This window comes from Enterobacter sp. WCHEn045836 (genome assembly GCF_003965585.1).
GTDB lineage: Bacteria > Pseudomonadota > Gammaproteobacteria > Enterobacterales > Enterobacteriaceae > Enterobacter > Enterobacter dissolvens.
The window spans coordinates 57,672-113,673 of record NZ_RXPT01000015.1 but is presented as its reverse complement, the minus strand read 5'-3'; the positions used below and the strand labels follow the sequence as shown (position 1 = coordinate 113,673).

Genomic DNA, 56,002 nt, shown 5'->3' with positions numbered 1-56,002 from the left:
GTGTAGTTCTGCACAAACACCCAGGTCGTTTCGCCGTCCGTGCGCGCCGTCGCAACCACTCCCGGAGGGAAATCGCCGTCAATGGCGCGCGGCAGAGCCAGTTCGTCGATAATGGCGGCAAAGAAATCGCGCTGGAACGGCAGATCGTTGCGCGACGCCACGTGCCAGGCTTTGCCTTTGCCAAAACGGTTGACCGTTACTGCCGGCCGTCCGGCGTAGAAATCATCCCGGTAGGTCGCCAGCGCCTGGGCGGTTTCGGTGTGGATCAGCTCGCACAAATGACGAACCTGGTATGGCCCCTGCAGACCTGCGGCATTGCCCGCCAGCCCCTGAACCAGGTTTCGCTCCCCCTCGCCCAGGCAATCAATCTCTTCCGCCCAGATGCCGAGGAGCTTGCGCAGCGGGCCCGGGAAACCGCCCAGATGACAGAGATCGGTCTCATCCACCACGCCGGTCCAGTAGGTCGTCACCAGATGCCCGCCCGCGGCCACAAAGGCTTCCGCCCGCCCGGCGAAACCTTCGCGCACCATGTAGAGCATGGGGGCAATAACCAGCGCGTAGCAGCTCAGATCGCCGTCAGCGTCAATGACATCCACCGCGATGCCTTTTTCCCAGAACGGACGATAGTGCTCGTTGACGGTTTTTTCGTACTCCATTCCCATATTGCGCGGGCCTTCCGCATCATCCAGTGCCCAGCGGTTTTGCTGGTCGAAGACAATCGCCACCCGGGCCTCGGTACGGCAACCTGCGACCTCCGGCAGGCGTGCCAGCATCTCGCCCAGGCGCGTCACTTCACGCCCGACGCGGGTATCCAGATGACCCACGTGGTCGATAACCGCGCCGTGGAATTTCTCCACCGACCCGCGGCTTTTACGCCACTGGAAGTACTGCACCGAATCCGCTCCGTGCGCCACCGCCTGCATTGACGAGAGAATATGCATCCCCGGCTTTTTCAGCTTGCTGGTTGGCTGCCAGTTGGTGGTGCTCGGTGTCGATTCCATCAGCACGAAGGGCTTACCGCCCTTCAGGCTACGCATCATGTCGTGATACATGGCGGTGTAGCAGGCAAGCGCCGTTTCGTCTTTCTCCCTGTGCCACATCGGGTAGCTGTCCCAGGAGATAAAGTCGATCGCCTTCGCAAGCTGCCAGTAGTCGTAGTCGTAGAAATACTCCATAAAATTGGTGGTTACCGGCAGTTCCGCATTCGCTACTTTTAGCGGGGCCACTTCATGGCGGCAGAAATCAGTCACCTGTGCGGTATTGAAGCGACGCCAGTCGAGGTTGAGGCCGTGAATCGACACTTCTCCCTGCGGCGCAGGGGACTCTATCTGCGACCAGTCGGTGTAGGTGTGGCTCCAGAAGGTGCTCCACCACGCATGGTTCAGCGCGTCGAGAGTTTTGTAGCGCGCCTTTAGCCAGTCGCGGAAGCGTTCCTGGCACAGGCTACAGTGGCATTCGCCGCCGTACTCATTGGAGATATGCCAGCCCAGCACCGCCGGATGATGCGAATAACGCGCCGCCAGCAGGCTGTTAATTTTCATCGTCTTTTCGCGGTAGACCGGAGACGACATGCAGTGGTTATGACGCCCGCCGTGCAGCGCGGGGACGCGGTTGCGCCCGACGCGCAGCACTTCCGGATATTTTTGCGACATCCATGCCGGACGCGCCCCGCTCGGCGTAGCAAGGAAAATATGAATTCCTGCCGCATACAGTTTATCTATAACGTTATCCAGCCAGGCAAAATCAAATTCCCCTTCACGCGGTTCCAGTTTCGCCCAACTAAATATCCCTACCGACATGACATTACATTTCGCCTGCTGCATCATGGCGATATCTTTTTCAATAATATCGGGATAATTCTCCCATTGCTCCGGGTTATAGTCGGCGCCATGCAATAACGCCGCGACCTTAGGGCTTAAAGGCGCAAATTTATTCATATTAAAAACGTCCTGAATGAAGATAAAAATTACTTAAATACGGTTATTGACGGAAGCACTTTGCCCTGGCAATCAAATAACGCCTGATTCTCGCGAGCATTCCCCTCTTTCCATTCGTCATGGATATATTTCATGCCGGCTTTGGTCGCCCACGTGGTGCCCGGTACGGCAATCCAGGTCGGCTCCCAATAAAAGATGCCTTTGCCACGATGGCCCGGCACGTCAATAACGGACTGCATCAAATCGTGAATATATTCGTACTGGCCCTGAACAGTGCCCGGATAGCCGCCGTCTTTTTCTTCTTTCGCCTGGAAGCTGTTCTCGGCGTTATCGCAGTTGTCCAGCGTATAGCCGTAGGCCGCTTCCACCACAATCACGTCTTTGTTATAGCGCTTGCTGATGTCATCCATATTGGCCTTCAGCGCGCTTATCGGGCCGTTCCAGTAGGTGTACATCGACAGCCCGATGATATCGAACGGCACGTCGCGCTTCGCGATCTCATCAAACCACCAGCGGAAGGTGTCATTTTTGGTCCCTTCCGCCAGGTGCAGCATGATTTTCACCTGCTCGCCGCCGGTCAGATTCTCTTTTAGCCCACTAATCGCGGCGTTGAGCAGTCCGGCCAGACGGTCAAATTCGCCGCCGCCCTGCCCCCAGCTTTTGCCTTCCGGCCACAGCATGCCGCCGTTGATTTCGTTACCGATCTGCACCATGTCCGGCAGGACGCCCTCTTGCTTAAAGCGGGCGATGGTGTCGCGGGTGTAGTCATGGATCGCCGTTTTAAGCTGCGGGTAGTCCATTTTCTCCCAGGCTTTTGGCTTGAACTGTTTGCCCGGATCGGTCCAGAAATCGCTGTAGTGGAAGTCGAGCAGCAGCTTCAGGCCCTGCGCCTTCACGCGCTTCGCCAGCGCAATCGTGTTTTCCAGGTTGTTACTGCCACCACCGTAGGTCTTGCCGCTCGCATCCTGCGGATCTACCCACAAGCGCAGACGCACATAGTTCACGCCGTTGGCCTTCAGGATCGCAATCGCATCCTGCTGCTGGCCGTTCTGGTTATAGAATTTCGCGCCGTGTTGTTCGGCTTCCAGTAGGGTCGAAATATCCGCCCCCTTAATAAAATCGGCAGGCATGGCGTTAAACGGACGCGTTTTCACCGCGTCGGCAGCAAAAGCACTCGCGGCAAGGCCACATGAGAGGCAAACGGCGAGCAAAGCGGGTTTGAGTCTTTTCATGGTTATCCTTTGGTACTCCCGGAGGTCAGGCCGGAGACGAAGTATTTTTGTAACGCCAGGTAGAGGATCGCCACCGGCACCGCAATCAGGACCGCGCCTGCCGCGTAGGTGGTGTAGCTGGCACCCATTTTTTGCGCCACCAGGTTATAAAGCCCGATGGGTAAGGTGTATTTGTCCGGGGTGCGCAAAATGGTGCTGGAGAGGATGAAATCCCCCAGCGGCCCGGTGAAGGAGAACAGCGCCACCACCGCCACAATCGGCTTCGAAAGCGGCATGATAATTTCGATGAAAATCCGGAAATTACTGGCCCCGTCCATGCGCGCGGATTCATCCAGATCTTTCGGGATGGCATCGAGGTAGCCTTTCATCAGGTAAGTGTTCATCGGGATCATGCCGCCCACGTAGATCAACACCAGCGCCAGATGGCTATTGATAAGGCCCAAAAGCTGCGACAGCACGAAGATGGCAATCAGCGCCGAGAACTGGGGGATCATCTGCAGCAACAGGAACAGCATCAGACCGTTCTGGCGCCCCTTAAAGCGAAAGCGCGAAAACGCGTAGGCGGTAAAGCTGACGCTGATTAAGGTCAGTACCATGGTCAGGAAGCTGATTTTCATTGAGTTCCAGTACCAGGTCATGTAGTTCACCTGGCCGTTGAACAGGTCGGCATAGTGCTGCACCGAGAAGTTCTCCGGAATAATCGACGAGCTCAGCAGGCTATTACCCGCGTTAAACGACGCACCGACCGTCCATACCAGCGGGTAAATGATGACTATCGAGACCAGCGCGATAACCAGCCAGGAGAGCGAGAGGCGAACCCACTTCTCACGTTTAATACTTTGTGATTGAGCCATTGTTACGTTCCTTACGCCATGTCGTCATTTTTGAACGATTTCGTGGCGCGGAACTGCCACAGCGCCAGCCCGACGACAAAGATCGACAGCAGGATAGTGATGGTCGCCGCAATCGCATATTGCGAAGAGGACATCGTCAGTTTGTAGATCCACGACACCAGGATATCCGTCCCACCCGCATTCGACCCTACCACCGCCGGTCCACCGTTATTAAACAGGTAGATGATGTTGAAATTATTGAAGTTGAAGGTGTATTGCGTGATCAGAATCGGTGCAATCGAGTACAGCACCAGCGGCAGCGTAATGGTACGCAGCTTAGTCGCGCTGCTGGCGCCGTCCATGGTCGCCGCTTCGTACAGATCGTCCGGAATGGCCTGCAGCACGCCGGTGGTCATGGCAAAAACAAACGGGAAGCCGAGCCAGGTCTGCATCATAATCAGCGCCGTTTTGGTCCAGAACGGATCGGTCATCCACGCTTTTGGCGCGATGCCGAAGAAGGCCAGGATGGCGTTGTTGATCACCCCAAAGGAGTCGTTGAACATTCCGGCAAACACCAGGATGGTGACAAAGCCCGGCACCGCCCAGGGCAGAATGAAGATGGTGCGGATCAGCGGCTTAAAGCGCAGATCTTTCTGGTTCACCAGAATGGCCAGCAGCACGCCTACCGAACATTGCAGCGTAGTGGCGAGCAGGGTCCAGACCACCGTCCACTGCAGCACGTCGAAGAAGGTCGAACGCCAGATAGAGAGCGTGAAGATATTGATGAAGTTCTTAAACCCAACCCAGTCCACCAGCCTGGCCGGCGGCGTGTGATAGAGGTTGTAATTGGTAAAGGCGATGGCAAAGCCGAACAGGATCGGGAAAACCACCACAAACACCAGCAGGATAAAGCCGGGCGTGATCATCAGATACGGGAAGCCGTCGCTCAGCAGCATCTGGTACTGCTTGCGCACGCTGTTAAGCGCAAGCCCCGCATCGCGTTTTCTGCCATTCACCCACGCATCACGCATCGACAGGTACCAGACCATCACGCCAAACGCAGCGATCAGCACGCTGATGATCCCCTCAGCCAGCAGGAAGATGGAGTTGTCCCGCGGCACCTCCTCACCCAGCGTCACCAGCCCCCACAGCCCTTCGCGCAGAAAATCGGCAAATACGCCAATAAAACTGATCAGCAGTACCAGGAAGATGATCCCTTTCAGCCACTGACGATGGTAGAACTGGCCGAAGCCGGGAATGAACGCCAGCAGCAGGCCGGTCCAGGCATGGCGCCCGGCCCCGTGCGGTCTGGCAAAATTTTCCGGGATGATACTCACAGACAACTCCTTTCAAAAAAACGGGAGAGAGTCCTCCCGTTTTGCGACGGCAGAAAATTACTGGTTGCTGGCCTGCATGGCTTCGATTTGCATCTGGACCTGTTTTTCTGCGCTATCCAGCGCGGCTTTAGGATCCTGTTTGCCGGTCAGGCTCAACTCCAGCGCGGCGTTGGCTGGCCCCCAGACTTCACCCATTTCAGGGATGCCCGGCATGGCAGTTGCGCGCGCCGACTGTACCGCGACGGCACTCGCTTTTTCGTCGTTTTTGATAACCGGATCGTCAATCATCGCGGTAAGCGGCGGGATCTCACGCGTGGCGATGTAGCGTGTTTTCACATACTGCGGCTGGTTGATGAATTCGATAAATTTCTGCGCCAGGGCTTTGTCTTTGCTCCACGTGGAGACAACGTAGCCTTTCACGCCAAGGAATGAACTCATAGGCTTGCCGTCGGGCAGCGTTGGCAGCGGCGCAACGCCGTAGTTGATCCCGGCCGCTTCATACGGCTGGAATGCCCACGGCCCATTGATCACGGCTGCCGCTTTCTTCTCGGTGAACAGGGAGTCAATGGCGTTCAGGCCGTTGTCACCGAGTATCCCGGCCGGGAAGATCCCGTCGGCGTAGAATTTTTTAAGGTACGTCACGGCCTCTACCGCGCCCGGCTTGTTCAGGCCAACGTCGCTGGCGTTATAGCCGCCCTTGTCGTTATGACCGAAGATGTAGCCGCCCATTGGGGAAATTGCCCCCCAGCTGTAGTAAATCTGGTCGAACTTGGCGAGCAGGCCGTACTGGTTTTTCGCGCGCTGCTGTTTCGAAAAGTCATACCAGTCCTGCAGCGAGTTGAGCGGCTTGTCGATGAGATCTTTGTTGTAGATCAGCACCAGCGTCTCGACCGCTTTCGGTACGCCGTAGAGAGCATTATCCATTTTGAAGGCATTGATTGAGGCCGGGGTGTACTGTTCGGTCTGCTTAGCCTCCAGATTCAGGGGGGTCAGCAGCCCTTGCACCACGGCACCGCCCAGCTGATCGTTAGGAATGACCAGCACGTCCGGGCCAATGCCCGCCGGGCCATCCAGACGCAGTTTTTCCAGCTGCTGGGCGTAAGGTGTCTCCTGGACGTTGACCTTAACGTCGTACTGTTTTTCAAAGTCAGCCACCGCATCTTTAATACCGGACGACTTCTTGATGTCTTCCCAGACGTTAAGCTGCGTGGTGGCATGTACCTGCACCGAGAGCGTAGAGAGGATCAGAGCGGCAAGTAGGTTCTTTTTCATTACAAACCTCATGTGAAGGTATAACAATTTTATGGTTGTTATGACATTTAATGCCTTACTTACCTCATCTAAAATTCAGCAAATTCAGATGCTGCACGTATGACATCAAATAGCTTTGGTTTGGTATACGCTACCCTTCACATCATGATAACTCTACAAAAAACTGTAAGTTGTGTGATCGTCATAACATTAATGGAAAATCTGTATAGGGCGCATGAATACTGGAAGTTATAGTCAATGCAGACAAATTGCACCGTCCAGCTATGTTTAATCTAATTGTTATACGTAAAACATAGACAGCGGTTTACTCGGGGAACACTGATGTCAAACATACAGTTAAGGAATGTCACCAAGCGCTTTGGCGACACCGTCACCTTGCACAACGTGAATCTTGAAATTGAAGACGGGGAATTCGCCGTCTTTGTTGGCCCTTCCGGCTGCGGTAAATCGACCATGCTGCGCATGATTGCCGGTCTGGAGGAGATTAGCGAAGGTGAAGTCTTAATCGGTAATGAGGTGATGAACGACGTCGCGCCTTCCCACCGCGGCGTGGCCATGGTGTTTCAGTCCTACGCGCTCTATCCGCACATGACGGTCGCCGAAAACATGGGCTACGGGCTGAAGGTGAATAAGGTCCCAAAAGAACAGATCCGTCACCAGGTGGAGATGGTGGCAAAAACGCTGCAGCTCTCCCACCTGCTGGACCGCAAACCTAAACAGCTCTCGGGCGGGCAGCGCCAGCGCGTGGCAATAGGCCGCGCCATCGTGCGTAACCCGCGCGTCTTTATGTTTGATGAACCGCTCTCTAACCTGGACGCCGAACTGCGCGTCGAGATGCGTCTGCACCTTGCCCGCCTGCACCAGGAGCTGAAAACCACCATGGTGTATGTCACCCACGACCAGATCGAAGCGATGACCCTGGCCGACAAGATCGTGGTCATGAACTATGGCAAGGTTGAGCAGATGGGCGCCCCGATGGATCTCTATTACAAACCGGCAAATAAGTTTGTCGCCGGGTTTATCGGTTCTCCGAAGATGAACTTTCTCCCGGCGACCGTTGAAGCCTGGCAGCCCGGTAAGCTTACCGTCAGGCTATCGCAACAGAAGTCGCTCACGCTCACGATGACCACCACACCGCTGCAGCCGGGCAGTCAGGTCACGCTGGGCATTCGCCCGGAACATTTAACTACCGACCTTCACCACGGCACGCGGCTGGAATTTAACTGTGAAGTGGTGGAGCGACTGGGAAACAATACTTACCTGTTTGGGCAATGCTATGGCCATGACAACGTGAAGATCTTGCTGCCGGGCGACGTGAAGTTCGCGCCCTGGCAGAAGATAGACGTGGCGTTTGACGACCATCACTGCATGGTGTTTAACGAGCAGGATGTACGGGTGAGCGCGGATATCGAAGATGTGGTGCGTTCGGTGGCTTAACGCGCGCCACCGTCAGCCAGCGTTCTCACCGCCCGCCCAAACGCCTCAACCGCCAGGGCAACATCCTCAGCCATCACCGACTCCGCCGGATGGTGGCTGATGCCCCCCTTGCAGCGCACAAACAACATCCCCACCGGCCAGCGTTCTGCCAGCGCAATGGTGTCGTGCCCGGCACCGCTCGGCAGCGATAGGGTGCGGCCCTGAACCGATGTCACGGCCTCCCCTAACAACGATTGCAGGCTGGCATCGCACGGCGTGGCGGCGATCCGGTAAAACTCCTCGGCGTTGAAACTGAGCCCACGCCGGGCTGCGATCTGTTCCGCCTGAATGAGCAGTTCAGTGAGCAGTGCGTCCAGCGGGGCATCCTGCGGGCCGCGAATATCCAGTGAGAGCGCCACTTCGCCGGGAATAACGTTGACCGCGCCGGGCAGACAGCGTAACGCCCCCACCGTGGCAACCAGATTGCCGCCGCGCTGGCGGGTGGTGTTTTCAACCTGCACCATCCATTCGGCAGCCGCGGCCAGGGCATCTTTACGGTGCGCCATCGGCACGGTTCCGGCATGCCCGGCTTCGCCGGTAAAGTGACAGTTCAGACGCCGCGCACCGTTAATGGCTTCCACCACCCCCAGCGCCAGCCCCTCCTGCTCCAGGCACGGCCCCTGTTCAATATGCAGCTCCAGACAGGCGCTGAAGTCCTCCTGCCGCCGTGCGGCAAGCGCCACCCGTGCGGGATCCAGCCCCGCCTGCACCATCGCCTGCGCCACGCTTATGCCACTGGCATCACAGGTATCAAGCCAATTCTCCGGCCAGGTGCCCGTCAGGCCGCGACTGCCTAACAGCGTAATGCCGAAGCGGGTCCCCTCTTCGTCGCAGAAACCAACAATCTCGATGGCCTGCGCCAGGCGCACGCCCTGCTGATGCAGGCTGTCCACCACCTCAATGGCGGTGAGCACGCCGAGCATGCCGTCGTAGCGCCCGGCATTGCGCACGGTATCCAGATGCGAGCCAAGCAGTACCGCCGGCGCGCCCTCCTGCTGCGCCTCATAGCGCCCGCAAATATTCCCGACGCTGTCCTGCCAGACGGTCATGCCCGCCTGGCTCATCCACTGCCCGACCAGCTGGTTGGCCTGCAGATGCTGCGTGGAGAGATAAACCCGCGTCAGGCCGTCCGGGGTTTCGCTGATGGCGGCCAGCGCATCGGCACGGGCCATCACCCGCTCTGCCGCCGGGCTCATTGTGACGTCTCGCGGCGATAATGATCCCACGCGGCCTGCATCGCCGCCCCCTGGGGGGTGGTAAATTTCAGGTAGTTCAGCACCGACTCCAGCGCGCTCAGGGTGGTCATTACGCAATCTTTACGGGCGTTATAGCCCATGGTCCCTATGCGCCACACTTTGCCGTGCAGCGGGCCAAACGAGGTGCCAATTTCGATACCGAAATCTTCTAGCATCAGCTTACGCACTTGATCGCCGTTAACGCCCTGCGGGATCACCACGCCCAGCACGTTGTTCATCTTGTGCTTCAGGTCACCAAAGGTCTCCAGCCCCATCGCCTGAATGCCTTTCAGCAGCGCATCGCCGTGCAGCTTGTGCCGGGCGATGCCGTTGTCCAGCCCCTCCTGCAGGATCAGCCGCGCGCATTCGCGGGCGCCAAACAGCGCGGTGGTGGCTTCAGTGTGATGGTTCAGCCGCTCCGGCCCCCAGTAATCCATCACCATGCCGAGATCGAAATAGTTGGAGTAGATCATCTCCTCGTCGCCGTCGCGATGGGCGTCGGTGCGGATCCCCTCCTCGACGCATTTGCGGCGGCGGATCGCCTCTTCCATGCGTGCGCTCAGGGTGATCGGTGACGTGCCGGACGGGCCGCCAAGACATTTCTGCATGCCAGCGGAGACGGCGTCCAGCCCCCAGGCGTCGGTCTCCAGCGCGTTCCCCCCGAGCGACGCGGTGGCGTCGGTGTAAAACAGCACGTCATAACGGCGGCAAATCGCGCCGAGCTCGGCCAGCGGCTGCAGCATGGTGGTGGAGGTATCCCCCTGAACGGTCAGCAGCAGACGAGGACGAATACGTTTGATGGCATCCTCCACCTGATCCGGGGTAAACACCTCGCCCCACGGCACCTCGATGGTATGCACTTCCGCCCGGCAGCGGCGGGCGATTTCGCACAGCAGATGGCCGAAGCGGCCAAACACCGGCACCAGCACTTTATCGCCCGGGCGAATGGCCGACACCAGAATCGCCTCAATGCCCGCGCGGGAGGTGCCGTCCACCAGCATCGTCCAGCGGTTCTCGGTGCGGAACACCCCGCGATAGAGCGCCATCACCTCGTTCATGTAGTGGGTCATCGCCGGATCGTACTGGCCGATCAGCTGGCTCGACATGGCGCGCAGCACGCGCGGGTCGGCGTTGATCGGGCCCGGCCCCATCAGCAGGCGCTGGGGCGGATTAAGTTGCGGAAACTGAGCGATATCCATTGTTAAGTCCTTATCAGTTGAGGCCGCGCACGGAGGAGATGAACTGCTTCAGTTCCGTGGTCTGCGGGTTGGCGAACAGCGTTTTGCTGTCGCCCTGCTCCCAGACTTTCCCCTGGTGCATAAACACCACGCGGTCGCCCACTTCGCGGGCAAAATTCATTTCATGGGTAACAAGTATCAGCGTCATCCCCTCGGCCGCCAGCTGCTCCAGCACCTTAAGCACTTCGCCCACCAGCTCCGGGTCGAGCGCGGAGGTGATCTCGTCACAGAGTAAAACTTTTGGCGACATCGCCAGCGCCCGGGCAATCGCCACGCGCTGCTGCTGGCCGCCGGAGAGGCTCGACGGGTAGTAATCCAGACGGTCACCGAGGCCGACTTTTTCCAGCATGCGCTGCGCCAGCTCACGGCATTCGGCGGCGCTTTTCTTCAGTACACGACGCGGGGCCAGCATCACGTTTTCCAGCGCCGTCATGTGCGGGAACAGGTTGAAGCTCTGGAACACCATCCCGACCGAGCGGCTGATTTCACGCGCCTGAGAATCCCGGTCGGTAATGGTCATGCCGCCCAGCTTGATGCTGCCGTCCTGATACCCTTCCAGCCCGTTGATGCAGCGCAGCAGCGTGCTTTTGCCCGACCCGCTGCGCCCGATAATGGAGATCACCTGGCCCATGTCGATATCCAGATCGACGCCCTTGAGCACGTGGTTTTCGCCGTAGTACTTCTGCACCTGATTAATGGTGATGAGAGGCATTGAATTTCGTCTCCAGATAGCGGCTGTAGCGCGACAGCGGATAACACAGAATAAAGTAGCCGAGCGCCACCAGCGCAAAGACCTTAAACGGCTGATACGTCACGTTGGTCAGCATCGTCCCGGCCTTGGTCAGCTCGATAAAGCCGATGATCGACGCCAGCGCGGTGCCCTTGATGACCTGCACGGCAAAACCGACCGTCGGGGCGATGCCGATGCGCAGCGCCTGAGGGGCGACCACGCGAAACAGGGTCTGGCCAAAGGTCAGCCCCAGACAGCGCGACGCTTCCCACTGCCCTTTTGGCAAGGCGCGAATACTGCCAAACCAGATGTCGAGCAGAAACGCGCTGGTGTAGAAGGTTAACGCCAGCGATGCGGCGGTCCATGGCGAGACATCGATGCCGAACAGCGCCACGCCGAAGAACGCCAGGAACAGCTGCATCAGCAGCGGTGTACCCTGAAACAGCTCAATATAGCCACGGATCAGGCGCATGATCATTCGCCCGCCAGTGAGGCGCAGCAGCAGCAGCGGCAGGGTCACCACCGCGCCGCCGACAAACGCCACCAGCGACAGCAGTATCGTCCAGCGCCCGGCCAGCAGCAGGTTGCGAATAATGTCCCAGTCGGTAAAGGTGGTCATCATGCCTGCACCCCCAGCCATTTGCGTCCTGCCGCCATCATCAGCTGACGCAGGGTAATTGACAGCGCTAAGTAAATCCCGGTTGTCACCAGATAAACCTCAAAGCTCAGAAACGTTCTGGACTGGATCAGGTTGGCGGCAAAGGTCAGCTCTTCATACGAGACCTGCGACACCACCGACGAGCCGAGCATCACGATAATGCACTGGCTCACCAGCGCCGGATAAATACGCTGTAGCGCAGGTGGCAACACCACGCGGATGAAGGTCTGGGTACGGGTCAGCCCCAGCACGCGTCCGGCCTCCCACTGCCCTTTTGGCGTCACCTGAATGCCCGCCCGGACGATCTCGGTGCTGTACGCGCCCAGATTGACCACCATCGCCAGCAGTGCCGCCTCACCCGCCGTCATCTTCAGCCCCATATTGGGCAGGCCGAAGACGATAAAAAACAGCTGCACCACAAACGGCGTGTTACGGATAATCTCCACGTAACCGCCCCAGATCCGGCTAAACCACGTCGCCCGCCCGCTGCGAATGGCCGCCCCGAAAATACCAATCGCCAGACCGCCCAGGGTCGCCATCACCGTCAACTGAATGGTGACCCACAGCCCGGCCAGCAGCGCCGGCCAGTGCGGCCAGAGCTCAGAGAAATGGAGTTGCTCTGTCATTGCCTTACACGCCAAGGCTTGCCGGCAGCGGCGCCTTGAGCCACTGCTCAGAGAAGCCGTTCAGAGTGCCGTCTTTAATACCCTGTTCAATCAGCGCATCCACTTTCGCCTTCAGCGCCGGTTCATTTTTCTTCAGACCGATAAAGCACGGTGAATCTTTCAGCATAAAGCTCGGCACCGGGGCTTTCTCCGCGTTCTGGCGCGAGATGGCCGCCACCACAAGGTTGCCGGTGGCCACATACTGCACCTGTCCGGACAGATACGCCGACAGCGTGGTGTTGTTGTCCTCATAGCGTTTTACATCTGCGTCTTTCGGCGCCAGGCTGGTCAGCACCATGTCCTCCACTGCGCCACGCGTCACGCCGATGGTTTTGCCGCTCAGGGCGGCGGCATCTTTCAGTTCTGCGCCTTTCGGGCCAAACACGCCGAGGAAGAACGGCGCATAGGCGCGGCTAAAATCGATCACCTTTTCACGTTCCGCATTCTTCCCGAGGCTTGAGATCACCAGGTCCACCTTATCGGTTTGCAGATACGGCACGCGGTTGGCGCTGGTCACCGGAACCAGCTGCAGCTTGACCTTCATCTGTTTGGCCAGATAATGCGCCATATCGATGTCATAACCCTGCGGCTGCAGATCGGTCCCGACCGAGCCGAACGGCGGGAAATCCTGCGGAACGGCAATGCGGATGGTGCCGCGTTTCTCGATATCCTGCAGCTGGTCCGCCTTTACAGGCAGGTTAGTGAACAGACAAACGGCCCCGGCCAGTGCAATCAACAATTTTTTCATGGTGCTTCCCCGTAACGTTAACATGAAACAAAAGATTCTTTGAATTGGATTTTGCAACTAATGTGCCAGTTAAAGCGAAACGCGGGATTTTGTTGTAATGCCTGATAAAACGAGGACGGGGCGGAAAAGCTGTCTCTATTCCGCCCCGTTTCACTGCACCATTTCAATGCAAAGCACCACGCTGATGCCCCATTATCGTTGTTCGAGTTCGTCCAGATGCTGATAAAGGGTGGCGATCTCATGAATGCGCGGACGGCCTTTATCGAGGATTTCATGCAGGAAGGCATTCGCCAGCAGGTTGATCAGGCTGTTGACCGAGGCGTAGCTGTCATAGGCCGAGACGCTGTCCAGCGGGGCACAAAGCTGCCAGCTCGCCAGCGGAAACAGGCTGTGCGCCTGCGGCTCGCACATCAGCAGCACCGGGATACCGCTGCCCTGAAGCTGCTGCAGCAGCGGACGGATAATGCGCGGGCGGCGGCGAAAGGCCATCATCACCACCAGATCGTCGGGGGTGAGATCCACCAGCTCTTCGCTCAGGCTCTGCCCCGGTTGCGGCAGTACCAGCACCTGCCCGCGCGCCTGCAGCAGTTGCTGACGCAGGTGCAGCGCCGCCGGATAGGCGTTACGCATCCCGATAATGACAATGCGCCGCGCCTTTACCATGCACGCCATCGCGTCGGCAAACTGCCGGGCATCCAGAGCATTCACCCACTGGGTCAGGTTGGCCATCTCCTGCTTATAGTGACGCGCCAGCAGCGTGTTGCCCTGCACCGCGTCGCGGTTGTCGGTCAGCGGCATACCGCTCTGGCGCAGGGTACGCAGCTCATCACGCATGTCCTTATACTTCTCATAGCCCAGACGCTTAAACAGGCGGCTCACCGTGGCTTTCGACACCCCGCTCAACTGCGCCAGCTCGGCGCTGTTGTAGCTGATCAGATCGTCGAAGTGGTCGAAAATAAAATCCGCCACCCGCTGCTCCTGCGGCGATAGTGACGCGTATTGTGCTTTCAGTCGTTCATCAAGCTGTTCCATAACGCCTCTGTAACGTTTGTTTCATCTCTCGCTCTCTATTCATTAAGCATGCCAGCATATCAGCCGGGATAACATGAAACTTTTCATTCATACCTGGAACAGCTTTTGCAGCGCCTTGTGACTTTCAGGGTTATGAGGACTGTTCATGCAAAGTAATGTCTCCGTACACGGAATGGCGGTTGCCCCCCATCATCTTGCCAGCCAGAGCGCACTGTCGGTGCTGCGCGACGGCGGTAGCGCGATTGAAGCGATGGTCGCGGCGGCGGCCACCATTGCCGTGGTCTATCCCCATATGAATGGCCTGGGCGGCGATGGCTTCTGGCTTATCGTCCCCCCCGGCGGTGAACCGATTGCCATCGATGCCAGCGGCGCGGCGGGATCGCTGGCGACGCTTGCCGCCTATGGCGATCTGACACACATTCCCCATCGCGGGCCCCGTGCGGCGCTGACCGTGGCGGGTACCGTCAGTGGCTGGGCGGAGGCGCTTAAGGTCTCACACGCGCTGACGGGCAAGGCCCTGCCGCTGACGCATCTGCTGGCAGATGCCATTGACTATGCCCGCAACGGCACGCCGGTCACGGCCTCGCAGGCCAGCGCCACCGCCAGTAAATTCGACGAACTGAAAGACCTGCCCGGCTTCGCGGAAACCTGGCTGGTTGACGGCAAGCCACCGGAGGTCGGCAGCCGGTTTTATCAACCGGCGCTGGCCTCCACGCTGATACAACTTGCCGAAGAGGGTCTGGAGAGCTTTTATCGCGGCCCGCTGGCGGCGCGTCTGGCCCGTGGGATGGAGACACTCGGCCTGCCGATTACGCTGGCCGATTTGAACGCGCATGTCGCCCGGCGCACCACGCCGCTGAAATTAGCGCATCAGCAGGGTGAGGTCTGGAACCTCGCCCCGCCGACGCAGGGGCTGGTATCGCTGGCGATCCTCGGCATTACCGACCGTCTGGCAATGGCCGATGCCGACGACGCCGGGACGGTGCACCGCATTGTGGAAGCCACCAAACTGGCCTTTGGCCTGCGAGATGCCCACATCACCGACCCGCACGAGCTGAAAACCGATATTCAGAGCCTGCTGGATCCTGAGGCGCTTCAGGCGCTCGCCGACCGGGTTGACGATAACCATGCCGCGCCGTGGGGCACCGGCAAAGGCCCCGGCGATACGGTGTGGATGGGGGTGATGGATAACAGCGGCCTGGCCGTGTCGTTTATCCAGAGCATTTATCACGAGTTCGGCAGCGGCGTGGTGCTCCCGGATACCGGTATCGTCTGGCAGAACCGGGGAGCGTCGTTCAGCCTCGATTCCGCACATCTTCTGGCCCTCGCGCCGGGCAAACAGCCGTTCCATACCCTGAACCCGGCCGCGGCGCGTCTGAACGACGGACGGGTAATGGTCTACGGCTCCATGGGCGGTGACGGCCAGCCGCAAACCCAGGCCACGCTCTTTACCCGCTATGTGGTGCAGGGTCTGCCGCTGCAGGAGAGCATCTCCCGTCCGCGCTGGCTGCTGGGGCGCACCTGGGGACAAACCTCAGACACCTTAAAAGTGGAAGGCCGGTTTTCCCCTGAGACGATCGCACGCCTGCAGGCGCTCGGCCACGAGGTGGAGATCTTCCCGGACTTTAGCGAAGCCATGGGCCACGCGGGGGCGATTGTCCGCCACCCGAACGGGCTGTTTGAAGGCGCGTTCGACCCGCGCAGCAACGGTGCCGCCGCCGGATACTGAGGAGAGAAGAATGACAACACAACAACCTGACTGGCATGCCTACCTGGCGCAGATGGAGGCCGTGCTGGGCGTTGAGCTGGATGACGCCCGCCGCGCGGAGCTTCAGCTGCAGTTTAGCCGCATTGCCGCCATGGCCGCCCCGCTGATGGCGCTGCCGCTTGATGACCGTCTGGAGATCGCAGGAGTATACAAAGCATGAGGCTACACGAGATGAGTATCAGCGCGATCCAGCAGGCGCTGAGTGCAGGCGAGTTAAGCGCCCGCGAGATCGCCCGTCAGACGCTGGAGGATATTGCGCGCATCAACCCGCAGATCAACGCCTGGACGGCGGTTACCGACGCACGGATGCTGGCCGAGGCAGAAAATATCGATACCCTGCGCCGCGAGAAGCGCCCCCTGCCGCCGCTGGCGGGCGTGCCTTACGCGGTAAAAAACCTGTTTGATGTGGCCGGGCACACCACCCTCGCCGGAGCCGAGCTGTTCAGCAAGCGTTCCGCTGCCAGCGCAGACAGCTTTGCGGTTCGCCAGCTACGCAGCGCGGGAGGACTGTTGTCCGGGATGGTCAATATGGATGCCTACGCCTACGGCTTTACCACGGAAAACAGCCACTACGGCGCCACGCGTAATCCGCACGATCTGACGCGCATTGCAGGCGGCTCCTCCGGTGGCTCTGCCGCCGCCGTCGCCGCCAGGCTGGTCCATTTTTCACTGGGTACCGACACCAACGGGTCGATTCGCGTCCCGGCATCCCTGTGCGGAATTTACGGCTTAAAACCGACCTTTGGCCGCCTGTCACGCTCCGGCAGCCACCCGTTTGTCGCCAGTCTCGATCATATCGGGCCGTTTGCCCGGCGCGTGTGCGATCTGGCGTCCGTGTACGATGCGCTGCAGGGACGAGACACCTGCGACCCTTTTCAGGCGGAGTCCTCACGCGAGCAGACGCGTCCCTTACTCGATCGCGGTCTGGATGGATTGCGTTGTGCGGTCCTCGGCGGCTATTTCAGCACGTGGTGTAATGATGATGCCCGGGAAGCCGTCGCGCGCGTGGCACGTGCTCTCGATGTCCAGGAGGAGCTTCAGTTCCCTGATGCGGAACTGGCCCGCTCTGCCGCATTCATCATCAGCGCCTCCGAAGGGGGGAACCAGTACCTGCCGTCTCTTCGCCGTGAGCCGGCGCGTTTCGAACCACACTCCCGCGAACGCCTGTTGGCTGGGGCGATGATCCCTTCCGCCTGGTATATTCAGGCCCAGCGTTTTCGCGCCCACGCCCGACAGGCCTGTAAAGCGCTGTTTGAACAGGCCGACGTGCTGATCGCCCCGGCAACGCCGCGCAGCGCCACGACGATCGGCGAGCAGACCATGGAGATTAACGGGGAGCCACTGCCGGTGCGTGCCAGCATGGGGATGCTGACGCAGCCGATTTCGTTTCTGGGTTTGCCCGTCACCACCGTTCCGCTACGCACCGCCCGGGGCGCGCCAATTGGTCTGCAACTCATCGCAGCGCCGTTTAATGAACAAGCCTGCCTGCGCGTGGCGCGGGTCCTGGAAGCGAGCGGGATAACCGATGCCCGTCCTGCGGAGATGGCACCATGATCAATCACGACAACATTAACCTTCCCTGGGTGGTGGCGGATGTCACAGCCGCGTTTTACCGCTACGAAGATGCGCTGGTGAGCAACAACATTGCGGTGCTGGATGAGTTGTTCTGGCACGACAAAAACACGGTGCGACTGGGCGCGGGGGAAAACCTCTACGGCATTGATGAAATCCGCGCCTTTCGTGCGGCACGGCCTTCCGCCGGGCTACAGCGAACGTTGCGCAATACCGTGATCACCACCTTCGGTGAGGATTATGCCGTGTGCAGCACCGAGTTTACCCGCGAGGGGACGGAACGCATTGGCCGCCAGCAGCAGACGTGGGTGCGGTTTGTTTACGGGTGGCGCATTGTTGCGGCACAGGTGAGTGTGATGTCGTCGTAGGCCGGGAAAGGCGCAGTCGCCACCCGGCAAAATACGGCTCAATTATTTCTGAAACGGATGCACGTCCCGCCAGTGATCGGCAATTTGCTGGCGGGTACAGACCCAGACCCGCTCGTGCTGCTGCACATAATCCAGGAACCGCTGCAGCGCGCGAAAACGCCCCGGACGCCCCAGCAGACGGCAGTGCATGCCGATGGACATCATCTTCGGCGCACTTTCGCCCTCTTCATACAGCACGTCAAAGCTGTCTTTCAGGTAAGTATAAAACTGCTCAGCGGTATTAAACCCCTGGGCGGTGGCGAAGCGCATGTCGTTCGCGTCCAGCGTGTAGGGCACGATCAGGTGCGGTTTACGGCTGCCATCGCTGCAGGTCACTTCCGTCCAGAAGGGTAAGTCGTCGCCATAGTAGTCGCTGTCGTAGTCAAAACCGCCCTGCTCCACCACCAGCTGGCGCGTGTTGGGGCTGTCGCGCCCGGTGTACCAGCCCGTAGGCGGTTTGCCAAACAGATCGGTCAGCACGTGCACCGCTTTGTGCAGATGCTCACGTTCCTGGTTGATATCCATGTTCTGATAGTGGATCCAGCGCCAGCCGTGGCTGACCACGTCGTAATCCGCCGCCTTGATCGCCGCGACAATCTCCGGATGACGCGCCAGCGCCATCGCTACGCCAAAGACCGTCAGCGGCAGGCCGCGTTTCTGAAATTCATTGTGGATCCGCCAGAACCCGGCGCGGCTGCCGTATTCGTACAGGGAGTCCATGGACATATGTTTGTCCGGATAGCTGGCCGCTCCAATGATGTCCGAGAGAAACTGTTCCGACCCGGCATCGCCATGCAGGACGTGGTTTTCTGCCCCCTCTTCATAATTGAGCACAAACTGCACGGCGATGCGTGCCTGATCCGGCCACTGCGCATGCGGCGGGTTGCCGGCGTAGCCTCGCAGATCCCGCGGATAACCCTCTTCAAAAAGCCCCATTACCACCCCCAAAAATTAAAATGGATTCAATGCCTGAAAATGTCCGCTTAACGGTTTGTTCTCCGGAAATGCCAGATCCCCGTGCTTGCTGGTTGACAGCTCCAGCGCCACCAGCGATTCCACCATCTTCACCGCCGCGCTGACGCCGTCGATCACCGGCACGCGCAGCTCGCGCGTCAGCTCCTGGGCGAGCGTTGCCATCCCGCCACAGCCCAGCACAATGGCACCGCAGCCATCCTCTTTCAGGGCCTGTATACAGCGCGCGCGCACTTTCTCCTGCGCCAGACCGGTGCCATCTTCCAGCGCCAGCACCGGGAGATCTATCGCGTGCAGGGCCGCGCAGCGATCGTGAAAGCCATACTGGTGCAGCAGATGACGGGCAATGATCAGCGTGCGCGGCAGCGTGGTGACAATGGAAAAGCGCGTCGCCACCAGCGTGGCCATATGCATGGCGGCTTCGGCAATGCCGACAACCGGCCCTTGTGCCAGCTCGCGCGCGGCCAGCAGCCCCGGATCGCCAAAGCAGGCAATCACGTGACCCGCCACCCCCTGCTCTCTGCCTTTTTTGATCTGTTCAAGGACACCCACGGCGGCAATGGCCTCATCAAAATGACCTTCGATTGAGGGCACACCTGCACTGGGGCAGACCGCGAGGATCTCCGTACCCGGTGCAGCCACCGCGCGGGCGGCCGCGCCGATGGTTTCGGTCATCGCGAGGCTGGTATTGGGATTAATGACTTGTATACAGACAGACGACATTACGACTCCTTGTGGCTGGCGAACAGCCGGGCAAAATCAGGCAGGCACTCACCCGCCCGTTCGAAACAGAGGCTGGCAACGATATGTTCAAAATGGTGCATCAGGGCATCGCTCAATGGCTGCAGCGCTTTCTGGCGCAGCAGCCCCACAAGCTGTTCATGATCGTTGCAGCGGCACCCCTGACGCCACGGCGCGCCCCAGGTGGCAATCACCAGCGAGGAGCGCTGGCTCAGGCGGGTGACCATTTCGGTCAGCACCTGGTTACCAGAGATGGCCTGCAGCTGAATATGGAAATTCGCAGAGTGGCGGATCGCCGCCGGGCCGTCGTAAGCCTCATGCGCCTGCTGCTCCTGACGGATGATTGACGCCAGCGCCGCCAGATGCGGCGGCTGACAGTGCGCCAGCACGTCCGGCAGATTGGCGACCTCCAGCAGCGCGCGAGTGCGGAAGATCTGCTGGGCCTCTTCGACCGTCGGGCTGGCAACGTGTGCACCACGTTTGGGCGTTAAGGTGACCATTTGCACAGCGGCGAGTCGCTGCAACACCTTACGGATGCCCGTACGGCTCACGCCAAAAACCTCCGCCAGCGCCTCTTCCGGCAATTTGCTTCCCGGCAGCAGCTGATGTTCGACAATCGCGGTCATCAGCGCCTGAAAGATGGATTCGTCTTTGTCTTGCAGGTCTGGCGCGGCGTGCAGACTGTTCACGTAGTTCATTAACCACTCCACTTTTTACTTTTCGCTATCGAATCGTATACATAAAAATAAAATATTGCATACAAGATTTATTATTTTGGCCTGGATCCTGCAACACCGTCTGCACTCCCACTCAACGGGTTTTCATTCACAGGAGCAGGTTTCATGCCAAACAGTCAAAATACGCAACACGGTACGGCCGCTGATTCCGGTGCGGTTTACAGCCCACGGCTTTGCAATGAGGATCTGGCACCAACGCGTGACCAGAACTGGAGCTGGTACAACATCTTTTCGTTCTGGATGTCGGACGTCCACAGCATGGGGGGATACGTTGTCGCCGCGAGCTTCTTTACACTCGGGCTGGCGAGCTGGCAGGTGTTGCTGTGCCTGCTGGTGGGGATTTGCATTGTGCAGCTGTGTGCCAACCTGGTGGCGAAGCCGAGCCAGATGGCGGGCGTGCCGTATGCGGTCATCAGCCGTCAGGCCTTTGGCGTCTTCGGGGCGAACATTCCGGCGGTGATCCGCGGGCTTATCGCCTTTGCCTGGTACGGCATTCAGACCTATCTGGCCGCTAACGCCCTGATGCTGGTGGCGCTGAAGTTCTGGCCGTCACTCTCGTCGCTCACCACCGGCGCGTTTCTCGGGCTGTCGCACCTGGGCTGGATCTGCTTTGCCATTATGTGGGTATTGCAGGCAATGGTCTTCTGGCACGGCATGAATGCCATCAAGCGCTTTATCGATATCGCCGGCCCGGCGGTGTATGTGGTGATGCTGGCGCTGGCAGGATGGATTGTATACAAGACCGGATTCGACGGGATCTCCTTCACCCTCGCCAGCAAATCCCTGAGCGCGGGCGAGCAGACCTGGCAGATGATCACCGCCACGGCGCTGGTGGTCTCCTACTTCTCAGGCCCGTTGCTCAACTTTGGGGATTTCTCCCGCTACGGCAAAAGCATGGGGGAAATCCGCCGTGGTAACCGCTGGGGCCTGCCGTTTAACTTCCTGCTGTTCTCCATCGTGACCGTGGTGATTGTCTCCGGTACCCAGTCGCTGTTTGGCCGCATGATCACCGACCCGATTGAAACCGTCAGCCGCGTGGGCAACGATCTGGCCGTGGCGATTGGTCTGCTGACCATGATCACCGCCACCATCGGGATCAACATCGTGGCCAACTTTGTCTCCCCGGCGTTTGATTTCTCTAACTGTTCCCCGCAGAAAATCAGCTTCCGCACCGGGGGCATGATTGCCGCTGTCGGCTCGATCCTGTTAACCCCGTGGAACCTGTTTAACTCACCGGAGCTTATTCATTACACCCTGGACGTACTGGGGGCATTTATCGGCCCACTGTTCGGGATTCTGATTGCCGACTTCTACCTGATTAAGCGTGGCAAAGTCTCCGTGGACGATCTGTTCGATGACACGCCAAAAGGGAAATACTGGTACCGCAACGGCTTTAACCCGAAAGCCATCGGTGCGCTGCTCCCCTCCGTTGCCGTCGGTCTGGTGATTAGCTTTATCCCGGCGCTGCATGAGGTGGCAAACTTTAGCTGGTTCATCGGCGTCTTCCTCGGCGGGGTAACCTACCGCTGGCTGGCGCGCGAGGAGCGCGAAGGGGCGTCCGCCGCTCACTTCACGGCACGCGAAGCCACGCAAACCATCAGACAGGAGCCATGATGGATTACCAGACTGCGATACGCGGTGCATTTTTCGATATCGCCCAGGTCTGCGACAGTGCAGACCTGATTGCCGACCATGCGCGCTACCAGGAGGACGGCCTGCTGTTTATTCACCACGGGAAAATCGTGGCGCTCATGGCCTGGCAGGAGGGAGAGCAATATCTTGACCCGCACAAGAGTTACACCGACCTGCGCGGCAAACTGCTGTTGCCCGGTTTTATCGATACGCACGTTCATTATCCGCAGACGGAGATGATCGGCGCCTTCGGCGAGCAACTGCTGGAGTGGCTGACCACCTACACGTTCCCGGTGGAGAGCCAGTTTGCTGACGAGAGCTACGCAAAAGAGATCGCGGAATTTTTCATAAACCAGCTGGTCAGCCACGGTACCACCACCGCGCTGGTGTTTTGCACGCTGCATCCTGAATCAGTCGATGCGCTGTTTACCGAGGCGTCGCGTCTGAATATGCGCCTTATCGCCGGGAAGGTGATGATGGACCGGCACACCCCGGACTACCTGACCGAAACGGCACAACAGAGCTACCGGCAGACACGGGAGCTGATCCAGCGCTGGCACCACCATGGACGGCTGGGGTATGCCATTACGCCACGCTTTGCGCCCACCTCATCACCGGAACTGCTTGCGGCGGTGCGTTTACTCAGAGAGGAGTTTCCGGACACCTGGCTGCAGACCCATCTGAGCGAAAACCCGAACGAAGTGGCCTGGGTTAATGACCTGTGGCCGGAGCATGAACGTTATCTGGATGTGTACCACCACTATGGCCTCACCGGTGAGCGCAGCGTGTTTGCTCACGGGATCCATCTCCACCACAGCGAGTGGCAGTGCCTGCATGACACCGGTTCGGCGGTGGCGTTTTGCCCAACATCCAACCTGTTTCTTGGCAGCGGGCTGTTTCGGTTACCCGCCTGCTGGCAGCACAAGGTGCGGATGGGTATCGGCACCGACGTTGGCGCGGGCACCACCTTCAGTATGCTGCGCACGCTGGGGGAAGCTTACAAGGTGGGTCAGTTGCAGAGCTACCGCCTGCGCGCCAGCGAGGCCTTTTATCATGCCACGCTGGGTGGCGCGCATGCCCTGCGTCTGGATGACAACATTGGCAACTTCGCACCGGGCAAAGAGGCCGATTTTATCGTGATCGACCCGGCCGTCACCCCGCTTCAGCGCCTGCGCAGCGGGCGCTGCAAGGATATCTACGAGCAGCTGTTTGTGCTGATGACCCTGGGCGACGAGCGTAATATCAGCCAAACCTGGGTCAACGGCGAGCCAGTGTGGTCAGCTGCCGCGGTAGGTTGACCAGCCGCCAGGGGCAATCACAAACGGCAGATGGAAGTGTTCATCTGCCGTTTCGCCGATAAGAAAATCAATCTGCGCACAGGGATAGAACGTGCCGCGCCCCGTTTCGCTAAACCAGGCACCAGTCTCGGCCACCAGCCGATAGCGGCCCGCAGGCAGGACGGGAACAAATTCGGTGATGCGACCCTGCGCGTTGGTCACGCCAGTTGCGATGACCTCCGCGTCCTGTTCAAGACGTACCGTAACCCCCTGCGCGGGTTTGCCCGTCGAGATATCCAGAATATGTGTACTGAGCGTGCTCATGCGCCAATGACTCCTTCCAGTCGTAATAAGGTAATTTCCCGCAGCTGATCCAGTGCGGCCTGCACCTCCTGCGCATCGCTGTTTTCCAGCCGCGCGTTCAGGGCCTGGAGGATCGCCTCCCCGCTGCGGCCTTTGGCGCGGATCAGAAAGACGCGCCCGAAACGGCTTTCGTAGCGGGCATTGCCTGCCCGCAACGCCTCAGCAAGCCGGGCATCATCATGATTCACCGCTCCCTGCTCCTGACGCGACAGCGCCGCCTCCGCCTGCGTGCCCATGGGCTTCTCACCGATGCGCGGATGCGCGCTCAAGGCCTGCGTGAGCGCGCATTCATCCCAGCTTTTCGTCAGCGCCTGGGCCGCATCAAACAGAGCATCCCGGCTCGGATAAGGCCGCCCGGCGACCAGCGCCTCGGCCCAGCCGGGGATGGCCACGCAAGGGTGTAATAGCGTAAGCACCTCTTCCTGACTCCGTTGATTAAAATCGTCCAGTGTTATCATGGTTCCTCCCGTGACATCATCGTCCCTGAGCCTTGCACAAAGCACGCCACTCTTGCCTGAGACCTGAAACAGTCGATTCCTGATCCTTAAACCGGAAATTATTGATTCATAAAAAGGCAGTCTCACCGCGATAACGCACCTTAGCAGTGCAAACATCCCTCTCACAACGCCCTTTTCGCCACTCTGCAGCCTGGTACGCAAATTGCTGATGCTAATGACACCCGGCAAAAGGAGAGAAGCATGAAAGCAATCGTCATTGGCGCAGGCATTGGTGGCCTGAGCGCCGCTGTCGCGCTGGAAAAGGCGGGCATCGACTGTACCGTGTTTGAGGCAGTAAAAGAGATCAAACCCGTTGGCGCGGCCATCTCCATCTGGCCTAACGGGGTAAAATGCATGCAGCACCTCGGCATGGGCGACATCATTGAGACATACGGCGGGCCGATGCGCTTTATGGCCTACAAGGATCACCGGCGCGGCGATACGCTGACCCGCTTTAGCCTGGCACCGCTGGTGGAGCGCACCGGTGGGCGTCCCTGCCCGGTCTCGCGCGCTGAGCTTCAGCGGGAGATGCTGGACTTCTGGGGGCGCCAGCGGGTGCAGTTCGGCAAGCGCGTCGAACATGTTCGGGAAGATGACGCTGGCGTCACCGTGACCTTCACCGACGGCAGCATGGCGACAGGCGATTTTCTGATTGCCGCCGACGGTAGCCACTCTGCGGTGCGCCCGTACGTGCTCGGGTATACGCCCGAGCGTCGCTACGCGGGCTACGTTAACTGGAACGGGCTGGTGAAGATTGATGAAGAAATTGCCCCTGCCCATCAGTGGACCACGTTCGTTGGAGAAGGCAAGCGCGTGTCGCTGATGCCCGTCTCCGGTGGACGCTTCTATTTCTTTTTTGATGTCCCGCTTCCCCTCGGGCTGGCGGAAGATCGCACCACCCTCAGGGCCGATCTCACGGGTTATTTCCGCGGCTGGGCGCCGCCGGTGCAGAAGCTGATCGCCGCGCTGGATCCGGACACCACCAACCGCATTGAGATCCACGACATTGAGCCGTTCGACAGCCTGGTGCGCGGCCACGTGGCGCTGCTGGGCGATGCGGCGCACAGCACCACGCCGGATATCGGCCAGGGCGGCTGCGCGGCGCTGGAAGATGCGGTGGTGCTGGGAGACTGCCTGCGCGAAAACCACAACATTACGCTGGCGCTGCGGCAGTACGAAGCCCTGCGCTGCGACCGGGTACGCGACCTGGTGCTGAAGGCCCGCAAGCGCTGTGACGTCACGCACGGTAAAGATATGGCGTTAACCCGAGCCTGGTATCAGGAACTCAGGGAGGAGACCGGGGAGCGCATTATCAACGGTCTGTGCGACACCATTCAGGGCGGACCATTAGGCTGAACGTAAGAGGGATACACATGAATAAAGCACCTGTACCACCCGCCCATTGTACGTTTGAGCCAGAGGACTGGCTGCGCCTGGCAAAGTGCTGGCATCCGGTTGCACGCGCCTGCGACATCGGTGCGGCACCGGTCAAAGCGACCCTGCTGGACGAAGCGCTGGTTATCTACCGCGTAAAAGACCAGGTCGTGGTCGCCCGCGATGTTTGTCCGCATCGCGGCGTGCCGCTGTCGCTGGGCTTTCATGATGAACACGGGATTATCTGCCCCTACCATGGCCTGCGCTTCGGGGAAGATGGCCGCTGCAACCGCATTCCCTCCAGCCCCGATCAGCCGGTACCGGCGAAGCTCAACCTGATTAACTACGCCGTGGAGGAGCGCTTTGGCTTGATCTGGACGTGTCTGGCGTTTGACCCGGACAACCCGGTGCCGCTGCCCACTATGCCGCACTGGGATGACGATGGCTTTCAGCAGATCAACTGCCCGGCGTTTGAGGTGAATGGCTTCGCTGGCCGCCAGGTGGAAGGCTTTCTGGATGTGGCGCATTTCGCGTGGATCCATACCAGCACCTTTGCGGACCCGGATAACCAGCTCGTCCCGACCTATCAGCCACAGGAAACACCGTTTGGCTTTGTCGCGGATTACTGGAGTTCGGTGAGCAATTATCCTGCCAGCTCTGACGTGCAGGCGCCGGAAGGCTTCCAGTGGCTGCGCCATTTTGAAATGCACTTGCCGTTTACCGCCACCCTGACGATCCATTTTCCGGGTGAATCCCGGCTGGTGATCATGAACGCCGCGTCACCGGTCTCATCACGCGTCACCCGCATGTTCGCCCCCATCGCGCGCAACTTTGACCTGCATATTCCGGTGGAAGAGGTGCATGCCTTTAACCTGCGAATTTTTGAGGAAGACCGTTTGATGGTTGAAACCCAGCGCCCGGAAAGTTTGCCGCTGGATCTGACCCTGGAAGCCCATATTCCCGCGGATAAAAGCTCGATTGCCTATCGCCGGGGGCTGAAAAAAATGGGCTTTGGCGAATTTTTCCTGGTATGACGGAGGCCGATATGCTGAGCGTAATTGTTGACGGGCTGTGGCGTCAGGGGAACAAGAGCCTCGCGGTCAGGCTGGTAGCAGAAAACGGTGAAGCGCTGCCAGAGTGGCAACCCGGCGCGCATATTGACGTGCACCTGCCCTGCGGGGTTATTCGCCAGTATTCCCTGACCGACAGCTGCGAAAATGAGGGTTATCTGATCTGCGTGGGACGGGAAACCGCCTCGCGCGGCGGGTCACGCTATATTCATGAGACACTGCGTCCCGGTCAGAAGCTGCTGATCTCTGCGCCGCGCAATCTGTTTGCCCTGCAGGAGGCCGAACAGGTGTTGCTGCTGGCTGCGGGGATCGGGATTACGCCACTGTATGCGATGGCCCTGGCGCTGGAGGCAGCCGGAACCCCGTTCACCCTGCACTATTATGTCAGACAGGCTGAAAGCGCGGCTTTCGCCCGCGAACTGTCGCAGATTGAGCAGGGTAATTGCGTTATTCATACCACCAGCCCGCGCACTCTGCTGGCAGAGCATATCCCGGTGGCTACGGCGGGGCTTCACGCCTGGGTCTGTGGCCCGGCAGGGTTTATGGAAAAAGTGCGTGACGTCGCCACGGCGAAGGGCTGGGATGAAGCCCATCTTCACAGCGAGGCGTTTCAGCCCGCTGCGCCTGTCAGTGGCGGAGAAGCCGGTGAGATCTTTACGGTCAAACTGGCCTCCACCGGCGAGCGCTGGCCGGTACCTGCAGATAAAACTATCGCCCAGGTGCTGCAGGAAAATGGCGTGGACGTTCCGTTGTCCTGCGAGATGGGGATCTGCGGTGCGTGTCTGACGCCGGTGATTGACGGCGTGGTGGATCACCGGGATAGCGTGCAGTCAGAGGCTGAAAAAAACGGCCCGGACCAGCAGGTGGCGTTGTGCTGCTCGCGGAGTCACTCCGGGGAGCTGGTGATTGGGCTGTAAAACGAAATAAATATCCTCCGGCATAGCCGGAGGTTTTCAGATGTGCCTGTAAGGCTCTGTTACCAGCCGCGTCCTGACTGCCACGCATAATCAATATGACTGGCCTGCTCGCGGGCCAGTGCTTCATCGCCCTGCAAGCGCGCCGCCAGGGTAAAGGCGAAATCGAACACCTTGCCCAGCCCGCGACCGCTTAGCAGATGGCCATCTTCCACCACGTCGGCATCGACGTACAGGCCATCGCTGACTGTTTTCCACACATCGCCGGAACAGACATAGCGGCGCCCCTTTAGCAGCCCGTTGCCGCCCAGCACACGGGCGGCGGCGGAGCAAATCGGGCAGATATATTTGCCCGCTTCATCATGGCGGCGAACGAAGGCGATCGCCTCCGCGCTTTTCGCCAGGTTGACGCTGCCTTCCGGGCCGCCCGGTAACACCACCGCGTCAAAGGTCTGATCGAGGCTGGCTTTCAGGGTCCTATCCGCCACCATGGGGATGGCGTGGTAGCTCACCACTTCACGACTTTCACCGCAGGCAATCGTCTGCACCGTAATATTCAGGCGGCGCAGGATATCGATAGTGACGATCGCTTCCCCCTCTTCAAAACCGGGGGCTAATAACACGGCTACGCTTTTCATTTTGCTCTCCATGGCTTCAGGGTTACCAGTACGGGTACCAAACCTGTCGCAGCCGCGCCAGCAGCTCAAGATAGAAATAGTCCCCCCAGCTACAGCACTGATCGACGCCCTTGCCGCTGCCCATATGATAAACCGAGTGCTGCAGCAGCCCCTCAGTCGGGTCGTCGTCATGGGCCAGGTAATTGTCGGTCAGCGACAGCGCAATGCGCAGCGCCATCTCTTCATAATATGCACGGTTTGCGTCGAGCGTCGGCAGCGCCCTGACCAGCTCCAGCAAACCACAGGCGGCAATCGCCGCCGCTGAACTGTCGCGCACGGCGTCAGTACCGAGCAGCGCCAGATCCCAGTGGCAAACATCATCTTCCGGCAGTCGGTTGAGGAAGTAGTGCGCCAGGCTGCGTGACAACTCAACCATCTGCTTATCGCCAGTGTGCTGATAGCTCAGCAGGAAGCCGTAAATGCCCCACGCCTGGCCGCGCGACCAGCACGAGGTATCGCTGTAGCCCTGATGGGTGTTGCCAAAGCGCGGCTCACCCGTCTGCACATCCATATAGTAGGTGTGATAAGTCGAAGCATCTTCACGCACGATATAGTTCGCTGCCTGCCCGGCGTGAGCCGTCGCCGCTTGCGCGTAACGTGGGTCGCCGGTCTGCTCGCTGGCCCAGTACAGCAGCGGCAGGTTCATATTGCAGTCGATGATCATTCGCCCCTGCTGTTCCGGGTCGTTTAAATCCCCCCATGCCTGAATGATGTTGGCCGTCGGGTTAAAACGCTCCATCAGGCGATCGGCAGCCAGCAGCGCCGACTGGCGAGCGGCTTCGTTGCCGGTGAGCCGCCAGGCACTGACGCAGGAGAGCGAATAGAGGAACCCGAGATCGTGCGTTGCGGTGTCAATACGCTGCTCAATACGCCGGGCGAACGAGGGTATATAGCGCTCGGCGGCTTCGCGATAATGCGCTTTGCCGGTCATCTCCCACATCAGCCACAGCTGGCCCGGCCAAAAACTGGTTGTCCACTCCACGTTATCGGTACGCGGCCAGACCCCCTTCTCACAGGCTTCGCCGGGGAACTTATCGCCGAAGGCGACTATATTTTTGTCGAGCTTGCGCGCTACGTGGGTTAAGGCCGCTTCCAGCGTCTGGCTCAGTGCCAGCCGATCGACCTGATGCAGTTCGATCGGCCGCAGCGCTTCGGTGATAACAGATTTGGTCATAACAACTCCTGAATTAATGTTTGGCCGGTTCAACCGGGGCGGTGTCTAAAGCCGGAGCAAAGGGTCGTGAGGCATCGCGTTTCGACTGGCAGCGCGACAGCGTAAAAGCGGAAATCAGCGTAAAAAGCAGAGCGCAGCAGCCCATCAGCAGATAGGTATGCTCGAAGCCTATCTTGTCGTACAGATAGCCAGCAGGTGGCGCGACCACAATCGAGCCGACGTAAATCATCGCCTGGTACCCCAGCAGGTACATCGTGGCGTTAACCCGACGATGGAAATGTTCGGCGATGTATTTGAAGACCGAAATCAGCAGCAGCGCGATCTCAACGCCGTAAAACGGTTTGATGATAGAGATAACAATCGGATCGCTGGTCAGGCCGGATGCGATCAGCCGTGCCCCTACCACGCAGCCGCAGAACAGCAGGCCGCGCTTAGCGCCGTAGTGGTTCACCAGCCACGGGATAAACATCATCATCACGAACTCCATCCCCGACTGGACGGTGCTCAGGTAGCCGTACCAGGCGTTGCCCTGCTCTTTGGTGGCGAAGAACGACACGAAGTAGCGCGGGAACTGCTGCTCGGCGATAAACATCATCCAGGCCACCCCGGCGACGTAAAGGCTGAACATCCAGAATTTACGGTTTTTCAGCAGCATCAGCACATCGGCAAAGACGATCTTATTAGCGGAAATGACGCTGTTGTTGCGCAGCTGCTCATCGCCAATTTTGAGGCTAATCAGCACCAGCAGCATCAGTACCGAGGTCCCGCTGCTGAGCAGAAAGTTGGCCAGCGGCGTGACGTTAAACAACAGCCCGGAGACCGAGGCCGCCATCGCCCAGCCCAGCGAACCCCACATTCTGATGCGGCCAAACTCCAGCCCGTACAGGCGGCTAAAGCGGTCGGCGTAGGATTCAGAAGCCGCCACCCCGGCGTACCAGCCCAGACTCAGATACAGCGCGCCGATGATAATCCCGGCCATCGCATGGCTTTGCAGCAGCGGTTGGTACACCAGCGAGAAAAACGGTGCCATCAGCGCTGAAATGGCGCAGACAAAATAGAGCAGCCACTTGCTCATGCCGATTTTATCCATGATGTAGCCGTACACTGGCTTCAGGACCACCGCGAAGACGCCATTAATGGCGAACACGCTGCCAATGGTGATGCTATCGAGGCCCACTTTCTGGCTCAGCCACAAGGCATACAGGCCAAAGCTGGATGACCAGGTGAAGAAGTAAAGAAAAATAAAGGTACTCATTTTGTACTGCGCAGCACGTACGGACGATGATGTGCTCATAGCGATGCCTCCGGGGCCAGAACGAGCGTCGTTTCTTGTCGTGCCGTCACGAAGCGTACCGCGTCATCGCTTATGAAGGCCTGCGGGCAATGTTGCGGATCGAAGTCGGCGGCATTTCCCGCCCACACCGCGCTTATCAACAAATGGGTGCCGAGATCGAGTTCGTCACGCAGCACCGGCACCGCCGCGCGCTCGGCGAACAACAGATTACTGTTTGGCGGCGTCACCACCGTCTCGCCGCGACGGGCATGCGGATGTAAAGCGAAAATCGCTGATACATTGCAGGCGTTGCGTAACCAGCAGCCGCCATCACTCTCCTGCATCTGCGGCAGTGGGCGGTTCGCCAGGCTAAAGCCGCCCTCTGCGCAATCCAGCGCGCGCCGGGTATTGATACGATGGACGCGCAGTTGCCAGTCACCCAACGCCAGCAGCCAGCTGTCAATCACCACGTCGCGCCACGGCAGCCAGCGGCTGTAAATGGTGCCATCAGCGGTGACCACATGCTGGCATTCGCGGCGGCCGCGCCAGTAGTTATCCTTTTCAGCCAGCAGCAGCATCGAATCGGGGGCGGCGTGGTTCAGGCCGTAGCGTCCGCGTTCGAGGGTGAAGCCAAAGCGGGTGGAATAGGCAAACTTGCAGTATTTCGCTTCGGTATTTACGAAGTTGTTCAGCTCCAGCTGGCCAGACGTCAACATCCACAGGTGATCGGCCTGATGCACTATCACTTGATCCGCGTGGACTATCGTGTGTTGCGCGGGCAGCGGCGGCAGCGGTAGTTCGACCGACTGCCAGAAGGCATCGCCCTCATCTAACGCCAGTACCAGCAGGGTCTTCAGGCCCCAGTACGGCGAACCCGGCGCGTTGTAGTCTTCCGCCATCGCCAGATTCGGGTAGCTGTAACCGACGCTCAGCACGCCGTCGCGGTCGAATATCGGCTGCGTCAGCCACCAGCGCAGATGGCGCAGAACGATGCCCTTCATCACGCCAGGCGTAAACACCTCCAGGCCAGCAAAGGCCGCCGCACTCCAGAACGCAGCCTCGGCAAAGCGGTAGGTCAGGCTACGGCCAAACGGGATCGCCGCGCCGTCTTCGGCAAAGAAATGGATGAAGTCAGAGGAGAAACGTGCGGCCCGGTGACGCAGCGTTGCACTACGCTTTGGATCGACATCGGCCATTAGCTTCGCGTAAATCAGGCCATAGAAATGGAAGCCCATCGAGATGTAGTAGTCGCGCGGCCGGCCCGGGCCATCGGAGTACCAGCCATCGCCGAGATAGTAGTGCTCCATGGCCGCAAAATTTTCTTCCAGCGCCTGCGGGTTGGTTGGCATGCCGCAATAATGGAAGCCGACCTGCACCAGAATCGGAAAGAAGTGCCAGTTGTTATCGGGGATGTCCTGGGTCTCGCACTGCTTTAACCAGCGCCATAAATTCGCTTTCTCCGTCTCAGTGAAGTGTGCCAGCACGGTTTCGCCCGCCAGCGCCAGCAGCAGCCCGTAGGCCGCCATTTCGACGATTCGCTGATCGTAAGGTGCGACGTCGCCCCAGTAATCAGCGTGCTGCGGATTGGTGCCGTTTTTTATCGCCTGTAAATAGAACGAGAAGTGTTGCGGCTCACTGCCGCCAGCCAACAACGGCGTCACGCCCCACAGCAGGCGGGAAAACGTTTCCATGCTCGCGACCTGCTGGCCGTAATGCGCGGTAAAGTTCGCTAAATCAATGCGGCTGGCGTCGTTTTTAAACCAGGGCGCCACCGCGTTCAGCATGTCATTGACCAGCCGCAGCACCTCTTCCCGGCTTGTCAGTGGATTATCCAGATTGATGTTTTCAGGTTGCACAGGGTCCTCCCGCATAACACGAGGGTAGAGATAAGTTATTGTTATTAGGCTTTTTCAAGCCACGCGTGCGACGTCTGGATGAAGGGTAACTGCTTTTATTCAGGGTGCTGAGTGAGCAGACTCACAAAATTAAACCGCCATTTCATTTTCGCTGGATTTTGTCCTCCACGAGGGGGATAAATTACAACTGATGGCCTAAAAATTTAAATCTGTTGTCCTGGAGGTCAAATGGGTGAAACGCAACTGCTGGAACGCATCACGCTCGATCGGCAGGCCATTTCATTTAACCGCATGTACAGCACCAGCGCGATTTACTACCACTGGCATCAGTGCGTTGAATTGCTCTATATTTCCAGCGGCTACGGCATCGTGGTGGTGGATAATCAGCACTACACCGCGCGTCCGGGGCGATTATTTATCTTCCCGCCCTTCCGTTTGCATAAAGTGCAGGTCGATCATAGCGATAAAAACCCCTATCACCGCACCACCATGCACATTGAGCAATCGGTCGTCGAGAGTGCGCTCAGCGCCTTCCCGCGTCATCAGGCCCGGTTCGCCGCGCTGGCCGCCAGCAATCTGCCAGCGCAAATTTACGATCTCAGCAACCACGCAGCGTTTATCGAAAGGATCCTTGAGCAGTTTCAGTGTCTGGAGGGTAACGAGCAGACCGCGGCCTGCGAGGTGGCGTTTCTGGTGATGCAGCTCATGACGTTTCTGCCCGAGCAGCCACAGCGCTTCCCGCCGCGCCAGCAGACCATCGCCTCGCGGATTATGAGCTGGGTCGAAGCCCACTATGCCAGCAAGTTTTCGCTCGACCAGCTAGCCCAGGACATGGGGCTCTCGCGCAGCTATACCTCACGAATTTTCCGCCAGCAGACCGGCGGGAGCATTCACGAATATTTACTGACCCGGCGGATAAAGAGCAGCTGCGATCTGTTACGGTACAGCGATGAGAGTATTGACGCCATTGCGCTGGCCGTCGGGTTTAGCGAGGTGACCTATTTCATTACCTGCTTTAAAAAGATGATGCGGCAGACGCCGCTGCAGTATCGACGCAGTATCCTGAGTACCAGAACGTCCTGTTCCTGTATTTGACTGTCATTAGCGCATAAAAAAACCCAGGTCGCATAACGACCTGGGTTTCGTATTTGGCGGAAGCGTAGAGATTCGAACTCTAGAACCCTTTCGGGTCGCCGGTTTTCAAGACCGGTGCCTTCAACCGCTCGGCCACGCTTCCAAAGTGAGGCGCACTATAAACATCTATTAGCACCTTGTAAAGCAGGAATTTTTCTATTTTTGCGCGGATGCGTTTACCCGTGCCTCAGATAGCAAAAAACCCTGCGATATTGCTATCGCAGGGTTTTCGAATTTGGCGGAAGCGTAGAGATTCGAACTCTAGAACCCTTTCGGGTCGCCGGTTTTCAAGACCGGTGCCTTCAACCGCTCGGCCACGCTTCCTAAGTGAGGCGAACTATAAACACCTCACCGCACGCTGTAAAGAGCACGCGCATTCGTTCGCTTTAAAAATAGCCAAATTATGTTTAATCGGTTGAATAGACAACATATTGGCCATTTTCCCAGCATAAGATTCAGCGATTACGCTTAGTGTTTTTTGATGTACATATCTTTCGTGTAGTAGTACCCGAGCTTATCCGGCGTAAAACCACCGACCCACGGTTTTACCAGGTGCGTACGAACGTAGTGATACACCGGGATCGCCGGCACATCGCGCCCCAGCAGATCTTCCGCCTGCTGGTAGAACTTGCCGCGCTCGGCCGTGGTTTTGGCTTTTGCAGCGTTAACCAACGCCTGGTCATACTCCGGATTGCTGTACTGGCTGGTGTTTTCGCTGTCACCGGTGCGGAAATTGTTCAGGAAGGTGGCGGCGTCGTCGTAGTCCGCAATCCAGGCGTAGCGCACCGCGTCAAAGTTATGGGTGTGCATGGTATCGAGCATGGTTTTCCACTCCTGGTTCTGCAGCTTCGCCTCGACACCCAGATTTTTCTTCCACATCGAGCTGGCGGCAATCGCGATACGCTGGTGCGTTTCAGAGGTGTTGTACAGCAGATTAAAACTCAGCGGGTGGCTGGCGTTGTATCCCGCCTCTTCGAGCAATCTTTTCGCCTCGGCAAGTCGTTTTTCCCTCGGCCAGCTGGCGTAGTCCGGGTTCTGTAGTTTGACCCCACCAATATCCGGCTGGCTGATGAGCCACGCCGGACGCTGTCCCTGCCCCATCACTTTATCTGCGATGATATCTTTATCGAGCGCCATATTGAGCGCCTTACGCACGCGGGGATCGTTGAACGGCGCGCGGGTGGTATTAAATTCGTAATAGTAGGTGGCAAGCTGAGGGGAGACATCCAGCTGGCTACCCAGCGTTTTCTTAAGCAGGGCGAACTGGTTGACTGGCACCGTGTAAACAATATCGATTTCACCCGCTTTGTAACGGTTCACATCTGCGGCCTCGGAGGTGATCGGCAGATACGTCACCTTGTTGATCACGGTATGGTCATTATCCCAGTAACGCGGGTTACGCTCCGCCACAATGCGTTCGTTGACCACCCACTGGGACAGCTTATAGGCCCCACTGGTAACGATATGTTCAGGCTTGGTCCACTTGTCGCCAAAGCGGCCAATCAGCACTTTGTCCACCGGCACCAGCGACGGGTGCGCCAGCATTGCCAGGAATGCCGCATTTGGCTGAGTCAATGTCACTTCCAGCGTGGTGTCGTTAATCGCTTTCACGCCCAGCGTATCGGGGGCTTTTTTCCCCTGCGCAATATCCGCACCATTCACAATGTGCATGTTGCCTGGATAGCTGGCATACGGTGAAGCGGTTTTAGGATCAACCAGACGCTGCCAGCTCCAGACCACGTCTTCCGCGGTGATGGCCGTGCCGTCGCTCCAGGTGATACCCGGACGCAGATGGAACGTCCAGACGGTGTTGTCCTTGTTCTCCCATTTTTCCGCCAGCCGTGGCTGAATGTCCCCCGCCGGGGACACACTGACCAGCCCATCGAATAAATCACTGATAATATTGAATTCGACATCGCTTTCGACTTTATGTGGGTCGAGCGAAGCGGGCTCATTACCGTTGTTCCTGACCAGTTCCTGTTTATCGGCCAGCTGCGTTCCTGCCGGCACGTTAGCCGCCCAGGTTCCCGTGCTGACGCACAGGATCCCGGCAGCTAATAAAGAGAGTGTAAAGTGAGTGCGTGTTTGTGGTTTCATTTCCTTCGCCTTATTGTCTGTTTTGTGACGATCCGGAAATAACTCTTAGCGGCCTTATGGTAATAAGGCAATATTTTTCAGTAACCTATAAGAGCTTGATCTGATTAATTGCGCCAAACCGCTGTTCATACTGATGAAACGTCTTTCTGCAGAAGAAATAACCAGCTCCGGCGCTAACCTGCTGAGTAAAGATGGGTAAAACCACTTTGAGACTGGCGCGCCGTTTCCTATTCTTTCCGTTAATTACATCTGTCATAAGAGAGTGACTCATGGATCGTATAATTACTTCCTCACGCGACCGCACATCGCTACTCAGCACCCACAAGGTGCTGCGCAATACCTATTTCATGCTCAGCCTGACGCTGGCGTTTTCGGCGATCACCGCCACCGCCAGCACCGTGCTGATGCTGCCGTCTCCGGGGCTGATCCTGACGCTGGTGGGGATGTACGGTCTGATGTTCCTGACCTACAAAACCGCTGACAAACCGGTCGGTATTCTTTCCGCGTTCGCCTTTACCGGCTTCCTGGGTTACATCCTGGGGCCAATCCTGAACGCGTATCTGTCTGCCGGCATGGGTGATGTGATCGGTATGGCGCTGGGCGGCACCGCACTGGTGTTCTTCTGCTGCTCCGCCTACGTGCTGACCACCCGCAAGGACATGTCTTTCCTCGGCGGTATGCTGATGGCAGGTATCGTGGTGGTGCTGATTGGTATGGTGGCTAACATCTTCCTGCAGCTGCCTGCCCTGCACCTGGCGATTAGCGCGGTGTTTATCCTGCTGTCATCCGGCGCGATCCTGTATGAAACCAGCAACATCATTCACGGCGGTGAGACCAACTACATCCGCGCCACCGTGAGCCTGTATGTGTCGCTGTACAACATCTTTGTCAGCCTGCTGAGCATCCTGGGCTTTGCCAGCCGGGATTAAGCCAGAGTGCTGTGAACCGAGCCCCGCTTATGCGGGGCTTTGTTTTTTGGTACACTGCGGCGGTTTTGGACTGATGCGTGAATAACTATGTTGAGCTTTGAAGGTAAAGAGATCGAAACCGATAACGACGGTTATCTGAAAGACAGCCACCAGTGGAGCGAGGCGCTGGCGGAAGTGATTGCAGAAAAAGAGGCGATCGCGCTCTCCCCCGAGCACTGGGAAGTGGTGCGCTTTGTGCGCGAGTTTTATCTTGAATTCAACACCTCTCCGGCCATCCGGATGCTGGTTAAAGCCATGGCCAATAAATTCGGTGAAGAGAAAGGCAACAGCCGCTATCTGTATCGTCTGTTCCCCAAAGGCCCGGCCAAACAGGCCACCAAAATTGCCGGCCTGCCTAAACCTGTGAAGTGCATTTAGTAGCGAATACCGAAGTTAACGTATTCCCGGCCGGGTTGGTGCGGTTCCGTTAAGACCTTATCAACCCGGGCACTGCGCGGCCCGCCCGCTTTCAGCCACGCTATCAGTTTTTCAACCTGCTCTGCCTCGCCACAGGCGACCACCTCAACGCTGCCGTCATCCATGTTTCGCGCGTATCCCGTTAGCCCAAGCTCAATCGCTTCGCGCTGGGTGCTGTAGCGGAACCCGACGCCCTGAACAACGCCGTGGACCCAGGCAATGGTGCAGATTTTTGACATTTTTCTTCTCCTTAACGTAACGTTTTCGGTAAACAGCCATAGTGTTGCCGGAAACGGGCGGTGAAACGAGAGCTGGAAAGATAACCACATTGTAATGCGATTTCACCAATCGGTAATCGGGTCGACTGCAGCTGTGACAGCGCCACGGCCATCCTCACCTCCTCCACGATCTGGCGAAACCCCTGTGACTCCTCGCGTAAGCGTCTGCGCAACGTCGGCACGCTTAAGGCCAGACGGCTGGCGACGTCCTGCGCCGTCCAGTCTCTGGCAGGCGACAGCATAATGAACTGACGCACCTGCTCAGTCAGGTTACTGTTTCGCTCAACAAGCAGCGGACCGGCCACACCATCATGCAGCAATGCCAGCAACAGACCGAAAGCCTGATGTTTTTGTAGCGCCTCCGGTAAATCCTGACGTACGGCGTGCAGCAGGTTATCCCACATAAACGCCAGCCCCTCGCTCAGCGGCGCGCAGAGCGAATGCAGCGTCGTGCGCGGCCAGGATTTCAGGTAATGCACTTTAAACTCGGAGACAATTTCCGGCGATAACATCAGCAAGTCCGAGTGAAACAGACCGTTCGCAGGCTGATTGATAATCTCCATCGCCGTATTGGCCGGGATAATAATCAGCTCATCCCGGGTGGCCACCAGGCGGTTATCGTCCTGAACAATCACCTTACTGCCGTGCGTGATATGACATATGGCCGGAAAAAAGAGTTTAACCTGGTGCAGGCGATGCATTTTGCTGGCACTCACTTCACCCGCGGTCAACTGTTTATGTCGAAAATGAAACTCCTGCACCGGGTCATCCTTATCTGCTGTAGGTTGCAGTTAACTGGGCTTTTTCCAGAACGTGACTGTTGATCATAAAACCGACCAGTGCGCCACTGGCGTTCTTGTCGAGGGGCAATTTTTCTACGTTCAACGCCCAGACGGTAATCTGATAACGGTGGGGTTTGTCTCCCGCAGGTGGACATGCGCCGCCGAATCCAGAATAACCGAAATCATTACGCCCCTGCACAGCGCCAGCAGGTAATTTTTCACCATTTGGGTTACCGGCATCAGCAGGCAGCGTCGTGGTATTCGCAGGGATATTGGCTACCGTCCAGTGCCACCAGCCGCTGCCGGTGGGGGCATCCGGGTCATACACCGTGACGGCATAACTTTTCGTACCCACTGGAGGATCTTTCCATGCCAGTTGCGGAGACTGATTACCCCCGTGGCAGCCAAATCCCTCGAATACCTGCTGTTGCGTTACATGGCGCTCACCGGAAATATCCTGACTGGTCATACTAAAAGGCGTCGCGGCTAAAACCTCAAAACTTATCGCCGCCAGAGCGGCTGTTGTGATTACATTGCGCTTTTTCATGGGATTTCCTTTGCTGAACCGGAAGCCCTACTCTAAAGCCTGCTGCAATGTCGTAATGTGCCTGAACGATTTGATTTTGTGCCGAAACGCTCAATGCCATCCGCAGATGATTGCGCCTTGCTGAATGTGCTACTCTACGCGCCATTTCCCTGAAATCGACAGAACAGCAAATTATGAGTGTACGTTTAGTGTTAGCCAAAGGGCGCGAGAAGTCATTACTGCGCCGTCATCCTTGGGTCTTTTCTGGCGCGGTTGCACGTCAGGAAGGCAAAGCCAGTCTCGGTGAAACCATTGATATCGTTGACCATCAGGGTAAATGGTTAGCACGAGGCGCTTACTCCCCAGCCTCCCAGATCCGCGCGCGCGTCTGGACCTTCGACAAAGATGAAACCATCGACATCGACTTCTTCATCCGTCGTTTGCAGCAGGCGCAGCAGTGGCGCGACTGGCTGGCAAAACGTGATGGTCTTGACAGCTACCGCCTGATTGCCGGGGAGTCCGACGGTCTGCCGGGTGTGACCATTGACCGCTTCGGTAATTTCCTGGTGCTTCAACTGTTGAGTGCTGGCGCAGAATATCAGCGTGCGGCGCTGATCAGCGCCCTGCAGTCGCTGTTCCCGGAGTGCGCCATCTACGATCGCAGCGATGTGGCTGTGCGTAAAAAAGAGGGCATGGAACTGACCCAGGGCCCGGTGACCGGCGAACTGCCGCCTGCCCTGTTGCCTATCGAAGAGCACGGCATGAAGCTGCTGGTGGATATTCAGGGGGGTCATAAAACGGGCTATTACCTCGACCAGCGCGACAGCCGTCTGGCCACGCGTCAGTACGTTGCCGACAAGCGCGTGCTCAACTGCTTCTCTTACACCGGCGGCTTTGCGGTATCGGCCCTGATGGGCGGATGTGCGCAGGTGGTCAGCGTGGATACCTCGCAAGAAGCGCTGGATGTGGCGAAACAGAACGTTGAGCTGAACAAGCTGGATCTGAGCAAAGCCGAATTTATTCGCGACGACGTCTTCAAACTGCTGCGCAAATATCGCGACCAGGGCGAGAAGTTTGACGTTATCGTGATGGATCCGCCTAAGTTTGTGGAGAACAAAAGCCAGCTGATGGGTGCCTGCCGCGGCTATAAAGATATCAACATGCTGGCCATTCAGCTGCTGAACCCAGGCGGCGTGCTGCTCACCTTCTCCTGTTCAGGACTGATGACCACCGATTTATTCCAAAAAATCATCGCCGATGCCGCAATAGATGCTGGTCGTGATGTACAATTTATAGAGCAGTTCCGTCAGGCAGCCGATCACCCGGTGATCGCTACCTACCCGGAAGGGCTGTATCTGAAAGGGTTTGCCTGTCGCGTCATGTAACTTGAAAAGAGAAATATTGCCCGCACATACAGTGTAAGTAGTGTTTCCCGGGAGGTGACTATGATTGCCAGCAAATTCGGTATCGGCCAGCAGGTCCGCCACACTTTGCTCGGGTATTTGGGTGTGGTCGTGGATATCGACCCGGAGTATTCCCTTGATGAACCGTCGGCGGATGAGCTGGCGGTGAACGCAGAGCTTCGCGCCGCACCCTGGTACCATGTGGTGATGGAAGGTGACGACGGACAACCCGTCCATACCTATCTTGCTGAGGCGCAGCTAAGCAGTGAACTGCAGGATGAGCATCCGGAGCAACCCACGATGGATGAACTTGCTCAGACTATCCGCAAACAGCTACAGGCTCCGCGCCTGCGGAACTAAGCGTGTAAAAAAAGCCCGATAACGGGCTTTTTTTTATGACTTTGTCAGCCCCAGCCGGGGGATTTCGATCGCCGGACAGCGATCCATGACGACGTTCAACCCCGCATCCCGCGCCAGCACGGCGGCCTGTTCGTTAATCACACCCAACTGCATCCACAGGGTTTTCGCTCCGATGGCGATGGCCTCCTGCGCCACTCCCCATGCTGCCTCGGAATTGCGGAAGACATCCACCATATCCACCTTTTCCGGTACGTCGTTCAGCGTGGCGTATCCAGGCTGGCCCAGTAAGGTTTTACCGGCCACTTTCGGTGACACAGGGATGACGTGGTAGCCCTGATCGAGAAGGTACTTCATCACCCGATAGCTTGGCCGATCCGGTTTATCGCTCGCCCCCACCAGCGCAATGGTGCGTGTGGACGTCAAAATCTCGGCAATATCATTCTCTTTCATGCTCATCCTCCTGGCTTTTTAACAAGTGTATGTCAAAGCGCACATCTCAACCATCCATCCCATACAGATGCATGAGGGCAAAAGACCATAATATGTCTATATGTTAGTAAACATGATTATCGACAAATTTAGATACATTATTGCGGTAAACGTATTATCGACAGGAGCCCCCTATGAAAACCGGCATTGCCACTGCTGTGATCGCGTTAGTGATGCCGGTTTGCGTCTTTGCAACCACGCTTCGGCTCTCTCCCGATATCGATCTGCTGGTGCTGGACGGGAAAAAAGTCTCCAGTTCGTTATTACGCGGCGCTGACAGCATTGAGCTGGATAACGGCCCTCACCAGGTGGTGTTTAGGGTGGAGAAAACCATCCGACTCGCTAACCATGAACAACGGATGTACCTCTCTCCCCCGCTGATTGTCAGCTTTAACACCCGGCAGGTCAGCCAGGTGAACTTTAATTTGCCGCGTCTGGAAACGGAGAAAGAGTCTGCGACGTTTGACGCCTCGCCGCGTGTGGAACTGGTGGATGGAGAGGCCATGCCGATCCCGGTGAAGCTGGATATTCTGGCACTGACCTCGTCACCGAAGGGCAATGATTATGAGGCCGCAACCCAGGCCTATAACAAAGCCGGCAAACGCGCCTCCCTTCCGCAGTTTGCCACCATGATGGCTGACGACAGCACGCTGTTGTCCGGCGTATCAGAACTGGATGTGATTCCCCCTCAATCCCAGACGCTGACGGAACAACGGCTGAAATTCTGGTTCCAGCAGGCCGATCCGGATACGCGAGCCCGTTTTTTACAGTGGGTGAAGCAACAACCTTCGTCGTGAGCCACATTTTTTTCGCCTTTCTCTTGCAGCCTCAGGCGGTTCCCGTCATCGTGTAGCCAGTTAACCTGATGGATATGATTATGGAACTGACAACACGCACGCTACCGGAACGCAAACACATTGCTCTGGTTGCGCACGATCACTGTAAACAAATGCTGCTTAACTGGGTTCGCCGCCATCAGTCCTTGCTGGAAAAGCACGCCCTCTCGGCGACGGGCACCACCGGTAACCTGATCCACCGTGAAACAGGCCTGGAAGTGAATGCCATGCTGAGCGGCCCGATGGGCGGCGATCAGCAGGTAGGCGCACAGATTTCTGAGGGGAAAATTGATGTTCTGATTTTCTTCTGGGATCCGCTGAATGCGGTTCCGCATGACCCGGACGTGAAAGCGCTGCTGCGCCTCGCCACCGTCTGGAATATTCCGGTGGCGACAAACCTGTCGACGGCGGATTTCATTATTGAATCACCGCAGTTTAACTCGCCGGTTGAGATCCTGATCCCGGATTATCAGCGTTATCTTTCCGACAGACTGAAGTAGCGTTATGCCCGGCGGCGCTACGCTTGCACGGGACGGCGTGTTTTGCAGTCCGGGTCAGGCGAAGCCGCCACCCGGCAATCCCGCTACGGCTTGCGCGCGACCGGCACATCAATACTCTTCAGAATATCGACAAACACTGACGGCTCCTCTTTGTTGAACAGCAGCCACACGCGATGACGCGCGCGGGTGATCGCCACGTACAGCAATCGCCGCTCTTCGGCGTCCGGGAAATCTTCCGGCACCGGCAGTAAGGCTTCCTCCATCACCGACTCACGGGCAGGCGCGGGGAATCCATCGCTCCCCTCTTTCAGCCCGACCACAATGACATAGTCGGCCTGCTGGCCTTTACTTGCGTGGATGGTCATAAAATCAAGCTGCAGCTTCGGCCAGCGAGTCGCCGCCTTCTCCAGCGCCGCCGGTTTAAGATGGTGATAACGCGCCAGCACCAGAATACGTTCATCAGGCTTTGCGTAACCGCTGAGTTTGTCCAGCAGCGGCTCAAGCTGGTCATCCGCCAGCAGGGTCACGGCTTTTTTATCTCCCGCTCTCAGACTGTTGAGCGGCTTGGCCAACTGATGGGGGTTCTGCTGGATAAAGCGGTTAGCGATTTCACCAATTCGGGAGTTGAAGCGGTAAGTCGTGTCCAGATCGCTACGATCGCCTTCGCCAAAATAGTGATGGAACGCGGTGGTCAATGAAAGCTGCGCGCCGCTAAAGCGGTAGATGGCCTGCCAGTCATCACCTACGGCAAACAGAGAGGTATGTTTATTTTGTGCCCGTAATGCCGAAAGCAGTGCAGCACGCTGCGGGGAGATATCCTGGAACTCATCCACCAGAATATGTTTCCACGGGCTGACAAAACGCCCCTTCTCCAGAATGATGATGGCCTGATGGATAAGACCTGAGAAATCAACGGCGTTTTCCTCCTTCAGCGCCGTTTTCCAGGCTTTCAACAGCGGGGCCATCAGCTTGACCCGCTTTGAAAACAGGGCGCGAACAGACTCCGGCGCGCTTTCAATCATCTCCGCCTGCGATCCGCCATGCATTCGCATCAGACTCACCCAGCGGTCAAGACGCGAGCCGAGCCGACGCGCCAGCTTTTCATCCTGCCAGAAGCTGCCTTCAGGCACCTCCCAGTTGAGCTCCTCTTCCAGCCACTGCCGCCACCCTTTCGCCTGTGCTTTTTTCTCGCTGCACTGCTGGCGCCACGTTTTAATAAACAGGGCCTGACGCGCCTGGGTGTCGTTTTCCAGTTTACTGATGGACGGGACTTTTTTGCTGCCCTGCTGAATGATGTGCAACGCAAGGGCATGGAAGGTTCGCGCGGTGATATCCCGGGTGTGTAAACGCTCCTGAATGCGTTCGTCCATCTCCTGCGCCGCCTTGCGACCAAACGCCAGCAGCAGGATCTGATCGGCGACGGCCTCACCCGTTGTCAGCAACCACCCCGCCCGTGCAACCAGCACGGACGTTTTACCGCTCCCGGCACCCGCAAGCACCAGCAGCGATTGTTCGCCGTTAACCACGGCGCGAGCCTGAGCAGGATTCAGCGGTGAAGACTCCACTGTGCTGAAGAAATCGGCGTAGCGGGTGAGCATTTCGTCAGTCCACGCCTGATTATGCGCCAGCCGGCTCTTGTCTGCATCGCTCAGCCAGGCCTGACACTGGCGCCAGGCGTCACGACAATTGTCGAATTCATTAAGGCGCGTCACCGGTAACGGTAGCGCCGTGAGGGCCTGCCTGATCTTTTGTTGCAGCCCGGCGGTCTGCTGACGGGTCAGCCACGTTTGTTGGGCATGACTCTGCGCAATATCATTCAGCACCTGCTGCAGGACTTGCGCGGCAATCACGCTCATATCGTGACTCCACTGCTGCCAGAGCTGGTTCAGATGATGATGAAAACGCTGGGTTTCGCCCCACTCCGTGCCATGAAGACGCACGACTTTATCGGCAGGCAACACAAATTCCAGTTCACCCCATACCAGCCCGCGCTTGCAGTGGATGGCCAGGAGCTGATTGAACGGAATAAGGTATTCGTGGCGTTCCCCGGAGACTTTCACTCCCGCGTTGAGGAGGACAACCTTGTCGTACGGGTGTTGCGCCAGGCGTTTGCCCATTGAAGTTGCTTTCAGTTCCATATCCAGCCGGATCCACGAAGAGATAATTGCCTGATAGTTTAACTGCCAGTTTTAAGGTGCTCCAGCCTAAAAAAACGTTACAATCATTGGGCGTTAATTTTATCGAAAGGAAGTGAGGGTTTATGCGTACCGTTCTGAATGTGTTGAATTTTGTGCTGGGCGGTTTTGCCACCACCCTTTCCTGGCTTTTTGCCACTCTGGTGAGCATCGTCCTGATTTTTACGCTTCCCCTGACCCGCTCCTGCTGGGAAATCACCAAACTCTCCTTTATCCCTTACGGGAATGAAGCCGTTCACGTCGACGAACTGAACCCGGAGAGCAAAAGCGCACTGATGAACACGGGTGGAACCGTGCTGAACATCCTGTGGCTGATTTTCTTCGGCTGGTGGCTGTGTGTGATGCATATTTTTGCCGGCATAGCCCAGTGCATCACGATTATCGGTATCCCGGTGGGGATCGCGAACTTTAAGATCGCCGCCATCGCTCTGTGGCCTGTCGGGCGCAGGGTTGTTCCGGTTGAAGTGGCCCAGGCGGCGCGTGAAGCGAATGCACGTCGTCGTTTTCAGTGATTAAGGACTGGCCGCGTCTATGCTAAGCCCACTGCTTCGCCGTTACACCTGGAACAGCTCCTGGCTCTATAACGTCAGGATTTTTATCGCACTTTGCGGCACGGTTGCCCTGCCGTGGTGGCTGAACGATGTCAAGCTCACCATTCCGCTCACGCTGGGGGTGGTTGCGGGGGCGCTGGCGGATCTGGACGATCGCCTTGCCGGGCGTCTGCGTAATCTGGTTATTACCCTCGTCTGCTTTTTTATTGCCTCCGCGTCCGTGGAGTTGCTGTTCCCGTGGCCCTGGCTGTTCGCTTTAGGCCTTACGCTTTCCACCAGCGGGTTTATTTTGCTGGGTGGGCTGGGACAGCGCTATGCCACCATCGCGTTTGGCGCCCTGCTGATTGCCATTTACACCATGCTGGGCGTTTCCCTTTACGACCAATGGTACCAGCAACCTGTTCTGCTGTTGCTGGGTGCCATCTGGTATAACCTGCTGACGTTAACCGGTCATCTGATCTTCCCGGTACGCCCTCTGCAGGATAATCTTGCCCGCAGCTACGAGCAGTTGGCCCACTACCTTGAGCTAAAATCCCGGTTGTTCGACCCGGATATCGAAGAGGAGAGCCAGGCGCCGCTCTACGACCTGGCACTGGCAAACGGCCAGTTGGTCGCCACGCTTAACCAGACCAAAGCCTCGCTGCTCACTCGCCTGCGGGGCGACCGGGGCCAGCGAGGGACACGCAGAACGCTGCACTATTACTTTGCCGCCCAGGATATTCATGAACGCGCCAGCTCGTCGCATGTGCAGTATGCCGCCCTGCGTGAGAAGTTTCGCTACAGCGACGTCATGTTCCGCTTCCAGCGCCTGCTGTCCATGCAGTCCCAGGCGTGCCAGCAGCTGGCACGCTCCATTCTGCTGCGCACGCCCTATCAACACGATCCGCGCTTTGAGCGCGTTTTCAGCCATCTCGATGCGGCCATTGACCGCGTGCGAGCCAGCGGTACATCGCCGGAGCATATAAAAGCGTTGGGATTTCTGCTCAACAACCTGCGGGCAATTGATGCTCAGCTGGCAACCATTGAATCTGAGCAGGCAATGGCGCTGCCGGGTAATGAGGCGGACAGCCAGCTTGCGGATGACAGCGTGCACAGTTTCAGCGATATGTGGCTCCGGCTAAGCCGCAACTTTACGCCGGAATCTGCCCTGTTTCGCCATGCGGTACGCATGTCGCTGGTGCTGTGCGTGGGCTACGCCTTTATTCAGATCACCGGTTTACACCACGGATACTGGATCCTGCTGACCAGCCTGTTCGTCTGCCAGCCGAACTATAACGCCACCCGACACCGGCTTGCGCTGCGTATTATCGGCACGCTGGTGGGGGTCGCAATCGGGCTACCGGTGCTCTATTTCGTCCCATCGGTGGAGGGCCAGTTGATCCTGATCGTGATCACCGGGGTGCTGTTCTTCGCCTTTCGTAACGTGCAGTACGCCCACGCGACGATGTTCATCACCCTGCTGGTGCTACTCTGCTTTAACCTGTTGGGTGAAGGGTTTGAAGTTGCCCTGCCCCGCGTGATCGATACGCTGCTCGGCTGTGCCATCGCCTGGGCGGCAGTGAGTTTTATCTGGCCCGACTGGCGTTTTCGTAATTTGCCGCGCGTCCTGGACAGGGCGATGAATGCCAACTGCCGCTATCTGGATGCCATTCTTGAACAGTACCACCAGGGACGCGATAACCGTCTGGCTTACCGCATTGCCCGACGCGATGCGCATAACAGCGATGCTGAACTGGCTTCCGTAGTCTCTAATATGTCAACGGAGCCGCGCGCCACGGCAGAAATTCGTGAAACGGCTTTCCGCCTGCTGTGCCTGAACCATACCTTCACCAGCTATATCTCTACGCTCGGTGCCCACCGCGAAAAACTGACAAACCCGGGTATCCTTGCCTTGCTGGATGATGCTGTCTGCTATGTCGATGATGCGCTACACCACCGCCCAGCCGATCAACCGCGTGTCCAGCAGGCACTGGATGAACTGGCTCAACGGATTGCGCATCTTGACCCAGGAAACGACAGCAAAGCGCCGCTGGTTCTCCAGCAGATTGGTCTGCTTATCGCTCTGCTGCCAGAAATTTGCCGACTGCAACAGCAAATCGCTACCTGGAGGAGCGATTCTCCTGTGGCTCAGGCAGCGCATTAAACCACTCCGTCAGCTCCCGGCGAATCTCCGCCGGGAGTGCCGCTTCATGCAGGCCCTCAATAGCCCCTTCCAGGGCAAACAGTACTTTAATACTGAGCGCTTTATTTTTTGCCCGCAGCTTTAGCCAGCTCGTTCTGGCTCCCAGCGACCGGAGGGTATCTTCGTTGGTAATCCCGGCTTCACAGAGCAGGACTTCCAGCTGAAAAGTCAGGTTGGGCAGATCCTTAAGCCGGTTTCGCTGGTAGCGCTGTATGCGCTCTTTACGCGCGGCATTAAGCGCGTAAGAGGAAAGCTGAAGCAACCGCTCCCGGTCCTGCCAGAGTCCGTCATCCACACGATAGTAGTTAAGCAGGATCGGACGGCCGCGTTTCATTAAGGTCAAAAAGGAGGATCCGTTTTTGACACAGTACTTTGCACTTTCCTCACAGGCGCGAAGGTAAAGCTCACCGTCTGACACCATGGCAAACACCGCTTCATCGACGGCCAGGGTATAGCCACCAAAAAGCGCACGATGATGAATTTCTCCTAATGGAGAGAGGTATTCCTGGGATTTATAAATCCGTTCATAAGATATCTTTTTCATGATATTTCCATTAAAAATCAGATATTAACGGCGACATTTCTTACTAACGGATCCGTTAACAGGAAAATAGGCAACTTATTGCCGATGAGCAAGATGATTTTTTCAGGTTCGCCAGGAATGAATGAATTTTGCGAGTCGCTTTCCGAAATTGAGGTTGATCTTTATGCATACAGGGGTTACTGTATATTCATACAGTAACTACAGGGCTGGAATGATTATGTACACTTCAGGCTATGCAAATCGCTCAACATCTTTCTCTTCTACCGCTGGCGATGTCGCACAGAACGCCGTCGGGCGTGTTTCGACAGGGCTTATCAGTGAAGTGGTTTATCGTGAAGACCAGCCCCTGTTGACCCAACTTCTGTTACTGCCGCTATTGCAGCAGCTTGGTCAGCAATCGCGCTGGCAGCTCTGGCTGACGCCGCAGCAGAAACTGAGCCGGGAATGGGTTCAGTCTGCAGGCCTGCCACTGACGAAAGTCATGCAAATTAATCAGCTCTCTCCCTGCGATACGGTTGAGTCGATGATCCGGGCATTACGTACAGGAAATTACAGCGTGGTGATTGGATGGTTATCAGACGAATTGACGGAGCAGGAACATTTTCGCCTCACCGAAGCGGCAGAAGAAGGCAATGCGATCGGCTTTATCATGCGCCCGGTTCGCCAGGATTCTTACCGCAGAGGACAACTTTCTGGGCTAAAAATTCACTCAAATTTGTATCACTGAGCAAATTTAAGAGTTTTCCTGGAATTTTTTTCGACCTCAAGATGCGCTTTTAGTTCCATGGTCCAAAACGGCGGCAAGGCTTGTCTGGTGCGGTTCTTCTTAATTTTATTGCACAAATTTCGTTCAGAAATTGTTAAATAATCGGTATACGGAACTTTTTTTTTCATATGCCTGACGGACTTCACACTTGTAAGTTTTCAGCTACGTTGTAGACTTTACATCGCCAGGGGTGCTCGGCCTAAGCCGAAGATATCGGTAGATTTATATTTGACCACGCCCCCCGGTGAAGGATTTAACCGTGATTCTCGATTGAGATTTTCATGGCGAATTTTGGATGATAACGAGGCGCAAAAAATGAAAAAGACAGCTATCGCGATTGCAGTGGCACTGGCTGGCTTCGCTACCGTAGCGCAGGCCGCTCCGAAAGATAATACCTGGTATGCAGGTGGTAAACTGGGCTGGTCTCAGTTCCACGACACCGGCTGGTACAACAGCGCAAACAACAATGATGGCCCTACTCACGAGAGCCAGCTTGGTGCAGGTGCGTTCGGTGGCTATCAGGTTAACCCGTATGTTGGCTTTGAAATGGGTTACGACTGGTTAGGTCGTATGCCTTACAAAGGCAACGAAACCAATGGCGCTTTCAAAGCTCAGGGCGTTCAGCTGACTACTAAACTGGGTTACCCAGTAACTGACGATCTGGACGTGTACACCCGTCTGGGCGGCATGGTATGGCGCGCTGACTCCAGCAACAGCAACGCTGGCGACGACCATGACACCGGTGTTTCCCCAGTATTCGCTGGTGGCGTTGAGTGGGCTATGACCCGTGACATCGCTACCCGTCTGGAATACCAGTGGGTTAACAACATCGGTGACGGTGCTACCGTTGGTGTTCGTCCAGACAACGGCATGCTGAGCGTAGGTGTTTCCTACCGTTTCGGCCAGCAGGAAGATGCGCCAGTCGTAGCTCCAGCACCGGCTCCAGCTCCAGAAGTACAGACCAAGCACTTCACTCTGAAGTCTGACGTTCTGTTCAACTTCAACAAAGCGACCCTGAAACCAGAAGGTCAGCAGGCACTGGATCAGCTGTACACCCAGCTGAGCAACCTGGATCCTAAAGACGGTTCTGTCGTGGTTCTGGGCTTCACCGACCGTATCGGTTCTGACGCTTACAACCAGAAACTGTCTGAGAAACGTGCTCAGTCTGTTGTTGATTACCTGATCTCTAAAGGTATCCCAGCTAACAAGATCTCCCCACGTGGTATGGGCGAATCTAACCCAGTTACTGGCAACACCTGTGACAACGTTAAAGCTCGCGCTGCTCTGATCGACTGCCTGGCACCAGATCGTCGCGTAGAGATCGAAGTTAAAGGCGTTAAAGACGTTGTAACTCAGCCAGCGGCTTAAGTTATCGTCTTATAAAAAAACCCCGCAATGCGGGGTTTTTTATTATCTGAAGAAACTGAAAACGTTATTTTTTGCCCAGCAGCGCCTGAAGATCGTTCTTCAGCGTGGACATCTGGTTGGCGTATTTCTCTTTATGCTCGGCATCTTCAATCAACTGCACCACCGTTTCTGACAACGTTTTCCCCCGCCGTTGCGCAAGCCCTGCCAGACGCTGCCAGACCATGAATTCCAGGTCGATGGATTTTTTGCGGGTGTGCTGGTGCTCAGCATTAAAATGCCGTTTTCGTCGCGCGCGGATAGTTTGCTTCATCCGGTTCAACAGTGCCGGATTGATATGTTTCTCGATCCAGCCATTCACCTGTACCGGTTCATTTTCGAGGGTCAGCAAAATATCCACGGCCTCTTGTGCGGCGCTGGCTTCAATGTAGCAGGTAATCAGCTCCCCTTCTCGGTGCTTTTTGACCAGGTACTTCCATTTCCAGCCGCTTTCGAGATTTTCCAGTTGTTGATATTTCATTGCGATCTCAGTGTTACCACGTAACTCTGTTCAGAATATCAGTTTTTTAGCAATCTGCTGAAAAGAAATCATATCCTGTGAAGCATTGCAGGCGATTCGCTCCCCGAAATCCCCAATCCTGCTTGGGTACAGCCCCCCGCTTACGGTATACTCCACGGTTTTACATCTGACTAAAAAACATCAACTTTGACCATTACGAAACTTGCATGGCGTGACCTTGTTCCGGATACCGAAAGTTACCAGGAATTGTTTGCACAGCCAGACCTCGCACAAGAACACGAATTCATACTTAGCGATACACAACCGCGTTTGCATTACGCGCTGGAGCAGGTGTTAAGCCCATGGGCGACATCACCCTTCATGCTGCTCAAAGCCCCGGAAGAAGCCGAGTATTTGACGCTTCTGGGTGATGCCATGCGCCAGCTACGACCGGAAGCAAATGTTGTTTTCGGCGGCCAGTATCGTATTTCAGGACATGATGTCACTTTCGAACCCGCAGAACAGGCTGATGGCCGTTTTGCGGCAAAGGGCGAAGTGGTTACCGCTAACTGGGTCGAGGCTGAACAACTCTTTGGTTGCCTTCGCCAGTTCAATGGTGAGATATCGCTGCAGCCTGGGCTGGTACACCGCGCGAATGGTGGCGTACTGATCATTTCCCTGCGTACTTTGCTCTCCCAGCCGCTGTTGTGGATGCGTCTGAAGACAATCGTCAGTCAGCAACGCTTTGACTGGGTGGGCTACGACGAGTCTCGTCCTCTGCCGGTCTCTGTCCCCTCCATGCCGCTGTCGTTGACCGTGGTACTGACGGGTGACCGTGAATCGCTGGCTGATTTCCAGGAAATGGAGCCAGAGCTGGCGGCACAGGCGGTGTACAGCGAGTACGAAGACAACATCCAGATTGCTGATGCCGATGACATGGCTCAGTGGTGCCAGTGGGTGATGGCCGTTGCAGCCCGTTTTACCCTGCCGACGCCTGCTGCTGACGCGTGGCCTGGACTTATCCGCGAAGCGGTTCGTTATACCGGTGATCAGGAGACGTTGCCGCTTTGTCCGCTCTGGATCAGCAAACAGCTGCGTGAAGTGGGCGTTATCAGCGGGAACGGCGTCTTTACCGGGGAACAACTCGCTCAGATGCTTGCCCAGCGAGAGTGGCGGGAAGGTTATCTTGCCGACCGTATGCAGGATGAAATTCTGCTGGAGCAGATTCTGGTCGAGACCGAAGGCGAGCGCATCGGACAGATCAATGCCCTGTCGGTGATTGAATTTCCCGGACATCCGCGTGCGTTTGGCGAGCCTTCACGCATCAGCTGCGTCGTCCACATTGGCGACGGCGAGTTTACCGACATTGAACGCAAAGCTGAGCTTGGCGGAAACATCCACGCCAAAGGCATGATGATCATGCAGGCGTTCCTGATGTCAGAGCTGCAGCTTGAGCAACAAATCCCCTTCTCTGCCTCGCTGACGTTTGAGCAATCCTACAGCGAAGTGGATGGTGATAGCGCCTCTATGGCCGAGCTGTGTGCCTTAATCAGCGCCCTGGCGGACGTCCCCATCAATCAAAATATCGCCATTACCGGTTCAGTCGATCAATTTGGTCGCGCCCAGCCTGTAGGTGGTCTGAATGAAAAGATTGAGGGCTTCTTCTCTATTTGTCAGCAACGCGGGTTAAACGGCAAACAAGGGGTGATTATTCCGGCTCCCAACGCACGCCATTTGAGCCTCAGTCAGGCACTTCTGGATGCGGTGGAGCAGGAACAATTCACCCTCTGGGCCATCGAAGGGATTGAGGATGCACTACCCTTACTGACAAACCTGGTATGGGATGGGGAGGGGCAAACGACCCTGATGCAGACTATCCAGGAGCGCATTGCCCAGGCGACACAGCAAGATGCTCGTCATCGTTATCCGTGGCCGTTACGCTGGTTGGGTTGGTTTAGTCCGAACTGATCGGACTTGTTCAGCGTACACGTGTTAGCTATCCTGCGTCCTTCACTAAAATAAGGCTTACTGAGAACATGGTAGATAAACGCGAATCCTATACAAAAGAAGATCTTCTTGCCTCTGGTCGCGGTGAACTGTTTGGTGCGAAAGGCCCACAGTTACCGGCCCCGAACATGCTGATGATGGACCGTGTCGTGAAAATGACCGAAACCGGCGGCAACTTCGATAAGGGTTACGTAGAAGCAGAACTCGATATCAATCCTGACCTGTGGTTCTTCGGTTGCCACTTCATTGGCGATCCGGTAATGCCTGGCTGCCTGGGTCTGGACGCTATGTGGCAGCTGGTTGGCTTCTATCTGGGCTGGCTTGGCGGCGAAGGTAAAGGTCGTGCGCTGGGCGTGGGTGAAGTGAAATTCACAGGTCAGGTTCTGCCAACGGCGAAGAAAGTGACCTACCGTATTCACTTCAAGCGCATTGTTAACCGCCGCCTGATTATGGGCCTGGCGGATGGCGAAGTGCTGGTAGACGGTCGTCTGATCTATACCGCCAACGATCTGAAAGTGGGTCTGTTCCAGGACACTTCTGCTTTCTAATCGCTGCTTTTCGCGGCTCCAGAAAGGCGAAACCTCCGCAGTGCGGAGGTTTCTGTTTTTAAAGAGACGTTATCAGGCAATGAGTGCCCTGTCGCCGATGGCTTCTCGCCAGCCTCCCAGCCATTGTGACCTTTGATTTATCGTCTGATAAGGACACATTTCTTTAGAACGTCCAGCGATGCCGGCCTGATAACCACGTTGATGAGCCCGTTCCAGGCGATCTCGTTTCTGTCTCTTCATGCCTCGTTTCCCTCATTCTTTTGTCTGGTGGAAAGAAAACAGTGGCTGCACAATACGTGCAGGCACAGATAACGAATACCCCGAATTAGTCGTAGCGTCAACGTTCAAAATTCATACGGATGTCATATTTGTGAGCTAGCTGGAAGATCATTTGTACAAAAAATGTGACCCGGGACAAGTAACGGTCTGACGTGAAAACGAAAAAAAAACCGCAATCAGTGGCACACCGATTGCGGTTTTTGCTGATGAATTTTACTTATGGCAGCCGGGAGATTTCTCTGGCGATGCTGGCCGATTCTTGTGCCCAACCCTGCGCCAGCACTTTCACCATTTCATCATAACCATCTTTTTGCTGCTTGAGCTCCAGATGGAAAGGACGCTTAATCAGCTGTCCCTGATGGTTCAGCAGCCACTCCCCGCTAATCACAACCGCACCGTCGTAGCGGCCGTGGAAGCCCGTCACCGTGACATTCAGCGTGTCCTGATCGTTACCTAACGGCTGGGACGCGACAACCCAGCCCGGAAGCTGGCTGCCCAGATTAGCCACCAGCGTATTACGTAACTGCTGATCCAGCGGGCTGGCCCACAGGTTATTGTTAGCGATGACATACTGCACATCGCTGGTCTGGTAGACCACTCCGTTGCCGGCCAGATAATCTGGCACAGCGACTTGCTCAACCCACAGCAGACGGTTGCCCTGCGAGGCGGTACTCTGGGTCCCCGCCTGCGCCATCAGCGGCAGCTGGTAGTAACTTTTCGTTTCACTCCCTGAGCTACAGGCCGTGAGCACCATCGCACCTACAATCGCTAGCCATTTTTTCATTGTTTCGCCCTCTTCGGCTCAGGATCCTTTTTATCTTTTGCTTCAAACACCAGCGCGTTGCTCTTCTCGTTGAGCGTTTTCAGTACTGGCTGCAGTTCGCGCAAGACCTGATCAAGACGCTGCATATCTGCCACCATCTTGTTGTACGCCGCCGAACCAGGCTGGAAGCCCTGCATACTGCGGTTAAGTTCACGCAGCGTTTTCTGCATATCCTGCGGCAGTTGCTGCATGCTCTGGCTTGCCGTGATCTTATTAATATTATCCAGCGTGGCTTGCAGACGTCGCATCGTTTCCTGGCTCTGATGTAACGAACCTGTCGCCGCTTCAATCATTGGATTCAGTGGCAGGTTGTTGATCTTGTCCAGGGTATCCATCAGACGCTGCTGGATCTGGGCCAGACCGCTGCTTACCGTTGGAATGATCTTGTAGCCGCCAAACTCACGAATACCGGTAACGGGAGGCGCTTTCGGATAGAAGTCCATATCCACATACAGCGCGCCGGTGACCAGGTTACCGGTCTTCAGCGAGCCACGCAGACCCCGGTTCATCAGTGTTGAGATATGCGTGCCAATATCCTGATCCTCGCCAATCTGGTTGAGCAGACGTTCCGGCTCAATGCGGATCAGCACCGGAATACGATAGTCATCATCCAGCACCTGACGCAGGCCCGGCACAAAGAACGGCACCTGGCCTACGGTACCCAGACGGATACCACGGAACTCAACCGGTGCGCCCGGCTGCAGGCCGCGGACAGAATCTTTAAAGAACATCAGGTAGTCGATGTGATCGGTATACAGCGCATCCTGAATGCTTCTTTGATCGTCAAAGAGCCTGAAAGCCGTTTTCTCGGCAACTGGCTGACCCAGTTCCAGCCCTTCCGGCACATCAAAGCTGACGCCGCCGCCAAACAGTGTCGTCAGAGAGCCCATTTCAACGCGCATCCCTGCTGAGGTGAGATCGACCGCGATCCCGCTGTCCTTCCAGAAGCGGACATTGCTGGTCACCAGCCGATCGTTTGGCGCGTTGATGAACAGCTGATAGCTGATGGTACGTTTTTGCGGATCAAAGCTGCTGGTCTCAACCGAGCCGACACGATAGCCGCGGAACAACACCGGATCGCCGGGAGAAAGCTGGCCCGCTTTTTTACTGTCAAGGATCACGCGGATACCTTTTGCATCAGGCGGCGCGAGTGGAGGTGAATCCAGGAGCTGGTATTGGCCCGGCTGGCTGCCTTTCGCCCCCGGCTGCAGTTCAATATAGGCACCCGACAACAGCGTTCCTAAGCCGCTGATCCCTTCCCGTCCGACCTGCGGTTTAACCACCCAAAACACCGAATCACCATGCAGCAGTTTTTCCATGCCAGCATTGAGACGGGCTTTGATTTCCACATGGGTTAAATCATCGGTCAGGGTGGCGCTTTCAACCACGCCCACATCCACGCTGCGGCTTTTGATGGTGGTTTTACCGCCCTCAATTCCCTCGGCATTGGTAGTGATGAGCGTCACTTCCGGCCCCTGATGGCTGTAGTGATAAAACAGGATCCATGCACCGATCAGCGCGGTCACGATGGGGAAGATCCACACCGGCGACCAGTTTTTGACCTTCTGCACTTTCGCCTCTCCACTCTTATTTTCCATGCTCTTACGCTTCCTCATGGCTTGATTCAGGCTCACGATCCCACGATAAACGAGGGTCGAAGGTCATGGCCGCAAACATGGTCATAATTACAACCAATGCAAACATTAATGCCCCCATCGCGGGATAAATACTCATCAATCCGCCCATCCGCACCAGT

Annotated in this window: 55 protein-coding genes, 2 tRNA genes and 1 pseudogene (2 of these 58 only partly in view); 23 read left to right on the top strand and 35 right to left on the bottom strand. The window is 57.1% G+C overall.

The genetic code is table 11. The annotated features are described in order from the left end of the window. The 5 genes in view from EKN38_RS19400 to EKN38_RS19380 are tightly spaced (at most 57 nt apart) and all read right to left on the bottom strand, a layout consistent with a single transcriptional unit that may run on beyond the window. A protein-coding gene (locus EKN38_RS19400; RefSeq protein WP_014831372.1) for a beta-galactosidase crosses the window boundary here: on the bottom strand, window positions 1-1,937 show its 5' portion. Its footprint begins 121 nt before the window's first position; only the first 1,937 of its 2,058 coding nucleotides appear in the window; the start codon lies at window positions 1,935-1,937; the stop codon falls past the left edge of the window. Window positions 1,938-1,966: 29 nt separating this feature from the next. Then, window positions 1,967-3,169: an arabinogalactan endo-beta-1,4-galactanase gene (locus EKN38_RS19395; protein ID WP_014831371.1), complete on the bottom strand. Its 1,203-nt coding sequence runs from the start codon at window positions 3,167-3,169 to the stop codon at window positions 1,967-1,969. Window positions 3,170-3,171: 2 nt separating this feature from the next. After that, a complete protein-coding gene (locus EKN38_RS19390) occupies window positions 3,172-4,023 on the bottom strand; it encodes a sugar ABC transporter permease (protein WP_014831370.1) in 852 nt (283 codons plus the stop codon). Between the two features lie 11 nt (window positions 4,024-4,034). After that, window positions 4,035-5,339, bottom strand: a complete 1,305-nt coding sequence (locus EKN38_RS19385) for a carbohydrate ABC transporter permease (protein WP_014831369.1) — start codon at window positions 5,337-5,339, stop codon at window positions 4,035-4,037. A gap of 57 nt (window positions 5,340-5,396) precedes the next feature. Beyond that, complete coding sequence (locus tag EKN38_RS19380) at window positions 5,397-6,611, bottom strand: extracellular solute-binding protein (RefSeq protein ID WP_014831368.1); 1,215 nt, start codon at window positions 6,609-6,611, stop codon at window positions 5,397-5,399. Between the two features lie 321 nt (window positions 6,612-6,932). Between EKN38_RS19380 and EKN38_RS19375 the strand changes: the two genes are divergently transcribed. Then, complete coding sequence (locus EKN38_RS19375; RefSeq protein WP_014831367.1) at window positions 6,933-8,048, top strand: ABC transporter ATP-binding protein; 1,116 nt, start codon at window positions 6,933-6,935, stop codon at window positions 8,046-8,048. Here the strand turns inward: EKN38_RS19375 and hpxK are convergent. From hpxK to hpxU, 7 genes are all read right to left on the bottom strand, one after another. Continuing rightward, on the bottom strand, window positions 8,045-9,283 hold the full coding sequence (gene hpxK, locus EKN38_RS19370) for an allantoate amidohydrolase (RefSeq protein WP_014831366.1): 1,239 nt from the start codon (window positions 9,281-9,283) through the stop codon (window positions 8,045-8,047). The genes EKN38_RS19375 and hpxK overlap by 4 nt on opposite strands. Further along, a complete protein-coding gene (locus tag EKN38_RS19365) occupies window positions 9,280-10,521 on the bottom strand; it encodes a pyridoxal-phosphate-dependent aminotransferase family protein (RefSeq protein WP_014831365.1) in 1,242 nt (413 codons plus the stop codon). The genes hpxK and EKN38_RS19365 overlap by 4 nt, the downstream gene beginning before the upstream one ends. A gap of 13 nt (window positions 10,522-10,534) precedes the next feature. Beyond that, window positions 10,535-11,272, bottom strand: a complete 738-nt coding sequence (locus EKN38_RS19360; RefSeq protein ID WP_010429436.1) for an amino acid ABC transporter ATP-binding protein — start codon at window positions 11,270-11,272, stop codon at window positions 10,535-10,537. Continuing rightward, a complete protein-coding gene (locus tag EKN38_RS19355) occupies window positions 11,253-11,909 on the bottom strand; it encodes an amino acid ABC transporter permease (RefSeq protein ID WP_014831364.1) in 657 nt (218 codons plus the stop codon). Before EKN38_RS19355 ends, EKN38_RS19360 begins: the two co-directional genes overlap by 20 nt. Then, the gene (locus EKN38_RS19350; protein ID WP_014831363.1) at window positions 11,909-12,574 is read right to left on the bottom strand and encodes an amino acid ABC transporter permease; all 666 of its coding nucleotides are present in this window, start codon (window positions 12,572-12,574) and stop codon (window positions 11,909-11,911) included. The genes EKN38_RS19355 and EKN38_RS19350 overlap by 1 nt, the downstream gene beginning before the upstream one ends. A gap of 4 nt (window positions 12,575-12,578) precedes the next feature. Beyond that, window positions 12,579-13,361 (bottom strand): transporter substrate-binding domain-containing protein, encoded by a 783-nt coding sequence (locus tag EKN38_RS19345; protein WP_014831362.1) that lies wholly within the window; start codon window positions 13,359-13,361, stop codon window positions 12,579-12,581. A 192-nt stretch (window positions 13,362-13,553) separates the two neighbouring features. Next, window positions 13,554-14,393 (bottom strand): MurR/RpiR family transcriptional regulator HpxU, encoded by an 840-nt coding sequence (hpxU, locus tag EKN38_RS19340; RefSeq protein ID WP_014831361.1) that lies wholly within the window; start codon window positions 14,391-14,393, stop codon window positions 13,554-13,556. A gap of 145 nt (window positions 14,394-14,538) precedes the next feature. On the opposite strand from hpxU, the gene hpxW reads away from it, so the two are divergent. Genes hpxW through hpxZ form a run of 4 tightly spaced genes read left to right on the top strand, consistent with a single transcriptional unit; the run spans window position 14,539 to window position 18,101 of the window. After that, on the top strand, window positions 14,539-16,122 hold the full coding sequence (gene hpxW / locus EKN38_RS19335; protein ID WP_014831360.1) for an oxamate amidohydrolase: 1,584 nt from the start codon (window positions 14,539-14,541) through the stop codon (window positions 16,120-16,122). A 10-nt stretch (window positions 16,123-16,132) separates the two neighbouring features. Beyond that, window positions 16,133-16,321: an oxalurate catabolism protein HpxX gene (hpxX, locus tag EKN38_RS19330; protein WP_014831359.1), complete on the top strand. Its 189-nt coding sequence runs from the start codon at window positions 16,133-16,135 to the stop codon at window positions 16,319-16,321. Beyond that, window positions 16,318-17,715 (top strand): AtzE family amidohydrolase, encoded by a 1,398-nt coding sequence (locus EKN38_RS19325; RefSeq protein ID WP_014831358.1) that lies wholly within the window; start codon window positions 16,318-16,320, stop codon window positions 17,713-17,715. Before hpxX ends, EKN38_RS19325 begins: the two co-directional genes overlap by 4 nt. Then, window positions 17,712-18,101 (top strand): oxalurate catabolism protein HpxZ, encoded by a 390-nt coding sequence (gene hpxZ, locus EKN38_RS19320; RefSeq protein ID WP_014831357.1) that lies wholly within the window; start codon window positions 17,712-17,714, stop codon window positions 18,099-18,101. The genes EKN38_RS19325 and hpxZ overlap by 4 nt, the downstream gene beginning before the upstream one ends. 42 nt (window positions 18,102-18,143) lie before the next feature. Here hpxZ and puuE read toward each other — a convergent pair whose 3' ends face one another. The 3 genes and pseudogenes from puuE to EKN38_RS19305 form a co-directional block, all read right to left on the bottom strand. Next, window positions 18,144-19,043, bottom strand: a complete 900-nt coding sequence (gene puuE, locus EKN38_RS19315; RefSeq protein WP_238540758.1) for an allantoinase PuuE — start codon at window positions 19,041-19,043, stop codon at window positions 18,144-18,146. Beyond that, window positions 18,961-19,835 (bottom strand): annotated as a pseudogene (gene hpxA / locus EKN38_RS19310) (allantoin racemase). The gene puuE and the pseudogene hpxA overlap by 83 nt, the downstream one beginning before the upstream one ends. Then, window positions 19,835-20,551, bottom strand: coding sequence for a GntR family transcriptional regulator (locus EKN38_RS19305; RefSeq protein ID WP_014831354.1), 717 nt, complete (start codon window positions 20,549-20,551; stop codon window positions 19,835-19,837). The pseudogene hpxA and the gene EKN38_RS19305 overlap by 1 nt, the downstream one beginning before the upstream one ends. A 144-nt stretch (window positions 20,552-20,695) precedes the next feature. Between EKN38_RS19305 and EKN38_RS19300 the strand changes: the two genes are divergently transcribed. Beyond that, entirely contained in the window at window positions 20,696-22,204 is a 1,509-nt protein-coding gene (locus tag EKN38_RS19300) for an NCS1 family nucleobase:cation symporter-1 (protein WP_014831353.1), read from the top strand. After that, window positions 22,204-23,520: a guanine deaminase gene (gene guaD / locus EKN38_RS19295; RefSeq protein WP_014831352.1), complete on the top strand. Its 1,317-nt coding sequence runs from the start codon at window positions 22,204-22,206 to the stop codon at window positions 23,518-23,520. Before EKN38_RS19300 ends, guaD begins: the two co-directional genes overlap by 1 nt. Here the strand turns inward: guaD and uraH are convergent. Together uraH and uraD are read right to left on the bottom strand one after the other, a co-directional pair. Further along, entirely contained in the window at window positions 23,500-23,823 is a 324-nt protein-coding gene (gene uraH, locus EKN38_RS19290; protein ID WP_014831351.1) for a hydroxyisourate hydrolase, read from the bottom strand. The genes guaD and uraH overlap by 21 nt on opposite strands. Then, entirely contained in the window at window positions 23,820-24,320 is a 501-nt protein-coding gene (uraD, locus tag EKN38_RS19285) for a 2-oxo-4-hydroxy-4-carboxy-5-ureidoimidazoline decarboxylase (RefSeq protein ID WP_014831350.1), read from the bottom strand. The genes uraH and uraD overlap by 4 nt, the downstream gene beginning before the upstream one ends. A gap of 240 nt (window positions 24,321-24,560) precedes the next feature. On the opposite strand from uraD, the gene hpxO reads away from it, so the two are divergent. Genes hpxO through EKN38_RS19270 form a run of 3 tightly spaced genes read left to right on the top strand, consistent with a single transcriptional unit; the run spans window position 24,561 to window position 27,720 of the window. After that, a complete protein-coding gene (gene hpxO / locus EKN38_RS19280; protein WP_014831349.1) occupies window positions 24,561-25,715 on the top strand; it encodes an FAD-dependent urate hydroxylase HpxO in 1,155 nt (384 codons plus the stop codon). Between the two features lie 17 nt (window positions 25,716-25,732). Next, a complete protein-coding gene (hpxD, locus tag EKN38_RS19275; protein WP_014831348.1) occupies window positions 25,733-26,767 on the top strand; it encodes a molybdenum cofactor-independent xanthine hydroxylase subunit HpxD in 1,035 nt (344 codons plus the stop codon). An 11-nt stretch (window positions 26,768-26,778) separates the two neighbouring features. After that, window positions 26,779-27,720 carry a PDR/VanB family oxidoreductase gene (locus EKN38_RS19270; RefSeq protein WP_014831347.1) on the top strand — a complete coding sequence of 314 codons (942 nt, stop codon included), beginning with the start codon at window positions 26,779-26,781 and terminating at the stop codon, window positions 27,718-27,720. 59 nt (window positions 27,721-27,779) lie between these two features. Here the strand turns inward: EKN38_RS19270 and EKN38_RS19265 are convergent, their stop codons facing one another. The 4 genes from EKN38_RS19265 to EKN38_RS19250 are packed head-to-tail and all read right to left on the bottom strand — an operon-like array spanning window position 27,780 to window position 32,697. Continuing rightward, window positions 27,780-28,355: a DJ-1/PfpI family protein gene (locus EKN38_RS19265; protein ID WP_014831346.1), complete on the bottom strand. Its 576-nt coding sequence runs from the start codon at window positions 28,353-28,355 to the stop codon at window positions 27,780-27,782. A 22-nt stretch (window positions 28,356-28,377) separates the two neighbouring features. Beyond that, window positions 28,378-29,568 carry a glycoside hydrolase family 88 protein gene (locus EKN38_RS19260; RefSeq protein ID WP_014831345.1) on the bottom strand — a complete coding sequence of 397 codons (1,191 nt, stop codon included), beginning with the start codon at window positions 29,566-29,568 and terminating at the stop codon, window positions 28,378-28,380. Between the two features lie 13 nt (window positions 29,569-29,581). After that, window positions 29,582-30,862 carry an oligosaccharide MFS transporter gene (locus EKN38_RS19255; protein WP_014831344.1) on the bottom strand — a complete coding sequence of 427 codons (1,281 nt, stop codon included), beginning with the start codon at window positions 30,860-30,862 and terminating at the stop codon, window positions 29,582-29,584. Then, entirely contained in the window at window positions 30,859-32,697 is a 1,839-nt protein-coding gene (locus EKN38_RS19250) for a DUF2264 domain-containing protein (protein WP_014831343.1), read from the bottom strand. Before EKN38_RS19250 ends, EKN38_RS19255 begins: the two co-directional genes overlap by 4 nt. 228 nt (window positions 32,698-32,925) lie before the next feature. Here EKN38_RS19250 and EKN38_RS19245 point away from each other — a divergent pair, with 228 nt between their 5' ends. Then, entirely contained in the window at window positions 32,926-33,792 is an 867-nt protein-coding gene (locus EKN38_RS19245) for an AraC family transcriptional regulator (RefSeq protein WP_014831342.1), read from the top strand. Between the two features lie 54 nt (window positions 33,793-33,846). Here EKN38_RS19245 and EKN38_RS19240 read toward each other — a convergent pair. The 3 genes from EKN38_RS19240 to EKN38_RS19230 form a co-directional block, all read right to left on the bottom strand. Next, window positions 33,847-33,934 (bottom strand) — tRNA-Ser (locus EKN38_RS19240). 133 nt (window positions 33,935-34,067) lie between these two features. Continuing rightward, window positions 34,068-34,155 (bottom strand) — tRNA-Ser (locus EKN38_RS19235). 144 nt (window positions 34,156-34,299) lie between these two features. Further along, complete coding sequence (locus EKN38_RS19230; RefSeq protein WP_014831341.1) at window positions 34,300-35,928, bottom strand: ABC transporter substrate-binding protein; 1,629 nt, start codon at window positions 35,926-35,928, stop codon at window positions 34,300-34,302. Window positions 35,929-36,197: 269 nt separating this feature from the next. Here EKN38_RS19230 and yccA point away from each other — a divergent pair, with 269 nt between their 5' ends. Continuing rightward, the gene (yccA, locus tag EKN38_RS19225; RefSeq protein ID WP_013097244.1) at window positions 36,198-36,857 is read left to right on the top strand and encodes an FtsH protease modulator YccA; all 660 of its coding nucleotides are present in this window, start codon (window positions 36,198-36,200) and stop codon (window positions 36,855-36,857) included. An 87-nt stretch (window positions 36,858-36,944) separates the two neighbouring features. Next, window positions 36,945-37,274 carry a sulfurtransferase TusE gene (gene tusE, locus EKN38_RS19220; RefSeq protein WP_013097245.1) on the top strand — a complete coding sequence of 110 codons (330 nt, stop codon included), beginning with the start codon at window positions 36,945-36,947 and terminating at the stop codon, window positions 37,272-37,274. Here tusE and yccX read toward each other — a convergent pair. The 3 genes from yccX to EKN38_RS19205 are packed head-to-tail and all read right to left on the bottom strand — an operon-like array spanning window position 37,271 to window position 38,920. Beyond that, window positions 37,271-37,552: an acylphosphatase gene (yccX, locus tag EKN38_RS19215; RefSeq protein WP_014831339.1), complete on the bottom strand. Its 282-nt coding sequence runs from the start codon at window positions 37,550-37,552 to the stop codon at window positions 37,271-37,273. The genes tusE and yccX overlap by 4 nt on opposite strands. 11 nt (window positions 37,553-37,563) lie before the next feature. Continuing rightward, window positions 37,564-38,352: a helix-turn-helix transcriptional regulator gene (locus EKN38_RS19210; RefSeq protein WP_014831338.1), complete on the bottom strand. Its 789-nt coding sequence runs from the start codon at window positions 38,350-38,352 to the stop codon at window positions 37,564-37,566. Window positions 38,353-38,362: 10 nt separating this feature from the next. Then, a complete protein-coding gene (locus EKN38_RS19205; RefSeq protein WP_014831337.1) occupies window positions 38,363-38,920 on the bottom strand; it encodes a kinase inhibitor in 558 nt (185 codons plus the stop codon). Window positions 38,921-39,093: 173 nt separating this feature from the next. Between EKN38_RS19205 and rlmI the strand changes: the two genes are divergently transcribed. Together rlmI and hspQ are read left to right on the top strand one after the other, a co-directional pair. Next, window positions 39,094-40,284: a 23S rRNA (cytosine(1962)-C(5))-methyltransferase RlmI gene (rlmI, locus tag EKN38_RS19200; protein WP_047362260.1), complete on the top strand. Its 1,191-nt coding sequence runs from the start codon at window positions 39,094-39,096 to the stop codon at window positions 40,282-40,284. Between the two features lie 60 nt (window positions 40,285-40,344). Continuing rightward, on the top strand, window positions 40,345-40,662 hold the full coding sequence (gene hspQ / locus EKN38_RS19195) for a heat shock protein HspQ (RefSeq protein ID WP_013097248.1): 318 nt from the start codon (window positions 40,345-40,347) through the stop codon (window positions 40,660-40,662). A 33-nt stretch (window positions 40,663-40,695) separates the two neighbouring features. Here the strand turns inward: hspQ and EKN38_RS19190 are convergent, their stop codons facing one another. After that, the gene (locus EKN38_RS19190) at window positions 40,696-41,112 is read right to left on the bottom strand and encodes a CoA-binding protein (RefSeq protein ID WP_014831322.1); all 417 of its coding nucleotides are present in this window, start codon (window positions 41,110-41,112) and stop codon (window positions 40,696-40,698) included. Between the two features lie 173 nt (window positions 41,113-41,285). Here EKN38_RS19190 and csgI point away from each other — a divergent pair, with 173 nt between their 5' ends. Together csgI and mgsA are read left to right on the top strand one after the other, a co-directional pair. Continuing rightward, window positions 41,286-41,948 (top strand): curli synthesis inhibitor, encoded by a 663-nt coding sequence (csgI, locus tag EKN38_RS19185; RefSeq protein ID WP_014831321.1) that lies wholly within the window; start codon window positions 41,286-41,288, stop codon window positions 41,946-41,948. A gap of 80 nt (window positions 41,949-42,028) precedes the next feature. Next, entirely contained in the window at window positions 42,029-42,487 is a 459-nt protein-coding gene (gene mgsA / locus EKN38_RS19180; protein WP_014831320.1) for a methylglyoxal synthase, read from the top strand. An 83-nt stretch (window positions 42,488-42,570) separates the two neighbouring features. On the opposite strand, the gene helD is transcribed toward mgsA, so the two are convergent. Next, window positions 42,571-44,625, bottom strand: a complete 2,055-nt coding sequence (helD, locus tag EKN38_RS19175; RefSeq protein ID WP_046888174.1) for a DNA helicase IV — start codon at window positions 44,623-44,625, stop codon at window positions 42,571-42,573. Window positions 44,626-44,747: 122 nt separating this feature from the next. On the opposite strand from helD, the gene EKN38_RS19170 reads away from it, so the two are divergent. After that, entirely contained in the window at window positions 44,748-45,194 is a 447-nt protein-coding gene (locus tag EKN38_RS19170; RefSeq protein ID WP_014831318.1) for a YccF domain-containing protein, read from the top strand. A 19-nt stretch (window positions 45,195-45,213) separates the two neighbouring features. Continuing rightward, window positions 45,214-47,376, top strand: a complete 2,163-nt coding sequence (yccS, locus tag EKN38_RS19165) for a YccS family putative transporter (RefSeq protein WP_014831317.1) — start codon at window positions 45,214-45,216, stop codon at window positions 47,374-47,376. On the opposite strand, the gene EKN38_RS19160 is transcribed toward yccS, so the two are convergent. After that, window positions 47,333-47,959 carry a TfoX/Sxy family DNA transformation protein gene (locus EKN38_RS19160; RefSeq protein WP_013097255.1) on the bottom strand — a complete coding sequence of 209 codons (627 nt, stop codon included), beginning with the start codon at window positions 47,957-47,959 and terminating at the stop codon, window positions 47,333-47,335. The two genes, yccS and EKN38_RS19160, sit on opposite strands and share 44 nt — an antisense overlap. A gap of 217 nt (window positions 47,960-48,176) precedes the next feature. Between EKN38_RS19160 and sulA the strand changes: the two genes are divergently transcribed. Both sulA and ompA read left to right on the top strand, forming a co-directional pair. After that, window positions 48,177-48,686, top strand: a complete 510-nt coding sequence (sulA, locus tag EKN38_RS19155; RefSeq protein WP_013097256.1) for an SOS-induced cell division inhibitor SulA — start codon at window positions 48,177-48,179, stop codon at window positions 48,684-48,686. Window positions 48,687-49,040: 354 nt separating this feature from the next. After that, window positions 49,041-50,093: a porin OmpA gene (gene ompA / locus EKN38_RS19150; RefSeq protein WP_126522527.1), complete on the top strand. Its 1,053-nt coding sequence runs from the start codon at window positions 49,041-49,043 to the stop codon at window positions 50,091-50,093. 64 nt (window positions 50,094-50,157) lie between these two features. On the opposite strand, the gene matP is transcribed toward ompA, so the two are convergent. Beyond that, a complete protein-coding gene (matP, locus tag EKN38_RS19145) occupies window positions 50,158-50,610 on the bottom strand; it encodes a macrodomain Ter protein MatP (protein WP_013097258.1) in 453 nt (150 codons plus the stop codon). A 186-nt stretch (window positions 50,611-50,796) separates the two neighbouring features. Between matP and EKN38_RS19140 the strand changes: the two genes are divergently transcribed. Together EKN38_RS19140 and fabA are read left to right on the top strand one after the other, a co-directional pair. Continuing rightward, window positions 50,797-52,557 carry a Lon protease family protein gene (locus tag EKN38_RS19140; RefSeq protein WP_014831315.1) on the top strand — a complete coding sequence of 587 codons (1,761 nt, stop codon included), beginning with the start codon at window positions 50,797-50,799 and terminating at the stop codon, window positions 52,555-52,557. Window positions 52,558-52,625: 68 nt separating this feature from the next. After that, window positions 52,626-53,144 (top strand): bifunctional 3-hydroxydecanoyl-ACP dehydratase/trans-2-decenoyl-ACP isomerase, encoded by a 519-nt coding sequence (gene fabA, locus EKN38_RS19135; RefSeq protein WP_000227926.1) that lies wholly within the window; start codon window positions 52,626-52,628, stop codon window positions 53,142-53,144. A gap of 72 nt (window positions 53,145-53,216) precedes the next feature. On the opposite strand, the gene rmf is transcribed toward fabA, so the two are convergent. The 4 genes from rmf to pqiA form a co-directional block, all read right to left on the bottom strand. Further along, a complete protein-coding gene (gene rmf, locus EKN38_RS19130; protein WP_013097261.1) occupies window positions 53,217-53,384 on the bottom strand; it encodes a ribosome modulation factor in 168 nt (55 codons plus the stop codon). 256 nt (window positions 53,385-53,640) lie between these two features. Then, a complete protein-coding gene (gene pqiC / locus EKN38_RS19125) occupies window positions 53,641-54,207 on the bottom strand; it encodes a membrane integrity-associated transporter subunit PqiC (RefSeq protein WP_014831314.1) in 567 nt (188 codons plus the stop codon). Next, window positions 54,204-55,844, bottom strand: a complete 1,641-nt coding sequence (pqiB, locus tag EKN38_RS19120; protein WP_014831313.1) for an intermembrane transport protein PqiB — start codon at window positions 55,842-55,844, stop codon at window positions 54,204-54,206. The genes pqiC and pqiB overlap by 4 nt, the downstream gene beginning before the upstream one ends. A 4-nt stretch (window positions 55,845-55,848) precedes the next feature. Next, window positions 55,849-56,002: the 3' end of a membrane integrity-associated transporter subunit PqiA gene (gene pqiA, locus EKN38_RS19115; protein WP_043951593.1), read on the bottom strand. Its footprint extends 1,100 nt past the window's final position; 154 of the gene's 1,254 nt are visible here — the last part of the coding sequence; its start codon lies beyond the right edge, outside the window; its stop codon occupies window positions 55,849-55,851.

What these genes read in the sequence shown, in the direction of transcription:
- EKN38_RS19255 (WP_014831344.1), bottom strand. Translation starts at nt 30,862, where the DNA reads ATGAGCACATCATCGTCCGTACGTGCTGCGCAGTACAAAATGAGTACC.
- hspQ (WP_013097248.1), top strand. Translation starts at nt 40,345, where the DNA reads ATGATTGCCAGCAAATTCGGTATCGGCCAGCAGGTCCGCCACACTTTG.
- matP (WP_013097258.1), bottom strand. Translation starts at nt 50,610, where the DNA reads ATGAAATATCAACAACTGGAAAATCTCGAAAGCGGCTGGAAATGGAAG.
- hpxK (WP_014831366.1), bottom strand. Translation starts at nt 9,283, where the DNA reads ATGAGCCCGGCGGCAGAGCGGGTGATGGCCCGTGCCGATGCGCTGGCC.
- sulA (WP_013097256.1), top strand. Translation starts at nt 48,177, where the DNA reads ATGTACACTTCAGGCTATGCAAATCGCTCAACATCTTTCTCTTCTACC.
- EKN38_RS19300 (WP_014831353.1), top strand. Translation starts at nt 20,696, where the DNA reads ATGCCAAACAGTCAAAATACGCAACACGGTACGGCCGCTGATTCCGGT.
- EKN38_RS19325 (WP_014831358.1), top strand. Translation starts at nt 16,318, where the DNA reads ATGAGGCTACACGAGATGAGTATCAGCGCGATCCAGCAGGCGCTGAGT.
- EKN38_RS19345 (WP_014831362.1), bottom strand. Translation starts at nt 13,361, where the DNA reads ATGAAAAAATTGTTGATTGCACTGGCCGGGGCCGTTTGTCTGTTCACT.
- tusE (WP_013097245.1), top strand. Translation starts at nt 36,945, where the DNA reads ATGTTGAGCTTTGAAGGTAAAGAGATCGAAACCGATAACGACGGTTAT.
- EKN38_RS19375 (WP_014831367.1), top strand. Translation starts at nt 6,933, where the DNA reads ATGTCAAACATACAGTTAAGGAATGTCACCAAGCGCTTTGGCGACACC.
- hpxX (WP_014831359.1), top strand. Translation starts at nt 16,133, where the DNA reads ATGACAACACAACAACCTGACTGGCATGCCTACCTGGCGCAGATGGAG.
- EKN38_RS19265 (WP_014831346.1), bottom strand. Translation starts at nt 28,355, where the DNA reads ATGAAAAGCGTAGCCGTGTTATTAGCCCCCGGTTTTGAAGAGGGGGAA.
- yccS (WP_014831317.1), top strand. Translation starts at nt 45,214, where the DNA reads ATGCTAAGCCCACTGCTTCGCCGTTACACCTGGAACAGCTCCTGGCTC.
- rmf (WP_013097261.1), bottom strand. Translation starts at nt 53,384, where the DNA reads ATGAAGAGACAGAAACGAGATCGCCTGGAACGGGCTCATCAACGTGGT.
- EKN38_RS19380 (WP_014831368.1), bottom strand. Translation starts at nt 6,611, where the DNA reads ATGAAAAAGAACCTACTTGCCGCTCTGATCCTCTCTACGCTCTCGGTG.
- EKN38_RS19355 (WP_014831364.1), bottom strand. Translation starts at nt 11,909, where the DNA reads ATGACCACCTTTACCGACTGGGACATTATTCGCAACCTGCTGCTGGCC.
- pqiC (WP_014831314.1), bottom strand. Translation starts at nt 54,207, where the DNA reads ATGAAAAAATGGCTAGCGATTGTAGGTGCGATGGTGCTCACGGCCTGT.
- ompA (WP_126522527.1), top strand. Translation starts at nt 49,041, where the DNA reads ATGAAAAAGACAGCTATCGCGATTGCAGTGGCACTGGCTGGCTTCGCT.
- EKN38_RS19170 (WP_014831318.1), top strand. Translation starts at nt 44,748, where the DNA reads ATGCGTACCGTTCTGAATGTGTTGAATTTTGTGCTGGGCGGTTTTGCC.
- rlmI (WP_047362260.1), top strand. Translation starts at nt 39,094, where the DNA reads ATGAGTGTACGTTTAGTGTTAGCCAAAGGGCGCGAGAAGTCATTACTG.
- hpxZ (WP_014831357.1), top strand. Translation starts at nt 17,712, where the DNA reads ATGATCAATCACGACAACATTAACCTTCCCTGGGTGGTGGCGGATGTC.
- EKN38_RS19190 (WP_014831322.1), bottom strand. Translation starts at nt 41,112, where the DNA reads ATGAAAGAGAATGATATTGCCGAGATTTTGACGTCCACACGCACCATT.
- mgsA (WP_014831320.1), top strand. Translation starts at nt 42,029, where the DNA reads ATGGAACTGACAACACGCACGCTACCGGAACGCAAACACATTGCTCTG.
- EKN38_RS19305 (WP_014831354.1), bottom strand. Translation starts at nt 20,551, where the DNA reads ATGAACTACGTGAACAGTCTGCACGCCGCGCCAGACCTGCAAGACAAA.
- hpxO (WP_014831349.1), top strand. Translation starts at nt 24,561, where the DNA reads ATGAAAGCAATCGTCATTGGCGCAGGCATTGGTGGCCTGAGCGCCGCT.
- yccX (WP_014831339.1), bottom strand. Translation starts at nt 37,552, where the DNA reads ATGTCAAAAATCTGCACCATTGCCTGGGTCCACGGCGTTGTTCAGGGC.
- EKN38_RS19160 (WP_013097255.1), bottom strand. Translation starts at nt 47,959, where the DNA reads ATGAAAAAGATATCTTATGAACGGATTTATAAATCCCAGGAATACCTC.
- hpxU (WP_014831361.1), bottom strand. Translation starts at nt 14,393, where the DNA reads ATGGAACAGCTTGATGAACGACTGAAAGCACAATACGCGTCACTATCG.
- EKN38_RS19260 (WP_014831345.1), bottom strand. Translation starts at nt 29,568, where the DNA reads ATGACCAAATCTGTTATCACCGAAGCGCTGCGGCCGATCGAACTGCAT.
- uraD (WP_014831350.1), bottom strand. Translation starts at nt 24,320, where the DNA reads ATGATAACACTGGACGATTTTAATCAACGGAGTCAGGAAGAGGTGCTT.
- EKN38_RS19365 (WP_014831365.1), bottom strand. Translation starts at nt 10,521, where the DNA reads ATGGATATCGCTCAGTTTCCGCAACTTAATCCGCCCCAGCGCCTGCTG.
- helD (WP_046888174.1), bottom strand. Translation starts at nt 44,625, where the DNA reads ATGGAACTGAAAGCAACTTCAATGGGCAAACGCCTGGCGCAACACCCG.
- fabA (WP_000227926.1), top strand. Translation starts at nt 52,626, where the DNA reads ATGGTAGATAAACGCGAATCCTATACAAAAGAAGATCTTCTTGCCTCT.
- EKN38_RS19360 (WP_010429436.1), bottom strand. Translation starts at nt 11,272, where the DNA reads ATGCCTCTCATCACCATTAATCAGGTGCAGAAGTACTACGGCGAAAAC.
- hpxW (WP_014831360.1), top strand. Translation starts at nt 14,539, where the DNA reads ATGCAAAGTAATGTCTCCGTACACGGAATGGCGGTTGCCCCCCATCAT.
- uraH (WP_014831351.1), bottom strand. Translation starts at nt 23,823, where the DNA reads ATGAGCACGCTCAGTACACATATTCTGGATATCTCGACGGGCAAACCC.
- guaD (WP_014831352.1), top strand. Translation starts at nt 22,204, where the DNA reads ATGGATTACCAGACTGCGATACGCGGTGCATTTTTCGATATCGCCCAG.
- EKN38_RS19390 (WP_014831370.1), bottom strand. Translation starts at nt 4,023, where the DNA reads ATGGCTCAATCACAAAGTATTAAACGTGAGAAGTGGGTTCGCCTCTCG.
- hpxD (WP_014831348.1), top strand. Translation starts at nt 25,733, where the DNA reads ATGAATAAAGCACCTGTACCACCCGCCCATTGTACGTTTGAGCCAGAG.
- EKN38_RS19270 (WP_014831347.1), top strand. Translation starts at nt 26,779, where the DNA reads ATGCTGAGCGTAATTGTTGACGGGCTGTGGCGTCAGGGGAACAAGAGC.
- yccA (WP_013097244.1), top strand. Translation starts at nt 36,198, where the DNA reads ATGGATCGTATAATTACTTCCTCACGCGACCGCACATCGCTACTCAGC.
- pqiB (WP_014831313.1), bottom strand. Translation starts at nt 55,844, where the DNA reads ATGGAAAATAAGAGTGGAGAGGCGAAAGTGCAGAAGGTCAAAAACTGG.
- csgI (WP_014831321.1), top strand. Translation starts at nt 41,286, where the DNA reads ATGAAAACCGGCATTGCCACTGCTGTGATCGCGTTAGTGATGCCGGTT.
- EKN38_RS19230 (WP_014831341.1), bottom strand. Translation starts at nt 35,928, where the DNA reads ATGAAACCACAAACACGCACTCACTTTACACTCTCTTTATTAGCTGCC.
- EKN38_RS19205 (WP_014831337.1), bottom strand. Translation starts at nt 38,920, where the DNA reads ATGAAAAAGCGCAATGTAATCACAACAGCCGCTCTGGCGGCGATAAGT.
- EKN38_RS19245 (WP_014831342.1), top strand. Translation starts at nt 32,926, where the DNA reads ATGGGTGAAACGCAACTGCTGGAACGCATCACGCTCGATCGGCAGGCC.
- EKN38_RS19395 (WP_014831371.1), bottom strand. Translation starts at nt 3,169, where the DNA reads ATGAAAAGACTCAAACCCGCTTTGCTCGCCGTTTGCCTCTCATGTGGC.
- EKN38_RS19350 (WP_014831363.1), bottom strand. Translation starts at nt 12,574, where the DNA reads ATGACAGAGCAACTCCATTTCTCTGAGCTCTGGCCGCACTGGCCGGCG.